This is a genomic window from Leifsonia sp. NPDC058194 (assembly GCF_042883605.1).
Taxonomy (GTDB): domain Bacteria; phylum Actinomycetota; class Actinomycetes; order Actinomycetales; family Microbacteriaceae; genus Leifsonia.
In genome coordinates, this window is record NZ_JBHVVL010000001.1 from 493,141 (window position 1) to 548,380 (window position 55,240).

A 55,240-nucleotide genomic window follows, 5' to 3' on the forward strand; every position below is an offset into this window, starting at 1 on the left:
TTTGTTTTTTTTTTTCCTCTCCCACCCCCCCCGCCCCCCCGCCCCCCCCGCCCCGCCCCCCCCCCCCATCCGCCGCGCCCCCCCCCGCCCCCCCCCGCCCCCCCCCACTTCTCGTGCCGTCGGCGAGCTACGCGGGCAGCACCGAGGACTCGGCCTCCGTCGTGGGCGCGACTTCTGCCTCGGTCTCGGTCTCAGCGGCCGCACCCCGGAACTGGGTCATGTAGAGCTCGTAATACGCCCCGCGCCGCTCGAGGAGCGTCGCGTGGTCGCCCTGCTCGACGATGCTGCCGTTCTCCATCACCAGGATCGTGTCGGCATCCCGGATGGTGGAGAGCCGGTGCGCGATCACGAACGAGGTGCGGTCGGTGCGCAGCGCCGCCATCGCGTGCTGCACCAGCAGCTCGGTGCGGGTGTCCACCGACGAGGTCGCCTCGTCCAGGATGAGCAGCGACGGGTTCGCGATGAACGCCCGCGCGATCGTGATGAGCTGCCGCTCGCCGGCCGAGACGTTGCCGCCGTCGGACTCGATGACGGTGTCGTAGCCGTCGGGAAGCTGCCGCACGAAACGGTCGACCATGGTGGCCTTGGCGGCCTCCACGACCTCCTCGTCGGTCGCGTCGAGCCGGCCGTACCGGATGTTCTCCCGGATGCTGCCCGAGAACAGCCAGGCGTCCTGCAGCACCATGCCGACCTGACCGCGCAGCTCCGACCGCGACAGGTCGGTCGTGTCGATGCCGTCGAGGCGGATGGCCCCGCCGTTCAGCTCGTAGAACCGCATGATGAGGTTGACCAGCGTCGTCTTGCCCGCACCGGTCGGTCCCACGATCGCGACCGTCTGCCCCGGCTTCACCGAGAGGCTGAGGTCGCGGATCAGCGGCACCTCGGGGTCGTACGAGAACGCGACGTCGTCGAGCTCGACGCGGCCGTCCGCGCGCTCCGGCAGGTGCTGGGTCTCGTCGTCCGGGACCTGCTCCTCCGCATCCAGGAACTCGAAGGTGCGCTCGGCCGAGGCGACGCCCGACTGCAGCATGTTCGCCATGCCGGCGATCTGGCCGATCGGCTGCGAGAACTCGCGCGAGTACTGGATGAACGCGGTGGCGTCGCCGATGGTCATCTGCCCCGAGACGACGCGGAGGGCGCCGACCACGGCGATGAGCACGTACGAGAGGTAGGACACGAAGTTCATCGCCGGCATGATCATGCCCGACACGAACTGCGCGCCGACCATCGAGCGGTAGAGCTTCTGGTTGCGGCCGTCGAACTCCTCGAGCATCACGCCGTCGCGGCCGAAGGCGCGCACCAGGTCGAGACCGGAGTACGACTCCTCGATATGCCCGTTCAGGGATCCGGTGGATGCCCACTGCTGCCGGAACAGCTTCTGCGACCGGCTGCCGATCACGCCCGCGATCACACCGGAGAGCGGGATCGAGATGAGCGCGATCAGGGCGAGCTGCCACGAGACGATGAACATCATGATGCCGATGCCGACGACCATCAGCACCGACTGGATCAGCTGCGAGAACGCCTGCTGCAGCGCTGTCTGGATGTTGTCGACGTCGTTCGTCACGCGCGACATCAGGTCGCCGCGCTGACGGGTGTCGAAGTAGCGCAGCGGGAGGCGGTTCAGCTTCGTCTCGATGTCGCGGCGCAGGCCGTAGACGACCCGCATGACCAGCGCGTTCAGGATGTAGCCCTGCCACCACTGCAGCAGCGAGGCCGCGATGTACATCGCGAGCACGATCATCAGCAGCCGGCCGAGCTGGACGAAATCGATCCCGGTGCCCGGGATCAGGGTCCCCTTGGAGTCGATGGTGCCGACCGCCCCGGAGAAGATCACGTCGGTCGCCTGGCCGAGGATGCGCGGGGCGATCACCACGAGGGCGACCGAGACGACCACGAGGAGGGTGACCCAGGTCATCCCGATCCATTCCGTCTTCAGCAGCCCGAGCAGGCGCTTGAACGACGGCCAGAAGTTCTCGGCCTTCTTGGCCGGGACCCCGCCGAACATGTCGCCGTCCGACTCGCTCGGCGTGTACTCGTAGTCGACCTCTTCGAGGGTCGCCTCGACCGCGCTCTCGTGCGCGGCCCGATCGGTCTCGGTGCGGGCACCCGACCGCTTGGCGCCCGTGCGCTTGGTATTCGTGTCGCGGGCCATCTCAGGCCACCTCCAGGCTCAGCTGGGACTCGACGATCTCGCGATACGTCTCGCTCGTCTCCAGCAGTTCGTCGTGGGTGCCGCTGGCGACGACGCGGCCGTCGTCGAGCACCACGATCGCGTCGGCTTCGCGGATGGTGGACACCCGCTGTGCGACGACGATGACCGTCGCGTCGCCGGTCGACTCCGCGAGCGCTGCGCGCAACCGCGCGTCGGTCGCGACGTCGAGCGCCGAGAACGAGTCGTCGAAGAGGAACACCTTGGGCTGCGCGACGAGCGCACGGGCGATGCAGAGCCGCTGGCGCTGGCCGCCGGAGACGTTCGTGCCGCCCTGTGAGATGCGCTCGTCGAGCCCGTTCTCCTTCGCGCGGACGAAGTCCTCGGCCTGGGCGATGCGCAGCGCCTCCCAGAGCTGGTCGTCCGTGGCATCGGGGCGACCGAATCGGAGGTTCGTGGCGATCGTGCCCGAGAACAGGTACGGGCGCTGCGGCACCAGTCCGAGCAGCCCCGCCAGCTGCTGGCGGCTGAGCGAGTCGACGGCGACCCCGCCGATGCGAACGTGCCCGCTCTGCGGCGTGAACAGATTGGCGATCACCGAGACCAGGGTGGACTTGCCCGATCCGGTCGACCCGACGATGGCGGTGATCCTGCCGGGCTCGGCGGTGAACGAGACGTCGCTGAGCACCGGCTTCTCGGCGCCCGGGTACCCGAAGGTCACTCCGTCGATCTCCACGCGGCCGTCGACCGGAAGCTGCGCCCCGGTCGAGCCGGGCCGCTGCGACGGCGTCGCGCTCAGGACTTCGTCGATGCGCTCGGCGCAGACCATCGCGCGCGGGATCATCATCGCCATGAAGACGCCCATCATCACCGCGGTGAGGATCTGCAGCAGGTACTGCAGGAAGGCCGTGAGCGCGCCGATCTGGATGTCGCCCTCGCCGACCCGGTGACCGCCGAACCATAGCACGGCGGCGGTCGCGGCGTTCAGGATGAGCATGATGACCGGGAACATCAGCACGAAGATGTTCCCCACCCGCACCGAGACGCGGGTGAGCGCCAGGTTCGCGTCGTCGTAGCGGACGCTCTCGAACCGCTCGCGGACGAAGGCGCGGATCACGCGGATGCCGACGATCTGCTCCCGGATGACGCCGTTGACGCCGTCGATGCGCTCCTGCATCTCGCGGAACATCGGCAGCAGCAGCCACACCAGGAGCCCGACGACGACGAACAGCACCGCCACCGAGACCCAGATGAGCCAGGAGAGCCCGGCATCCACCTGGACGGCGAGGACGATGCCCGCGATGCACATGATCGGCGTCGACACCATGAAGTTCAGCGTCATCAGCACCAGCATCTGCACCTGCTGCACGTCGTTCGTGTTGCGGGTGATCAGCGTGGGCATGCCCCAGCGTGCGAGATCGAGCGAGGGGAGGGAGTCCACCGTGCGGTAGAAGGAGCGGCGGATGTCGCGGCCGATCGACATCGACGCACGGGCGCCGAAGTAGGTGGCGGCGATCGCCGCGGCGACCTGCACGAAGCAGACCATGAGCATCATCCCGCCGGTCGACCAGATGAATCCGGTGTCGCCGGTGACGATGCCCTTGTCGATGATGTCTTTGTTGAGAGTGGGCAGGTAGAGGGCGGCGAGGGTCGCGATCAGTTGGAGGATCACGACCGCGAGGGCCGACCGCCAATAGGGTCGACCGAATCGCAGAGCCATTCGCAGTAGGGTCACGAGAGTTTCCTGAGTTCGCAGTGCTGGTGAGGTGCCGGGAGAGCCGGGGAGCAAAGTCCCCAGTCAAACATGGCGTCGCAGGCCCGTCACCGTGACGCCGCAGTCTGAGTGGTCTCGAACAACGATCACGGTAGCGCGGGCCGGCGACATCCGTACCCGGTGGTGCTGTCATTCCCGACGTTATGCGGGCATGCGGTCAACACGTGACCGCAATACGAATCGGTGGCGGTCAGGCCGGCGAGTACAGGAGGTGCAGCACGCCGTTGTCGTAGGCCTCGGAGTGGCGCAGCCGCAGCTTCGCCGGAGCGGAGCCGTCCGGGAAGAGCCGCGCCCCCGAGCCGAGGACGACCGGGTAGACGAAGAGGTGGAGGGCGTCGATCAGCCCGTCGGCCAGCAGCGCGCGCACGAGGGTGCCGCTGCCGCTGACGTAGAGGCCGCCCGAGACGCTGTCCTTGTACTCGCGGAGGCGGTCGGCGTCGTAGGCGCCGAGCGAGCGCGAGTTGCCCCAGGCGGCCTCGGCCGCCGCGTCGTCCAGCGTCCCGCTGACGACGGCCTTGCGGGAGTCGTTGAAGAAGGGCGCTCCCGGATCGTCGGCGGCGGTGCGCGCGGACCACGCCGGGGCGAACATCTCGAAGGTGCGCCGACCGAGCAGGATGGCGTCCGCGGATCGCGTGATCCGCCCGATGTCCTCGCCCATCGCCGGGTCGAAGCCGTACTCCGCGGTCCAGCTCGGATCCTGGAAGACCCCGTCGAGCGAGACGAACTCGTGCACTGCGATGGTCCCCATGGCATCCCCTTCCGGCCGCGGCCGGTGGAGGCGGGCCGCTGGGGACCAGCTTAGGACAGGAGGCGCGGCGGCCGTCAGGCCCGCCTGACGCTCAGAGCACCCCCGGCAGCCGGTCGAGGCAGTCGTTCCAGCCGCGGACGTGATCGGCGGCCGCCTCCCCGTCGGCGAACCCCTCGTGCCGGACCGTGATCCGCGTGCCGTCCTCCTCCGCGGTGAGCGCGATGGTGACGCGCGTCTCGTCGTCGTCGCCGTCCCAGCGCCAGGTGGTCGCGAGGCCGTGCTCCGGGTCGATCGCGGTGATCGTGCCGGTGACCCCCATCCCGGCCGGCGCGGAGGCGATGCGGAGCGTCCCGCCTTCCCGGGCATCGAGCTCGGCGGTCGTCTCGAACCGCGGCGGCCAGAACCAGGCCGCGAGCTCCGCGGGGTCGGTGAGCGCGCGCCAGACGCGCTCCGGTGTCGCGGGGAGGTGCTTGTCGACGGTGAGGCCGTTCATACCGCACATGCTCGCCCTGTCGCGGGGCGGCGTCTAGATGGCCGGGCGACCAGGTGCCAGGCCACCTTCGACGAGCGGCCGGAGGTCAGGCCTCCGGATCCGTGGGCGGCGCGACGTTCGCACCACCGGCACCCGGACCGGCGGCGCCACCGCCTCCGCTCCCCGCACCGGCAGCAGCCGGGACACGGCCCCCGCGCTGTTCGGCCTCGAGGCGTTCGGCCTCCTCGCCGCTGATCGCCTCGCCGCGCGCGACGAGCCCGGCCTGGTCGGAGAGCGGGATCTGCTTGAGGAAGAGCGCCAGGATCAGTGCGACCACGATGAACGGCACGAGATACCAGAACACGGGGGCGAGCGCGTCGGCGTACGCGTTCACGACGCCGGTGTGCACCGCCTCCGGGAGCTTGTTCAGCGCTTCCGGGCTCAGCGTCGCCGTCGCGCCGGCGGCGTCGTTCGCCGAAGCGCCGGCTTTGGTGAAGACGTCGGTCAGGTTCTCGGTCAGCCGTGTCGTGAACAGGGTGCCGAACACAGCCGTGCCCAGAGCGGCGCCGACCTCGCGGAAGTAGTTGTTGGTGGAGGTCGCCGTGCCGATCTGCGCGGCCGGGACCGCGTTCTGCACCACCAGGACGACGACCTGCATGATCAGGCCGAGACCGGCGCCGAAGATGAACAGGTAGACGCAGATGAGCCAGATGGGGGTGGACGCGGCCAGCGTCGTCATGCAGACCATGGCGATGCCGGTGATGATCGTGCCCAGGATCGGGTACAGCTTGTACTTTCCGGTCTTGGTGATGGCCATGCCCGACAGGATCGAGGTGCCGATCAGACCGACCATCATCGGGATCATGAGCAGGCCGGACGCCGCGGCGGACGTGCCCGACGACATCTGCAGGAAGGTCGGGACGAAGCCGATGGCGGCGAACATCCCGATGCCGAGGGCCAAGCCGATCGCGGTCGCGTTGATGAAGATCGGGTTCTTGAACAGGCTGAGCGGGATGATCGGATCCTTCGCGCGCGCCTCGGCGATCACGAAGGCGACGGCCGCGGCGAGCATCCCGATGCCCCACGCCCACGTCGCGAACGAGCCCCAGCCGTAGTCCTTGTCGCCGCCGAAGTCGGTGAAGAAGATCAGGCAGGTCGTGGCGATGGAGAGGAACAGGATGCCGAGGATGTCGATCGGGTTGGTCGCCCGCTTGCTCGGCAGGGTCAGGGCGAAGAGCGCGATGACGAGGGCGGCGATGCCGACTGGGATGTTGATGTAGAACGCCCACTGCCAGGTGAGGTGGTCGACGAAGAAGCCGCCGAGGAGCGGGCCGGCGACGGCCGAGAGGCCGAAGATGGCGCCGAGCGGGCCGAGGTACTTGCCACGCTCGTTGGCGGGCACGATGTCGGCGATGATCGCCTGCGACAGGATCATCAGACCGCCGCCGCCGAGGCCCTGCATGGCGCGGAACACCACGAAGGTCCAGAAGTCGCCCGCGAACGCGCAGCCGATCGAGGCCGCGGTGAAGACGGCGATCGCGATGATGAACAGCCACCGCCTGCCCAGCACGTCGCCGAGCTTGCCGTAGACCGGCATGACGATGGTGGTGGCGAGGATGTACGCGGTGGTGATCCACACCTGGTGCTCGACGCCGCCGAGGTCGCCGACGATGGTCGGCATGGCGGTCGAGACGATGGTCTGGTCGAGGCTGCTGAGCAGCATCCCGGCGATCAGTGCGCTGAAGATGATCCAGATGCGCCGCTTGGTCAGCAGCAGCGGCGCAGGCGCGATGGCGGTCATGGGGTCCGTTCGTTCTCAGGTGGTGCGGGAGTGGATGCAGGTGGTGGTGCCGTGGGGCGGAGTCGGTGTCGCGTCAGGCGAACAGCTCGCGGACGGCCGCGATGCGGCGCCGGATGATCTCGGGGAGGTCGTCGGAGGCCTCGGGGCGGAAGAACTCCTCGGCGCTGGCCCGGAGCAGGCCGCCGGCGAGCTGGACGGCGGCGGCGGCGCGCAGATCCCCCGCGGGGAGGCCCTCGCGGCGCTCGACGAGCTGGATGTCCTCCCGCTCGCCTTCGCCGGCCATCTTCAGCATGTGCGCGGCCAGGCGCGGCTCGCGATCGACGGCCCGGAGGAGCTCGTGGATGTCGGCCGCGGTCAGCCCGCCGTAGTCCCAGCGGGCGAGGTGCAGGGCGATGAGGTCGTCCAGCAGGTGCACGATCCCGCGCGGCCCGTCGGCGAGGAACCGCTCGGCGGCTCCGGACTCGTCGAGGTCGACCGGGATTCCGATGACCGCGTTCTCTTTCGAGGCGTAGTAGTTGAAGAGCGTCCGGCGGGAGACGCCGACTTCGTCGCAGAGCTCCTCGACCGTGAACCCGGAGAGCCCGCGCTCGATGGTCAGCCGGCGCGCGGCCTCACGAAGACCGCGCGCGGTCTCCTCCTTGCGGCGCTCTCGCGTCGACATTGCACTCTCGCTCACGAAGTGCAATATTGCACCCGCAAGCTGAAAGTGCAATGTGAGCGGGACCGCCCGTCAGTGCGCGAACGCGGTCTTCGGGATGCGCCCGGGGTCTCCGGTGCGCAGCTCCGCGCACACGGCGCGCACGTCGGCGACGAGGTCGTCGGCGAGCTCGGCGCTGAAGCCGTCGCGGACGACGATGCGCAGCACGGCCACGTCTTGAGCGTCGGCCGGCATCGTGTACGCGGGCACCTGCCAGCCGCGGGCCCGCAGCTCGTGCGAGACCTGGAACACGGTGAAGCCGGATCCCTCCACGACATCGAACGCGACCACCGGGATGGCCGTGCCGTCCGTGAGCACGTGGAGGTCCTCCTCCTTCGCCAGCCCGGCCGCGATGCGCTGCGCCGTGTCGCGGAGGGTGCTCATGATCGCCGTGTAGCCTCCCCGGCCCAGCCGGACGAAGTTGTAGTACTGGCCGATGACCTGGTTGCCGGGGCGCGAGAAGTTGAGGGTGAAGGTCGGCATCTCGCCACCGAGGTAGTTCACGTCGAAGACCAGCTCGGACGGAAGGTGGTCGGGCGACCGCCAGACGACGAAGCCGATGCCGGGATAGGTCAGCCCGTACTTGTGTCCGCTCACGTTGATCGACACCACGCGCGGCAGACGGAAGTCCCACTCCAGGTCCGGTTGCAGGAACGGCACCACGAACCCGCCGCTGGCGGCGTCCACGTGCACCGGGACGTCCGGGCCGCCGGTGTCGGCGAGCTCGTCGAGAGTCGCGCAGATCTCGGCGATCGGCTCGAGCTCACCGGTGAAGGTCGTGCCCAGGATGCCGACGACACCGATCGTGTCGTCGTCCACCGCGGCGCGCACCTGCTCCGGGGTGATGACGTAGCGGCCCTTCTCGACCGGCAGATAGCGCGGCTCCACCTCGAAGTAGCGGCAGAACTTCTCCCACACGACCTGCACGTTCGAGCCGAGCACGAGGTTGGGGGTACCACCGGAGGTGATGCCGCGGCGGGCTCGCCACCGCCATTTGAGAGCGAGTCCGGCGAGCATGACCGCCTCGCTCGAACCGATCGTGGAGGTGCCGGTCGGCTCCCCCGGCTCGGCGTGGAACAGATCGGACACGATCGCGATGCAGCGGCGCTCGATGGCCGCGGTGGACGGGTACTCGTCCTTGTCGATCATGTTCTTGTCGAACGACTCGGCCATCAGCACCTCGGCCTGCGGCTCCATCCACGTCGTGACGAAGGTGGCGAGGTTGAGGCGCGAGCTGCCGTCGAGCAGCAGCTCGTCGTGGATCAGGCGGTACACGCCCGCGGGGTCGCTGGGCTCGTCGGGCAGCCGGTCGGGCGGGCTCTGCCGCGACAGCCTCCCGGTGTACGCCGGTGTGTCGAATCCTTCGTGGATGAATCGCTCAGGCGTCATGACGCCGATGCTAACCGCGGCTCCGGGGCGCGGCAATGCACGCCCCGGCCGCATCCGGGAAACACGAAGCGCCCCGTCCGATACCGGGCGGGGCGCTTCGAGGATGCTCAGAGAGCGCGGATGTTGGAGGCCTGCGGACCCTTGTTGCCCTGCGTCACCTCGAACTCGACCTTCTGGTTCTCTTCGAGGTTGCGGAAGCCGTTGCCGGTGATCTCGCTGTAGTGAGCGAACACGTCGGCCGAGCCGTCATCCGGGGCGATGAAGCCGAAGCCCTTTTCGGAGTTGAACCACTTGACGGTGCCAGTTGCCATCGTTTTTTCTTCTTTCAATCTGCGATGACCGACGCCGCCGGAACCGTTCCGGAGCTGCTTACGGAAAGCGCGATGTCCAGGATACGCGAAAAGGGCGATTTACGCCCTGGTTCGGTCGAAGAGAAGTCGCGAGGTTGCGCCGGCGATGAGCGCGCCGACGATCGGGGCGACGATCGAGAGCCAGAGCTGACCGAGCGCGGTGGGCCCCCCGTAGATCGCCGTGGCGATGGAACGGGCCGGGTTGAAGGACGCGTTGGAGACCGGGATGGTGATGAGCGCGAGCAGCGTCAGGGTGAGGCCGATCGCGAGGGGCCCGAAGCCGTCGGCCGCGCGGCTGCTGGTCACGCCGAGGATGACGTAGACGAAGACGGCGGTGGTGATGATCTCGATCAGGAGGGAGGAGATCAGCGGGAAGCCGCCCGGGGAGAGCTCTCCCCAGCCGGTGGACGCGAAGCCGCCCTTCTGCGCGGCGGCGAGGAATCCGTCCGGTGCGCCCGCCGCGATGGCGACCAGCAGCGAGGTGGCGATGATGCCGCCCGCGATCTGGGCGACGATGTACGAGACGACGTCCTTCCAGCCGAAGCGCCCCGCGATCGCGAGCCCGAGGGTCACCGCCGGGTTGAAGTGGCCGCCCGAGACGGGGCCGAAGGCGTACGCCGAGACGACGACGCTGAGGCCGAGCGCGAGCGCGACGCCGAGGAAACCGACGTTGAGCCCGCCCTCGCCGCCGCCGAAGCCGGCCGCGTAGATCGCGGTGCCGATGACGCCGAAGACGAGGACGAAGGTGCCGGCGACCTCGGCGGCCAGACGGGCGCCGAGGGTCGGTGAGGCGGGCGCGGTCGGCGCGGCCGAGACGGTGGCGGGAGGGACGGTGGCGGACATGGCTCTCCTTGGCGGGTGTGATCTCGAGTCGATCGGGAGGAGGCTCCCACGGTCAACGTAGCGAACGCACGGAGAACTCGCAGCGAATGTGACGGAGCGTCACGGGGGGTTCAGGGGCGTAGTTCGCAGAAATGCACTCACTGGTGGGAGCAGCAACAGGATCCAGGCGGCGACGTTCACCGACGCGGGGATCGCCAGCGACGGATCACCGGACGCGAGGGCCGCCGCGAGGAGGAGGACCGCGAGCACGCCGAGGACGGCCCGCGCCCCGCGCACGCGCAACAGCACCGACAGGGCGAGCATCGCCGGACCCAGCGTGATCATCAGTGCCCCGAACACGAACGCCGCGAAGATCAGGACAAGGACAACGTCCGCTCTGACGTTCGCGCCGTGGCCGGTCGTGCGGGCGATCTGCTCGTCGGACAGCGGCCGCAGCCGGCCGTCGATCAGTGCGACGACATCCGCGACCAGGTCCGCCAGGCCGACGACGGTAATCGCGGAGACGGCCACGCGCAGCTCCCAGGGGGCGATCGGCCACAGCTGCCGGGGCCCGGGGAGCCGCGGCCGTCGTTTCACGGTCGTCGTCATTGTGGGCCTCAACTTAGTGGGCGCTAGACCGCCGGGACAATCCCGGGGTCCCGTCGCAGATGCCGACTTCGAGTTGCGGCTGCCGGCCACCGATACAGTGTGACCTGAGCCGTCCGGCTCGTGAGGCGAGGCGGAGGGAGCCCCGTGAGTTCGGAACAGCAGGAGCAGCAGCGGGACGAGCAGCACACGCACGCAGCGGAGTCCGCCTGGCGCCGGTTCTGGAACCGCGGCGGATGGTGGAAGGCCCTGCTCCTCGCGGCCGTCTACTGGGGTCTGTACCAGCTGGCCGGACTGTTGCTCTCGTTCCCGTTCGGCCACCTGGTCGACACGCACGACGTCTTCGCGAACGGCCTGAGCACGTTCTTCGGCATCGGGGCGCCCATCCTGGTCGGCGGGATCCTGCTGGTCGCCTTCGCCCTCTCCCTGGGCTGGCTGAAGCAGCTCTTCGGGCCGCAGCCGATCCGCGGCTCCTGGTGGATGTGGATCGGCGTCGGCATCGTCGTCGTCTTCAACATCCTGCGCTTCGTGAGCGCCGACTACAGCGCGTGGGACGCCGGCGCCGTGGTCGCCGTGCTGATCACCGGCCTCTGCATCGGCTTCGCCGAAGAGGTGCTCACCCGCGGATTCGCCGTGAACCTGCTCCGCCGGGCCGGCTACGGCGAGCGCAGCGTCATGCTGCTCTCGTCGCTGATCTTCGCCGCGCTGCACGCGGGCAACGCCCTGACCGGCCAGAACCTGTTCGCGGTCGCCTTCACGGTCGTCTACACGTTCGCCTTCGGGCTGGTGATGTACGCGGCCCTGCGGGTCACCGGGAACCTGATCTGGCCGATCCTGCTGCACGCGTCGACCGACCCCAGCCTGTTCCTGCTGACGGGAGGCGTCGATGCCAGCAGCGGCACGATGCACCTCGGGCCCCTCGCCGGGATCGCCGGCCTCGCCAACTGGGCGGTGATGCTCTTCGCCCTCGTCCCGCTGATCTTCGTGCGCGGGCGGGTCGATCGGGATGCGGCCTACGGGCTGAAGGCCCCGGCGGCGCCGTTGTCCTGATCCGCTACGGCTCGCGCACCCGCCGCGTCGAGCCCCGCACCATCAGTGCGGGTTCGCTCCGGAACCGGCGCGATACGGTGCGGCCGCCGAGGCGCTCCAGCAGCATGGTGGCGGCGACGCCGCCCATCTCCTCGCCGCGCTGGTCGACGGTCGTGAGGTCGAGCAGCGGATGGCGGGCGATGTCGATGTCGTCGTAGCCCGCCACGGACACGTCGGCCGCGGTGAGCCCGCGCTCGGCGACGGCGCGCAGCACGCCGAGCGCCAGCGTGTCGTTGGCGGCGAAGATGGCGGTGGGTGGCGCCTCCCGGTCGAGCAGCTCCAGGGCGGCACGATAGGCGCTCTCCTCCGACGCCCCCGACTGCGCGACGAGCGGGTCGAGACCGGCGCCGCGCATCGCCGCCGCGTAGGTGCTCAACCGCTGCGAGTGCGGGTCGATGCGGCTGCCGTCCTCCGCGGCGTAGGCGTGGGTGAGGTGGGCGATGCGCCGGTGCCCGAGGCCGAGGAGGTGGTCGAGCACGAGTTGCGCCCCGGCTCGATCGTCGCCCGCGACGGTGTCGAAGTGCTCGGAGTACTCGTGACCGCCCAGCTGCACGAGCGGCGCGTGACGGGCCAGCCGGTCGAGCCGGGCGGTGTCGGCGGGCGGTGCGATGGCGACGATCCCGGCGACCTGGCGGTCGAGAAGGCTCTCCAGCGCCTGAAGCGACGAGGCGAACTCGGATGGCGCGAGGATCACATCGAAGCCGGTGCCGTCGAGAGCGGAGACGGCGCCGCGCACGACAGCGGTGAAGAACTCGTTGCCGAGCTGCGGGACGGTGATGCCGAGCGTGGTGGTGGTGCCCCGCATCGCGCGTGCGGCCGTGCGCGGCCGGTAGTCGAGACGCTCGATGGCCGCGCCGACGCGCTCGCGCATCGCGTCGCTCACGCCGTACGCACCGCGGATGACCTTCGAGACAGCGGCGGGCGAGACGCCCGCCTCCCGGGCGACATCGGCGAGCGTCGCGGCACGCAGTGGTCCCGGGGCCGTCTCGTCCGTCATCGTCCCGCTCCCTCCGGCTGGTCCGCTGGAGCGAATCTAGCCGACTTCTCGAGTTCGCGTAGATCGATTGACGGAACGCGGGACAGGTCGGTAGGTTGGGTCGGACAATCTCGTGTATCGATCTACACCGTGAGTTCCGCTCCGCGATCCCGCTCGACGCACGCTGCACACCGCTGTGAGGAGACCTACGTGTCCGCATCCCACCCCGTCCGCATCACCGAGGTCCGGGTCGACCGACGGCGGGACGCGACGCTCGCGACCGTTCCCGACCCCCAGCTGGGCTGGCTCGTCGACTCCGACCTCCCGGACTGGTGGCAGCGGAGCGCGGAGCTGCGCTTCGACGACCAGGTCGCGACCCTCGACACCGGGGAGTCGACGTTCGTGGACTGGCCGTTCCGTCCGCTCGCCCCGCACGAGAGCGGCGAGCTCAGCGTGCGCGTCACGGGCGTCGACGGCAGCACCTCCGACTGGAGCGAGCCCGTCCCCATCCACGCCGTCTTCCTCGACGACGGCGAGTGGACCGCGCCGACCATCGCGCTCGCCGACCCGGCCGAGCCCGCGCAGCCCGTCTACCTGCGCCACGAGTTCACGCTGGAGCAGCCGGTGACCCGCGCCGTGCTCTTCGCGACCGCGGAGGGCGTCTACCAGGTCTCGCTCAACGGCCGCGACGTCGACGACTCCGTGCTCAAGCCCGGCTGGACCGTCTATCAGGAGCGCCGAGTCCACGAGTCGACCGACGTCACCGGCCTCCTCTCCCCCGGGCGCAACGCGATCGGCGTCCGGCTGGCTGGAGGCTGGTGGACGGAGGAGTTCGGCTTCGCGGGCGAGGGCAAGCGGTTCTACGGCGACCAGCCCGCCGTCTCGCTGTTCCTGCGGGTCGAGTACGCGGACAGCACCGTCGACACCGTCCCGACGGACGCGCACTGGCGCGCGACCGGCGACGGGCCCATCCGCTCGTCCGGCCTCTACCAGGGCGAGACGGTCGACACCCGCCTCGCGTTCCCGGGATGGGACTCCCCCGGCTTCGACGACGCGAGCTGGCACCCGGTGCGCAGCTCCCCCACGACGGTGATCCCGGAGGCCGCTCGCGCCGAGCCCGTGCGGCGCACCCAGGCACTCCCGGTCGTGGAGGTGCTGACCACCCCCGCGGGCAGGACCGTGCTCGATTTCGGGCAGAACCTGGTCGGACGCCTGCGCCTGCGCGTCGCCGGCGTGCCGGGGCAGACCATCACCCTGCACCACGCCGAGGTGCTGGAGCACGGCGAGCTCGCCCTCCGGCCGTTGCGCTTCGCCGCCGCCACCGACACGTTCGTGCTGACCGGCGAGGGCGAGCAGACGCTCGAGGCCGAGTTCACGTTCCACGGGTTCCGCTACGCCCAGGTCGACGGCTGGGACGACCTGGACCCGAGTGCCGTCACGGCCGTGGTCCTGGGCAGCGACATGCGGCGCACCGGCTGGCTGGAGACCTCCGACCCGTTGGTCGACCGCCTCCACGAGAACGCGGTGTGGGGCATGCGCGGCAACTTCCTCTCGCTGCCGACCGACTGCCCGCAACGCGACGAGCGCCTCGGCTGGACGGGCGACGCGCAGGTCTTCGCCCCCTCCGCATCCTTCCTCTACGACAGCGACGCGTTCCTGGCCTCCTGGCTGCGGGATGTCGCCGTCGAGCAGCGCCTCAGCGCCGGCGTCTGCCCGTTCATCGTGCCGAACGTGCTCGGCGAGTGGGGCGCCGCCGCGGCCGCCGGCTGGGGAGATGCGGCCACGGTCGTCCCGGCCACGCTCTTCGAGCGCTTCGGCGACCGGCGCGCCCTCGCCGACCAGTTCCCGTCGATGACGGCCTGGTGCGATGCGGTGCTGGCCCTCACGGGCGACGACGGTCTCTGGCGCGCTCCCTTCCAGTTCGGGGACTGGCTCGACCCGGCCGCACCGCCGGACCGTCCGATGGATGCGCGCACCGACCCGGACCTCGTGGCCAATGCCTACCTCGTCCGCTCCCTCGACCTCACCGCCGAGGCCGCTCGCACGCTGGGCGACGACGCTGCGGAGGAGCGCTACTCCGCCCTCGCCGCCGGCACCCGCGCCGCGTTCGACCGCGAGTACCTGCGCGACGGCGATCGTCTCGCCTCCGATGCTCCCGCCGCGTATGCGCTCGCGATCGCCTTCGACCTGTACGACGGGCGTCCCGAGCGGCGTGCGGCGTTCGGCGACCGGCTCGCCGCGCTGGTCGCCGACGGCGGCCACCGGGTGCCCACCGGCTTCCTCGGCACTCCCGTGCTGCTCGACGCGCTCACCGTGACCGGCCACGTGGACGACGCCCTCCGCCTGCTCTTCCAGACCGAGAACCCGTCCTGGCTCTACCAGGTGCTCCTCGGTGCGACGACGGTCTGGGAGCGCTGGGACTCCCTGCTCCCGGACGGCACCGTCAACCCGGGCGAGATGACCAGCTACAACCACTACGCCCTGGGCAGCATCGTCGACTGGATGCACCGCTCGCTGGGCGGCATCGCCCCCGCCTCCCCCGGCTACCGCACCCTCACGATCGATCCGGCGGGCTACACCGGCTTCGACCGGGTGCGCTGCGCCCACGAGACCCCGTACGGGGTCGCAGAGGTGGAGTGGACTCGGGAGGATGACGAGGTGACGCTGACCGCGACCGTTCCCGCCAACTCCCGCGCCGACGTGCACCTGCCGTTCGCGGAGTCACCCGTCACCGTCGGATCCGGCACCCGCACCTGGACCTTCTCCATCGCCGAAGCGTGAGCAGCTATCCCCAGAAGCCCTGGTGGGAGGCGGCGGCCTCCGTCTCGAGGTGCGGGCCGGAGACCTCGATGACGCGGCTGCCCGCCGCGAGCACGGCGCGGGCGGGGAGCGCCAGCGTCGGGTTGTCGGCGTGGTCGCCGGTCATCGCGTAGAGGGCCTCTTCCGGGAGCGCGTAGACCACGCGACCGATTCCCGACCAGTAGATGGCGCCCGAGCACATCGCACACGGCTCGCACGACGTGTAGAGCGTGTAGCCCGGCAGCTCCTCCAGCGGGATGCTGCGCCCGGCGAGCCGCACGAGGTTCGTCTCGGCGTGCCCGGTGATGTCGCGCTCGGTGTTGACGGTGTTCTCCGCCTCCAGAGCGACCGCGCCGTCGGGCCCGACGAGGATCGCACCGAACGGGTGGTTCCCATGACTGCGCGCCGCGTCTGCGACCTCGATCGCCCGCCGAAGATGCGCCGTGTCCATCGCCATATCGCTCATGCCCCGAGCCTAGAGCTCGCGAGACGTGACGTGGTGCGGGTCCGGATACGAAGAAAGCCCCGGGCGAACCCGGGGCTTCTCCTACTGTCTCAACCAGTGTGCGCCACGAGGGATTCGAACCCCCAACCTTCTGATCCGTAGTCAGATGCTCTATCCGTTGAGCTAGTGGCGCATGACCTCCACGCTCTCGCGCGGGCCGGGTTAGAGCTTACATGACCGCATCCAAGACCGCCAATTGGCGGCGGAGGGCGACCTGACGGTACGAGGTCTCGATCAACTCGCCGATCTCGGTCCACTGATCGGAGTCGTCCGGCCACGATCGGTCGACGTCGATCCCGAGCCAGCCGCTGGCACCCCAGTACTTCGGGACGAACACGCGGGGGTCCTGGCGGAGGGCCGGGTCCTCCGCGGGGTCGGGCTTGAAGACCACAGAGTCGGTGCGGTCCATCATCGCGCCGACGAGGGCGAACACCCGGCCCTTCTCCCCTGTCTTGAAGGCCGGCCGCCCGTGCGTGAGCATCTCGACGGCGTCGGGCAGGTGGAGGCTGCGGGCGCGCACGCGGGCGACCAGCTCGTCGTCGGCCTCGAACAGGTGCGGGTGCTCCATCAGGCGAAGATCTCGTCGAGGAAGCAGACGAGCGCGCGCCAGCTGCGGGCGTCGGCGACCGGCCGGTAGCTCTCGCGACCCGGGATGGTGAACGCGTGGGGCGCTCCCGAGTAGGTCGTCACCTGCCAGTCCACATGCGGGGCGGCGCGCAGCTCGTCCTGGAAGGCCGCGACCGCGGAGTCGGGGACGACCGGGTCGTCGCCGCCCGTGAGCACCAGCAGGGAGGCCGCGATCGCCGCCGCGTCGGACGGCTCGTGCGCGACCAGCCCGCCGTGGAACGAGACGACGCCACGGGCCGGTGCGCCGGTGCGGGCGAACTCGAGCGCGGCGGTGCCTCCGAAGCAGTAGCCGATCACGGCGAGACGAGCCGGGTCGACCGCGGGATGCTGCTGCAGCCAGCTGAAGCCCGCGGCGACGCGTGCGCGCAGCAGGGGCAGGTCGCGGTAGTAGGTCCCTGCGACCTCGCTGGCCGCGTCGCCTTCGGGGCGGACGTCGGCCCCGTACAGGTCGGCGGCGAACGCGACGTAGCCGCGGCGTGCGAGCATCTGGGCGCGCATCCGGACGTTGTCGCCGACTCCGTGCCAGTCGTGCAGCACCAGGACCGCCGGTCTCCGCTCGTCGGCCTGCACGTCACGGGCGAGGTAGCCCTCCAGCGCCAGGCCTTCGTGCTCGTACGCGACGGTCTCCGTCTCGATCACGGAGCGTTCGCCGATGGGCACCTGGGCGAGCAGCGCCTCATGCGCGGGCGAAAGGACGACCGGGTGGGTGGTCGAACGAGCGGTGGACGAGCGGGCGAGCGTCACGGGGTGTTTCTCCATCAGGTCGCGTCGTCGCGGGCGACGGCTGTCGCCTGCGGCCTGGCCTGCTGTGACTGGTCGCGGACTGCGCGCGAGAACCCCGGTGCGGGTCGGGCTCCCACACCCACACATTACCTCGACCGTCCGCGACGCGCGACAGACCGCCCGCGCGGAGGCGACGGTCGTAGCATGGGCGCATGGTCACCCAGTTCAGCAACGAGACGGACGCGAGCCGGTACGCGATGCACATGGACGGCGAGCTCGTCGGTGTGCTCGACTACCGCATCCTGGGCGGGTCGATCTCGCTGACACGGTCGTTCACGGTGCCGGCGAAACGGGGCAACGGCTACGCCGCACAGCTCGTCGAATACGCGGTCGACGACATCGAGCGCACGGGAGGCCTCTCCATCGTGCCGATGTGCTGGTACGTCGCCCAATGGTTCGACGACCACCCCGATCGCGCCGGCCTGCTGCAGAAGCGCAGCGCGGGCTGAGCCCGGCGATGGCGGACAGACGCGCGGTACGGGTGTCGCGTTTCGGCGACCCGTCGGCACTCGTCGTGGCGGACGAGACGCTGCGACGCCCCCGGGGCGCAGAGGTCGTCGTGCGGGTGACGCACGCCTCGATCGGGGCGACGGATGTCCTGGCCCGTCGAGGCGGGTACGTCTTCCAGCCCACCCCCGGCTTCGTGCCCGGCTACGACTTCGTCGGCGAGCTGGAGACCGAATCGGCGGTCTCCGTCGCGCTGGGGCTGCGCGCGGGTGCACGCGTCGCCGGAGTCCTGCCGCGGATGGGCTCGCACGCGACACGGCTCGTCCTGTCGCCGACGTTCCTGGTCGCGGTTCCGGATGGTCTCGACTCCGCCGTCGCAGCGACCGCCCCCATCGACGGCGTCACGGCCGCGCTCGCCCTGCGCATGGGCGGAGGAGGTTCGCGCGTTCTCGTGCAGGGCGCCTCCGGAGCGGTGGGCGCCCTGGCGGTGCAGCTCGCCGTGCAGGAGGGTCGCACCGTCGTCGGCACGGCCTCCGCCCGCACCCGCGGGTACGCCGAGCAGTTCGGCATCGGCGTGGTCGACTACCACGCGGCCGATTGGATGGGCCAGGCCCGCCGTGCAGCGGGCGGCCCGTTCGACGTGGCCATCGATCACACCGGGGCCCCGCAGGTGCGCCAGGCCCTCGCCCCCGACGGCACACTGGTGCACACCGCGTTCGCCGGGCGGGCGGGGCGTGAACGCGCGGATTCGCTGCGCGGCTCCGCGGCGGCGGCGCGCCGCCGGCGCGGGCATCCGCGCGAGCGGGTCTGCAGCGTCCCCTTCTTCGTCCTCACCCGGCGTCCGCAGTACCGCGCGCTGCTGAAGGGCGTGCTCGCGGCGATCGACGCCGGGCGGCTCCGGCCGGGCGAGTCCGCCGTCTACGCGTTCGACGACCTCTGGGAGGCCGAGCGGGCCGCCGAGCGGGCCGAGGCCGGGCGGAAGGTCGTGCTGGCGTTCTGAGCCGTGCTCCGGTGCAGGACCGGCGATGGCATCGAACGAAGCGATGCCGGCCGCTAGGCGACCGGCTTCCACCCGGTCGGCGTCGTGATCAACAGACGCTCGCCGATCGTGCCGGGGTCGGAGACGACGTCGAGGAGGGCCGTTGCGGCGCCGTCCATCGACAGCGTCGGCAGCCCCGGCACCTTCCGCACTTCGCTGAGCGGCGTGACGGCCGCCTTCTGCGCCGGCGCCGGTGACGCCTTCAAGTTCACCGGGTAGACGATGGTCCACTCCAGGCCCGAGCGCTGCAGGATCTGGTCGGATGCCGCCTTGTCCTTCAAGAACGCGCGGAGGAGGCCCTTGTAGATGAGCCGGGCGAAACCGGACGCCTTCGCAGCGGTGTCGCCGGCACCGAACACCGAGACCAGCACAAGTCGGCGGACGCCGGCCTGCCGTGTGGCTTCGATGATTCCCGGCAGCCTGTCCTGCATGAACGTGCCGTCGCTGGTCTTGCCGGTGATCGAGACGACGACGACGTCCGCGTCGTGCGCAGCGGCGGTGAGGGCGGCGGTGTCTTCGACTGCCCCTGCCGCAACGACGATGCCCTCGCCTGCGGCGACGGCATCCGGTCGGCGAGCGAAGGCGACCACCTGGTGTCCTGCCCGTGCGGCCTGCGCGGTGAGGCGGGAGCCGACATTGCCGGTGGCGCCGAGGACGACGATTCTCATGAAGTTGGCGCCTTCTGGTCGGTGAAGCTGCTGATGGGGCGGGAGTCCGTGAATCTGGTCTGCAAAGCGCCCTCGAGCGTGGCGATGCACAGGTCGATGACCTCGGCCCGCGTATCGCCACCCGCGTCGACGGATTGGCGAGCGGCGAACTCCACGAAGGCCAGCCATCCGCCGAGCGCGAGACGCGTCCGCGGCGTGTCTGCGGTGTCGGCGTATTCGAGCAGCCAGGTCACGTGCACATCATGGTTCGCTTCCGCGAGCTCACGAACCGTGGGCACGCTCGACGCGGGGCTGTAGAGCTCCCGCACTCCACCGCGACTGGCGGCGAAGAAGTCGAGGTACGCGCCGAGCGCCCTCCCGACATTCGCTCGGAGGCCGAGCGCCGGGTCGGGCCGAGTTGCTTCGAGGAGCAGCCCGGACTCCCGGCGCAGCACTGCATCGAGCAGTGCCTCCTTGCCGGGAAAGTAGTGGTAGACGAGCGCGCGGGTGACCCCGGCACCCTTCGCGATGGCGCTCATCGATGCACCGGCGACACCGTCACGGGCGAAATGCTCGGCGGCGACGCGGACGATCTGGTCCGACCTCTCGCCTGGGTTCATCCGATCACTGTTTGACACATGACTAACAGTACGGCCTATTTGTCACATGTCAAACAACGTCGCGCTGCGTTCGCGCGAGCCAGGCGTCGGGTGCGACCGGTACCCGCGGCCGTATGGGAGTGGGGAACCACCCCCATACGGGCATTCGGGTAAGCCACCGGTCCGTCGAGACGCCCCCTAGCGCGCACTGCGCGAACCGGCTGACCCCTCCAGGGTAACGGTGGAGTAGACGGTGCAGTCAACCCGGCGTGTCCCCCGGCTCGCCGCCGGGCCGCTGGATGCGGGTCACCCCGGCTCGCCGCCGGGCCGCTGGACGCGCTGTGCACTCGTCACCGCGGAGCCCCCTGGATATGCTGTCCCGCATGAGCACGAAGAGCCGCCAGGGCCCGCATCAGGAGACCACCCTCGACGTCGGCGACCGCCGCGGCCTCTGGGGAGCGCTGGCCGGGCTGATCACCGCCGTCCTGATCGCCTACCCGCTGTCGGCCAGCATCGCCTTCGCGACCCATCCCGCCACCCAGCGCCTGTTCGGCGGACGGCTGGAGTCGGCGTCGCAGTTCGGCTTCCAGGCGTTCTGGTGGGTGCTCGCTCTCGCGTGCCTGGCGCTGCCGTTCATCGTCGGATACGGGATCGCGAAGCTGTCGGCCCGCACCATCACCGTCATCGGTGCGGTCGTGGTGATCCTGCTCATCCTGCTGATCGTTCTCGGGCAGCTCTTCGCCTTCTGAGCGCACCGAGGCGGCGAACAGTCCGCCGCCTCGGTGAGATTCGTGCGATCTATCGCCGTCTCGGACGGCGCGGTCGGGCGGGAGGCTAGTCGAGGGTGCCGTGGACGGCGTGCTCGTCGATCGCGGCGAGCTCGGCCTCGGTGAGCGGCGCGCCGTCGAGCGCGCCGACGTTCTGCTCCAGCTGGGCGACGCTGCTGGCGCCGATGATCGCCGAGGCGACCGTGCGGCGGCGCAGCACCCACTGGAGGGCCAGCTGGGCGAGGCTCTGACCGCGGTCGGCGGCGATCCCGTTCAGCGCGCGGGCGCGATCGAGGTAGGTCTCGGTGATGTCGGACTCGTGCAGAAAGACGCTCGTGAGGGCGCGCGAGCCCTCGGGGACGCCGTTCAGGTAGCGGTCGGTGAGCATCCCCTGCGCCAGCGGCGAGAAGACGATCGCGGCCGCGCCGACCTCGTCGATCGCATCCAGCACGCCCTGCTCGACCGTGCGGTCGAACATGGAGTAGCGCGGCTGGTGCAGCAGGAGCGGCGTCCCGGCGGCGGCGAGCAGCTCGGCGGCCTGCACGGTGCGCTCGGCATCGTAGTTCGAGATCGCCGGGTAGAGCGTCTTGCCGCTCGTCACCGCCGTCGTGAGCGCGCCCATGCTCTCCTCGAGGGGCGTCTCGTAATCGGCGCGGTGGTGGTAGAACACGTCGACGTAGTCGAGGCCGAGGCGCTTCAGCGACTGGTCGAGAGACGACAGCAGGTACTTGCGCGAGCCTCCGTCGCCGTACGGACCGGGCCACATCTCGTAACCGGCTTTGGTGGAGACGACGATCTCGTCCCGGTACGCCTTGAGATCGGTGGCGAGGATGCGGCCGAAGACCTCCTCCGCGGCGCCGGGAGGCGGACCGTAGTTGTTCGCGAGGTCGAAGTGCGTGATGCCCAGGTCGAACGCGCGGAGCACGATGGCGCGCTGCACCTCGTAGGCGCGGGCGTGCCCGAAGTTCTGCCAGAGGCCGAGCGAGAGCTCGGGGAGCACGAGACCGCTCCGTCCGGCTCGGCGGTACGGGATGCGGTCGTAGCGGTTCGGATCGGCGAGATGAGTCACGCCCCCCAACCTAGCAAGCCCGCGGGACCGGTCTCATCGCACGGAACCCTCGTGCGATGTGGACGCGGGAGGCGGGGCGCGGGGGTCAGGGAGTGCGGAGGCGGAAGACCCCGTCGCCGTCAGCGGTCACGGTGACGCCGCGGTGGTCGGGGAAGCGCGTGAGCCCCTCGGTGGTCGGCGACGCGTAGGGCCCGACCACGACCGTCCGGGCTCCCGACGCGATGCCGGCGCGCAGGCCCGCCTCGACATCCTCGAACACCACGGAGTCCGCGATCGGCACGCCCAATCTCTCCGCGCCGAGCAGGTAGGGGTCGGGTGCCGGTTTGCCGCGCTCGACGTCCGCAGGGGTGACGACGACGCTCGGCAGGGGGACGCCCGCGGCCTGCATACGCGCGACCGCCAGCGGACGCGGCGCACTCGTCACGAGGGCCACCGGGGCGCCGGAGTCGGTCAGCGCCGCGACCAGCGCGACTGCCCCCGGGATCTCGACGATGCCGTCCGTCCGGGTGACCTCTTCGTGGATGAGGTGCTCAACGATCCGCTCCCGCTCCTGCGACGAGTGCCCCGGGAGGAAGTGCGCCACCGTGTCCGGGGCGGGGCGGCCGTGCGCGTAGTCGAGCACCTCCGCTGCCTCGAGCCCGTGGCGAGCGCTGAACTCGCCCCACACGTACTCGACGACCGGGGTCGAGTCGACGAGGGTGCCGTCCATGTCGAAGAGGAATCCGCGCGCAGTCACATCCATCCCTTCACCCTAGGTGCGGGAGGGGCGGGCTCAGCGCCGGTGGTCCTGGGCGTCCCGCACGGCGCGCAGGTCGGCGAGCGCGCGATCGGTCTCCCGCGAGGGTTCGCCACCCCGGGCGGCGATCGCCGCGGGCAGCCAGTCGCTCAGCACGAAACGGCGGCGGCGCGGAGGCTGACCGCCGTCCACGGTGCGGGCCGGATGGGCGATCCAGCCGTGTTCGATACCCGATGTCCATGTCGTGTTTGCCATGTCATAGACGTTACGAGCGTAAAGAATCGGCCACGAGATGGCTCGGGGTCTATCTTCGCAAAGATACGGCCAGTATCATGAGGGGATGTTGAGATCCGTCGCGGTGCCGCTCATCGACGAGTTCGCCATGTTCGAGTTCGGGGTCGTCAGCGAGGTCTTCGGCCTCGACCGCAGCTACGCCGGCCTGGAGCCGTTCGACTTCCGCGTCTGCGCGATCGACCCCGCCGAACCGGTCGTCGGCCCGAACGGCGTGCGGCTCATCGCTCCCTACGATCTGAGCGCCATGGAGGATGCCGACCTCATCGCCCTCCCCGCGGCGAACATCCGCGAGTCGTATCCGGAGGAGCTGCTGGACGCGCTGCGCCGGGCCTCTGCCCGCGGAGCCACCCTGCTCAGCGTCTGCTCGGGCGCGTTCGTCCTCGGCGAGGCCGGGCTGCTCGACGGCCGGGAGTGCACCACCCACTGGCGCTACGCGGACGCCCTCCAGCGGCGCTTCCCCGCGGCCCGGGTGAACCCCGACGTGCTATTCATCGACGACGGCGACGTGATCACCAGTGCCGGCACATCCGCCGGCATCGACGCGTGCCTCCATCTCGTGCGCCGCGAACTCGGCAGCGCCGCTGCCAACTCGATCGCCCGCAACATGGTCGTCCCGCCGCAACGAGACGGCGGCCAGCGCCAGTACATCGACAAGCCCGTCTCCGACTGCGAGGACGACACGTTCAGCGAGCTGATCGACTACCTCACCGACCGCCTCGACGAGAACCACACCGTCAGCCGGCTCGCCGCCCGGACCCACATGTCCACCCGCAGCTTCTCGCGCAAGTTCGTCGCCGAGACCGGCGTCTCTCCCATGCAGTGGCTCACCACCCAGCGCGTGCTGCACGCCCGTCTGCTGCTGGAGACCACCGACCTCCCGATCGACGAGGTCGCCCGCCGCTGCGGCTTCGGCAGCGCCACCCTGCTGCGCCACCACTTCGACCAGGAGGTCGGCGTACCCCCCACGCGCTACCGCGCCGCGTTCGCCCAGCGCGAGTCGCAGCCGGTGGCCGTGCGCTGAGGCCCGCCGCGATCGAGTGGTCGCAACACGCCGCCGGGCGCGCGTGCGAACGGCATGTCGTGACCACTGGATGGGCGCGCGGTGGATGTAGCGGCGTGTCGTGACAAGTGGATGGGCGCCAGGCTCCATGGGCAGACTGGGCCAACGCCAACCTGACGCCCGCCGCGATCGAGTGGTCGCAACACGCCGCCGGGCGCGCGTGCGAACGGCATGTCGTGACGACTGGATCGTCGGCCGGCCGGAGAAGCGGCATGTCGTGACGACTGGATCGGCGGCCGGCCGGAAAAGCGGCGTGTCGTGACAAGTGAATCGCAACACGAGGGACAAGCCCGCACGTCAGAAAGCGTCACGGGGGAATGCGGCGGCACCCCACGCGGCTGCATGCTGGTGAGGGCCGTCAGGTGCCGGCCCGGGATGAGAGGACACGCGATGGCGACCGTGGTGCAGTACGAACGACTGGGCGGACCGGAGGTCCTGGAGGTCGTCGAGGTGCCCGATCCGCAGGCGCCGGCGGGAGGCGTCGTCGTTCGCGTCCACGCTGCCGGCGTGAACCCCATCGACGGCAAGCTGCGCAGCGGAGGCCGGCCGAGCGGGCCCTTCACCGGACCCCGCGTGCCGGGTGGCGACGCCGCGGGCACGATCGTCGAGGTCGGGGAGGGCGTCGACGGCTGGAGCGCGGGCGACGAGGTGGTGGTGCGGAGTGCCCGCGGGGCGTACGCGACACACCTCGTGGCAGACGCCGCCCAGCTCGTGCGCAAACCGGCGGGCGTGACCTGGGAACAGGCCGCATCCATCGGCATCCCGGTCAGCACCGCGCATCAGGCGCTCGTGTCGCTGGGCGTCGGCGAGGGCGAGACGGTCCTCGTCCACGGCGGTTCGGGAGCGGTGGGCCGGGCGGCCGTGCAGCTCGCGCGGCGCTCGGGAGCGACGGTCGTCGCCACCGCCTCCCCGGCCCAGCACGAGCGCCTCCGCGAGCTCGGGGCGACGCCGGTCGCGTACGGCGACGGGCTGCTCGAGCGGCTGCGCGCTGCTGCGCCCCAGGGCTACGACCGCATCCTGGACGCCGTCGGCAGCGATGAAGCACTGGAGACGTCGTTCGCCCTGGTCGACGACCGCTCCCGCATCGGCACGATCGTGGTGGGCGCCCGGGCCGCCGAGCTGGGCATCCAGGCGTGGGCCGGCGGCAACCCGGTCCCGCTCACCGCCGAGCAGAGCGCGCTCCGCGACGACGCCTACGGTCTGGCGCTCGACCTTATCGCCCGCGGTGAGTTGGAGGTCGACATCGCCCGCACGTTCCCGCTGGCGGAGGCGGCCGAGGCCGCGCGTCTCGTGGAATCGGGGCATCCCGGCGGCAAGGTCATCCTGCTGCCGTGAGCCGGCCGGGTCCGGTTCAGGAGGCGGCGGAGCGCAGGATCGACGTCATCTTCTTGCCCCGGGCGACCTCGTCGACCAGTTTGTCGAGGTAGCGGATGCGCTGCATGAGGGGGTCTTCGATCTCCTCGACCCGCACGCCGCAGATCACGCCGGTGATCAGTGCGGCGTCGGGGTTCATGGCGGGCGCCTGTGCGAAGAACTGCTCGAACGTGACGCCGTCGGCGATCGCACGCGCGATCCCCGCGTCGTCGTAGCCGGTGAGCCAGGAGACGACGCGGTCGACATCCTGCGCGTCGCGTCCCTTGCGCTCGACCTTGGCGACGTAGAGCGGATGGACGCTAGCGAACGTCATGGCGAGGATGCGTGGGGAGGCCATGCCCCGAGCCTAGCGAGCCGTCACCGCTAGGCAACCCGCGATTCGGGAGGCGTTCGCGCGACTGCGCTCGGATGGTCCGCGCTGCGCGACCGATGCGCGGCAGCCGAGTCGAGGGGGGCCGATGAGCGGACCACGGGATTGGTCGCCGGCGGGCTACTGGGACGAGCCGCCCGCCGCAGAGGTGCACCCCGCACGGTCGGGCCCCACCGGCTGGTGGATGGCCGTCGCCCTGCTTCTCGGCACGTTCGCGATCGTCTGGCCGCTCGGGATGTCGTCCTCGTCGCCCGACGGCGTCGGCTGGGCCGTCACGACGGCCGGCGTGAGCGCGGTGTCGATCGCCGTCTGGTACCGGCGCTCGGGAGGCGGGCTCGCCCTGCCGTCGATCGCCGGAGCGTTGGGACTCGTCGGGACGATCCTCTGCATCTGGAGCCTCGCCGCCGCCTCCCTGCCCGGCACGATCCCGTCGCTGTCGTCGGCGTTCGGCATCCCCGCGGCAGCGCACGGCGGGGCATCCGGCGACGCCGGGGTCGGGGCGCCGGCCTGCCGGGTCGACTCCCCCGAGCCGGTGCCCGTCGCCGAGGGCAGCGCGGCCGACCAGCAGCGCGCCGATGCCGTACAGGGAGCCGTGGCCGTGCTCGCCGACGCCGTCTGCGTCCAGGCCGCCGGCGGTGCGTATCCCGACAGCCTCGCGGTCGCGGAGGACCGGACGGTGACCTCGCCGGCCGGCGTGATCGGCAGCCTGCCGGCAGGGATGGTGCTCGAGTACGCCCGCACGGACACCGGCTTCAGCCTGACGGTCTCGGACGAATCCGGTATGCCGAGCGGGTCGATCGAGTTCCGCTGACACTGGTAAAGCTCTCCAAAAGTGAGTACACTCATAAGTGAGCGAACTCACTAAGGAGAGACCGATGCCCGCAGGGCGCCGCGAGCGCAACAAGGAGGAGAAGCAGGCACGCATCTTCGATGCTGCCGAGCGCCTCTTCGACGAGCTGGGTTTCGCCGGGGTCACGACGCAGCGCATCGCCGACGAGGCGGACGTCGCCGCCGGCACCGTCTTCCGTTACGCCGCCACCAAGGCGGAGCTGCTGATGATGGTGAGCAACGAGCGCAGCCGGGAGCGCATCCGCACCGGCGTCGCGTCCGACGATCCCGCCGCACCCGCGACCGCCCGGCTGCTGGCCCTCATCACCCCGCTCGTGCTCGCCGGTCGCGACAACGACGAGAACACGCTCGCGTACCAGCGCGAGCTGCTGTTCGGCGACGCGGGCGAGCGGTACCGCGAAGAGGGCCTCGCCCTCTTCGGCGAGCTCCGCGAGCGGATGGGCGCCCTGCTCTCCGACGCCTGGTCCCGCGCGCGGACCGTCGCGGCCGCACCCGAAGCGGCCGCGCCCGACCCCGCGGCCGCCGCTCGCGCGCTCTCCGCAGCGCTGCACTTCGGCATCGCCGATGCTGCAGCGCACGGCCGTCCCGCGAGCGACCTGCTCACCGACCTCGCCGCGGACTTCGAGGTGATCGTCCGCGGCTACGAGACAGACCCGACCACCTCAGGACAGTCAGGACAGGAAGAGAAATGACCGGCATCACGAATGTCACCGTTCTCGGAACCGGCGTGCTCGGATCGCAGATCGCGTTCCAGACCGCCTTCCACGGCTTCGCCGTCACCGCGTACGACATCAACACCGACGCACTCGACGCGGCCAGGCAGCGCTTCGCAGGACTCGCAGCCCTGTACGAGAAGGAGGTGCAGGGGGCCGGTGACGGCGCCGCGCAGAAGGCACTCGCGGGCATCCGCTACTCCGACGACCTCGCCCAGGCCGTGAAGGACGCCGACCTCGTCATCGAGGCCGTGCCCGAGAGCCTCGACCTCAAGCGCGACATCTACACGAAGCTGGGCGAGCTGGCGCCGGCGAAGACGATCTTCGCCACCAACTCCTCCACCCTGCTGCCGAGCGACCTCGTCGGGTACACCGGCCGCGCCGACAAGTTCCTCGCCCTGCACTTCGCGAACCACGTGTGGGTGAACAACACCGCCGAGGTCATGGGCACGACGAAGACCGACCCGGCCGTCTACCAGGAGGTCGTCGACTTCGCCTCCGCGATCGGGATGGTGCCGATCGAGCTCAAGAAGGAGAAGGCGGGCTACGTGCTCAACTCCCTCCTCGTCCCGCTGCTCGACGCGGCAGCAGAGCTCCTGGTCGACGGCATCGCCGACCCCGAGACGATCGACAAGACCTGGCGCATCGGCACCGGTGCACCGAAGGGACCCTTCGAAATCTTCGACATCGTCGGACTCACCACGGCCTACAACATCTCCTCCGTCTCCGGACCCAAGCAGCGCGAGTTCGCCGCCTACCTCAAGGAGAACTACATCGACAAGGGCAAGCTGGGTCTCGCCACGGGCGAGGGCTTCTACCGGTACTGAGCCCTGCCGGGCGTCCGCGCCCGGTTAGTGGTGCCGCACACGCGCGGCGGCGACCTTCGGCAGGTCGTCGCCGCGGAAGTGCCGCAGCAGCAGCCAGTTGCGGCGCGCGACCGATGCGCACAATCCGGCCGTCACGACGCCGCACACGATGATCCCCCACGCCCGGGGGTTCTCGCCCTGAGTCGGGATGGCCACGGCGAGCGCGGCCGTGGCGATCAGGGCCAGGACCGCGAGCACGGTCCCGACACTCATTCCGCGCCATGCCCGGGCGCGCTCCGCACGGTCTCCCATGCGGCGAAAACTACTCCGCCTGCGCGGTGGACACCAGATGAACGCGCAGTTAACGCCGGGTTCCGAGGCGATCGTGGACCCGCGCCCAGCCGAGCTCGAAACCGATCTCGCCGATCCGGCCGCTGTCACGCAGCCGTTCGAGCAGCGTCAGCTCGGCGACCGCCTCCTCCAGAGCCTCCTCGTCGCCGACCGACTCCCACCCGGTGGCAAGCTGCACGCGGGAGCACTTCACCGACCGGCAGCCGGACCGTGCCCGACGCGAACGGCGTGCGACGAGCAGCAGGCCACCGACGTACACCGCGAGCATGCCGGCGAGAGCCGCGACCGGCGCCACCGGGGCGAGCCCGAGGGCCACGGCGAACGCCAGCCCGCCGCCGACCGCCGGCCACGACCTCCACAGCGTCAGGATGCGCCGGTCGCCTGCATCCGCGCCGGGGGCGTACACGACGAGTCGCCGCGTGCACACGCCCGTGCGCGCGGTGAAGAGGGCAGAACTCTCCTCCAGGCGTCCCCAACGGTGCTCGCCTTCGAGGAGGCGGGCGGTGCGGGTGCGCGGAGCGGGAGGGAGGATGGTGCTGGTCACGCATCCCGGTCTACGCCGGTGCGGGCGGCCGTGGGGCGATCCTCACGAGATCCTCACGAGTCCGTGGTGCATCCTCACGCTCCCCGAACGCGCAACGCCGCCCCCCCAACGCGCGACGCCGTCCCTGAACGCGCGACGCCCCCGGCCGCTGCTGCGGACGGGGGCGTTCGATACGCGCGGTTCAGTGCTTGAAAGCGTCCTTGACCTTCTCGGCGGCCTGCTTGATGTCGGCCTTGATCTGGTCGCCCTTGCCTTCGGCTTCGAGGCGCTCGTCTCCGGTCGCCTTGCCGGTGGCCTCCTTGGCCTGACCGCCCAGCTTCTCCCCGGCGTTCTCGATCTTGTCGTCGAGTCCCATGTCGTCCCCTTTCGTCTGTGGTGTGCGTCGTCCGTGTGACGCGACACCACGACGGTCCCACCGCTTCCGCCGGTCGTCCAGTCCGCACGGGGCCCCTGGGAAATCAACCCCCCCCCGCGAGCTGACGGTGCGCCTCTTCACCTGTTCAGGTGCGACGGACAGAATGAGTGGCTGTGAGCATCCCGCGCCCCGCCAGCACCTACCGCCTCCAGATCTCGCCCTCCTTCACCCTGCGCGACGCCGCGCAGGTGCTCGACCACGTGCGGAGGCTCGGCGCCGACTGGGTCTACCTGTCCCCGCTCCTCCAGGCCGAGCACGGCTCGACCCACGGTTACGACGTGATCGACCACAGCCGTGTGGACGACTCCCGCGGCGGGCCCGAGGCGCTGCGGGACTTCTCGGCGGCTGCCCACGCGCGGGGCCTGCGGGTGCTCGTCGACATCGTGCCGAACCACATGGGCGTCGCGACCCCGCCCGACAACGCCTGGTGGTGGGAGGTGCTCCGGCACGGCCGCGACGCCGCGCACGCGGACCACTTCGACATCGACTGGGAGTTCGGGCACGGCCGGCTGCGCCTCCCGGTGCTCGGCGACGGGCCGGACGAGCTGGACGCGCTGCGCGTCGTCGGCGACGAACTGCGGTACTACGACCACCGGTTCCCGATCGCACCCGGCACCGGCGACGGCAGCGCCCGCGAGGTGCACGACCGGCAGCACTACGAACTGATGTCGTGGCGGCGAGCGGATGACGAGCTGAACTACCGGCGCTTCTTCGCCGTGAACACCCTCGCCGGGCTGCGCGTCGAGGACGACCGCGTCTTCGACGACACCCACGCCGAGATCGGGCGGTGGCTGCGCGAAGGGCTCGTGGACGGCCTGCGCGTCGACCACCCCGACGGGCTGCGCGACCCCGGCGCCTACCTGGAGCGTCTCGCCCGGATGGCGGACGGCGCTCCGATCTGGGTCGAGAAGATCCTCGAGGGCGACGAGCGGATGCCGGCGTGGCCGGTCGACGGCACCACCGGGTACGACGCCTTGGGGCTCGTCGACCGCGTCCTGACGGACCCGGCGGGCGAAGCCGGGCTGACCGCGCTCGCTGCGGCCCCCGAGTGGAGCGCCCTGGTGCGGGAACGCAAGCGCGCGGTGGCCGACGGGATGCTGCGATCGGAGGTGCTGCGCGTCGTGCGGGAGCTGACGGCGGCCGAGCGGCCGGGCGATGAGCGGCCGGGCGACGAGCGGCCGGATGACGCCGCGCGCCTCGTCGATGCGGTGGCCGAGCTCGCCGCGAACTTCCCCGTCTACCGCAGCTACCTGCCCTTCGGCGCCGATCATCTGGCGCACGCAGTGGATGCGGCCACCGCCTCCCGGCCCGAGCTCGCCGAGACGCTGGCGTCCGTCGCCCGGCGGGTGAGCGACGCCGGGCCCGCGGCGCCGACGGCCCGATTCGAGCAGACGACGGGCGCGATCATGGCGAAAGGCGTCGAGGACAACGCCTTCTACCGCTACCCCCGCCTCGTCTCGCTGACCGAAGTCGGCGGCGAGCCGAACGTCTTCGCGCTGACCGTGGACGACTTCCATCGCGTCCAGGAGGCGCGCAGCGCGTCCCTCCCGCACTCCCTCACGGCCCTGACCACCCACGACACGAAGCGCAGCGAGGACACCCGGGCGCGCGTCGCCGTGCTGGCCGAGCTGCCGGAGCGCTGGGCACGGTTCGTGCACGCGGTGCGCAGCCGTGTCGCGCTCGGCGACGACCAGCTGGAAGACCTGCTCTGGCAGTCCATCGTCGGTGCCTGGCCGGCATCGCGCGAGCGGCTCCACGCCTATGCGGTCAAGGCGGCTCGAGAGGCGGGGGCCTCGACCTCGTGGACCGCACCCGACGACGCGTTCGAGGAGCGGATGGGCGCCCTCGTCGACGCCGCCTTCGACGACGAGCGCGTCCGCGCGGAGGTCGAGGCCATCGCCGCGATCGTCGAGGCGCCGGGAGCGAGCAACGGGCTCGCCGCCAAGCTCCTGCAGCTGACCGTCCCCGGCATCCCGGACGTCTACCAGGGGACCGAGCGCTGGGACCGCTCGCTCGTCGACCCGGACAACCGTCGCCCGGTCGAGTTCGACGCGGCGGAAGCCCTGCTCGCGCACCTCGACGACGGCTGGCTGCCGCCGATCGACTCGTCGGGCGCCGCGAAGGTGCTCGTCACCTCCCGCGCGCTGCGACTGCGCCGCGACCGGCCGGAACTGTTCACGGGCTACCGCCCGCTGGCCGCCGAGGGCGCAGCGGCCGCCCACCTGATCGCCTTCGACCGCGGCGGCGCGATCACCCTCGCGACGCGCCTGCCGCACGGGCTCGAAGCGGAGGGAGGCTGGGGCGACACCACCGTGAAGCTGGGCGACGGGATGCTGCGCGACGAGCTCTCCGGCCGTGTCCATCGCGGGCGCGCGCGACTCGCCGACGTGTTCGAGCGCTACCCGGTCGCCCTCCTGGCCGCCGCCGAAACAGAGGAGACCCGATGAGCCTCGACCGCACCTTCCCCGTCTGGGCGCCGCACGCCGACGACGTCTCGCTGGTCGTGACCGGGCGCGATCCGCTGCCGCTCACCCGGGGCGAGGACGGCTGGTGGCGACTGCCGGAACCGCTGGAGGCCTCATCCGCGCCGCTGGGCTACGCCTTCGCCGTCGACGGAGCGGACCCGCATCCCGACCCCCGCTCGCGACGGCAGCCGGACGGCGTGCACGCGCCCGGTCGCGAGTTCGATCCGGACGCCCGTGTCTGGGATGACGGCGACTGGCGCGGACGCGACCTCACCGGGGCGGTCATCTACGAGCTGCACATCGGCACGTTCACGCCGGAGGGGACGCTCGATGCGGCCGCCACCCGGCTCGACCACCTCGTCGGGCTCGGTGTGGAGGCCGTCGAGCTGCTGCCCGTCAACGCGTTCAACGGCACGCACAACTGGGGCTACGACGGCGTGCTCTGGTACGCCGTCCACGAGCCGTACGGAGGTCCGGAGGCGTATCAGCGCTTCGTCGACGCCTGCCACGCCCGCGGCGTCGCCGTCATCCAGGACGTCGTCTACAACCACCTCGGCCCGAGCGGCAACTACCTGCCCGTCTTCGGCCCGTACCTCGGCGACGCGCACAGCACCTGGGGCGCCTCGCTCAACCTCGACGGACCCGACTCGGACGAGGTGCGCCGCTACATTCTCGACAACGTGCGGTACTGGCTGGAGGACATGCACGTCGACGGGCTGCGGCTCGACGCGGTGCACGCCCTCCACGACTCCCGCGCCGAGCACATCCTGGAGGCGATGGCACGGGAGGCCGCGTCGGTCGGGGAGCGCACCGGCCGTCCCGCGACCCTCATCGCCGAGAGCGACCTCAACGACCCGAAGCTGATCCGCTCCCGCGCGCGCCACGGCTACGGCCTCGACGCCCAGTGGGACGACGACGTGCACCACGCCCTGCACGCGAACCTGACCGGCGAGATCACCGGCTACTACGCCGACTTCGGCGACCCCTCCGCTCTGGTGAAGGTCTTCGAGCGCGGCTTCTTCCACGACGGCAGCTGGTCGAGCTTCCGCGCACGCCACCACGGGCGCCCGATCGACGCCGACATCCCCTTCGCCCGGCTGGTCGCCTTCAGCCAGGACCACGACCAGATCGGCAACCGCGCCGCGGGCGATCGGCTGACCGCCTCCCTCGGCGCCGGCTCACTGGCCGTCGCCGCCGCGCTCACCCTGCTCGGCCCCTTCACCCCGATGATGTTCATGGGCGAGGAGTGGGGGGCGACGACTCCGTGGCAGTTCTTCACCTCCCACCCCGAGAAGGAGCTCGGCGAGGCCACCGCCCGCGGCCGCATCGCCGAGTTCGCTCGGATGGGCTGGGACCCCGCCGTCGTGCCCGACCCGCAGGACCCGCAGACGTTCCAGCGCTCGAAGCTCGACTGGTCCGAGCCGGAACGGCCCGAGCACGCACGGCTGCTCGGCTGGTACCGCACGCTGACGGCCTTGCGCCGCGACGTGCCCTCGGACGCCCGCGCGACAGATGTGACCTACGACGACGGAGTGCTCGCCTTCACGCGCGGCGGGCTGCGGGTCGAGGCGGCGCTGAGCGGCGGCGGGCTGGCCGCGGCGGGCGACGGCGCGGAGGTCGCGGCCGAGTTCGGCGACGCGGTGCGGGTGACGCGCGCGTCCGTCTAGGAGGCCAGTTTCATGCTGATGAGACGGTTGAGGCTCACATGCTCCTCCGCAGCCCGGACGACGAGAGCGCGGTGCAACTCAGGTGGAACCCGGACCTTGAACTCTCCGCTGTACCGCCGCTCCGAGAACGGGACCGGCACAGGCTCCCCCGCACGCTCGAGGTCGGCGACCACGTCCCGGACGAGATCCACGATTCCGGTCAATGCTTCCGCCTGAGACTCCGCAAGCCAGGAGAGGGACGGGAGTTCGGCTACCTTGCCGACGAACTCGCCATCCTCGGCCGACCACTCGACTCGGTATGTGTAGTGCATGTACTCGCTCACCGTTTGTCTCCCTTCAACCTATCGATCGCCGCCAGCACCTGACGCACCTGGTAGGGCTTAGCCATCCCGCGACTGTTCTGAATGTTCACCCGCGGGTCTCCGGCCCAGGGCATCCGGAAAACCAGATGGCTGGAGCCTCGCTGCCGCGGAGGCCCGAAGTATTGCTCGCACACCTTGACCAGCTCGACGAACGAGACGCCCTTCGGGTTGGAGCGCATCTCGACAAGAATTCTCTCGACGCCAGCCATACGTAATGGTGTCATTAATGGGTCTATACCGCAACGCTTCCATCCATCCTCCGCGCGATGCACAGATAACGGCCGGTGCCCCCGCTGTCAACCGCTGGTGGGGCGGGGCCGGGCGCGGGTAGCCTGACGGTTCCACGATCGGAGGCGCCGTGAACGAGCCCAGCCCGTCCCACCCCCGCACTGCACCACCCGCAGCCCGCGCAGGCGGGGCCGTCAGGTGACGGCGGAGCGCTCGCGCCCCTTTCCGCTCGGGGTCACCCTCGAGGAGGGCGGCGCGAACGTGGCCGTCTACAGCGAGCGCGCGGACAAGGTCATCGTCTCGATCTTCGACGGGCGGGGCCGCGAGACGCAGACGGTGCTCGCCGAGCGCACGGGGCACGTGTTCCACGGGTTCGTCCCGGGTCTGGCACCCGGCACGCGCTATGCGCTGCGGGTCGACGGGCCGTGGGATCCGGCGAACGGCCTCCGCTTCTCGCCCGCGAAGGTGCTCCTCCCGACGCGCGCCCGGGCCGTGACGGGCCGGTGGGACAACTCGCAGGCCGTCTTCGGCCACCAGCTCGGCCGGCCGAAGCGCCGCAGCGACATGAACGGGGCCCGCCACGTCGCCCTCGGCGTCGTCGTCGACCCGCGCGAGTTCGACTGGGGCGACCACGAGCGCCCGCACACCCCGTTGAGCGAGACGGTCATCTACGAGCTGCACGTGAAGGGGTTCACGAAGCTGATGGAGTGGGTGCCGGAGGAGTTCCGCGGCACATACGCCGGCCTCGCCCATCCGGCCGCCGTCGAGTACCTCAAGAATCTCGGGGTGACGGCGGTCGAGCTCCTGCCCGTCCACCAGTTCGTCCAGGATGCGCACCTGCTCGAGAAGGGTCTGCGCAACTACTGGGGGTACAACTCCATCGGCTTCTTCGCCCCGCACAACGAGTACGCGGCGACGGGCGACACCGGGCACCAGGTGGACGAGTTCAAGGGCATGGTCAAGGCGTTGCACGCCGCGGGCATCGAGGTCATCCTCGACGTTGTCTACAACCACACCGCCGAGGGCAACGAGCTCGGCCCGACCTACAGCTTCAAAGGCATCGACAACCCGTCCTACTACCGGCTGGTCGACGGGGACGCGGCCCACTACTTCGACACCACGGGCACGGGCAACAGCGTCAACGTGAGCCACCCGGCCGCTCTGCAGCTGATCATGGACTCGCTGCGGTACTGGGTCGAGGACATGCACATCGACGGCTTCCGGTTCGACCTGGCGACGACGCTCACCCGGCAGGGCGGCGACGCGAGCCTGCACAGCGCGTTCCTGACGCTCATCCAGCAGGACCCGACCCTCGCCCAGGTGAAGCTGATCGCCGAGCCGTGGGATGTCGCCGGCTATCAGCTCGGCGGGTTCCCGGCCGACTGGTCGGAGTGGAACGGCAAGTTCCGCGACGACGTGCGCGACTTCTGGCGCGGCACACCCGGCGTCCTCTCGACGCTGTCCCAGCGGGTCCTGGGCAGCCCCGACATCTACGAGGACTCCCGCCGTGCCCCGGTGTCGAGCGTGAACTTCGTCACCGCCCACGACGGCTTCACCCTCGCCGACCTCACGAGCTACGAGGAGAAGCACAACGAGGCCAACGGCGAGGACAACCGGGACGGGGAGTCCGACAACCGGTCGCGCAACTACGGAGCGGAGGGGCCGACCGACGACGAGGGGATCGTCGCCGTCCGCATCCGGCAGCGCAAGAACTTCCTCGCGACGGTCCTCCTCTCGGCCGGTGTGCCGATGATACTCGGCGGGGACGAGATCGGCCGCACCCAGCAGGGCAACAACAACGCCTACTGCCAGGACAACGAGATCTCGTGGTTCGACTGGGAGAACGCGGACTGGGACCTGCACGGCTTCACCGCCGAGCTCATCCGGCTGCGGCGCACCGAGCCCGCGCTGCGCCCCGAGTGGTACCGCCGGGCGCCCGAGGTCGGCGGGCCCGACACGGTCGAGATCGTCCGCACCGACGGCGAGCCGTTCGCCGCGGAGGACTGGGACGACCCGGAGGCGCAGTCGATCGGCTTCGTGCTGCGCCACGAGGGCGCCGATGCGTTCCTGCTGCTTTTCAACGCCGCCGGCAACGGTGTGGACGTGACCCTCCCGCACGCGCCCGGCGCACCATGGGAGCTGGAGCTGTCGAGCGACCCCGCACTGACGGTCGCCGCCGACGAGCCCACGGTGATCGTCGGCGAGACCTCCTTCGCCCTGCTCCGCTCCCGCCACGCGGCCGACCCCGAGGACAACGGATGAACGCCCCCGAGATCCCGGCCCTGCTCGGCCGCTACCGCCCCCAGACCATCATCGGCCGCGGCGGGGAGGCGAGCGTCTTCCGTGCCGTGGACGAGATCCTCGACCGCGAGGTCGCCATCAAGCTCTACCGCTCCGGCGGTGAGGAGGAGATGACGCAGTACCGCACCGAGCAGTCGGCCCTCGCCCGCCTCTCGCATCACGGCATCGTGTCGCTCATCGACGCCGGGATCGACTACTCCGCACCACAGGACCCCCGGCCGTTCCTGGTGATGGAGCTCGTCACGGGCAACGACCTCGCCACGGCCCTCGCCGAACGCGAACTGACCGTCGAGGAGATCGCCGAGATCGGCTACGACGTCTCCGAGGCACTGGAGTACGTGCACGCCAACGGCGTCGTCCACCGTGACATCAAGCCGTCCAACGTGATGCTCGTCAGCTACGGCACCACCACCTTCCGTGCCCGCGCGCGTCTCACCGACTTCGGCATCGCCAGCGGGATCGTCGCCGCGCCCGCCCACGAGGAGGAGGGACGCACGACCGGGACCGCCGCCTACCTCAGCCCCGAGCAGGCGTCGCGGCAGACCGCGACGGCGGCGAGCGACGTGTACTCGCTCGGGCTGGTGCTGCTGGAGTGCTTCACCCGGAGGGTCGCCTTCCCGGGCGAGCCGGTGCCCGCGGCACTGGCCCGGCTGGAGGTCGACCCGCCCATCCCGGACGGCCTCCCGGGCGACTGGACGGCCCTGCTGCGCGCGATGACCGCACGCGACCCCGCGGCCCGGCCGAGCGCGGCCCAGCTCACGCCCGCGTTCCGCGAGGCCGTCATCGCCGCGTCGCGCGCGACCGCCTGACGGCCCCGCTCAGCTCGCTGCAGCCGTCGCGGACAGCGCGCGCACGGTCTCGACGATGCGGGCGGGGACGGTCTCGTCCTGCAGCGACGTGGTGTCGCCGAGCGGCCGCCCGTCGAAGATGTCGACGAGCAGGCGCCGCATGATCTTGCCGGAGCGCGTCTTCGGCAGGTCGTCGACCAGCACGATGTGTCGCGGCTTGGCGATCGCACCGATCTCGCGCGTCACCTGCGCGCGCAGGTCGCTGTGCGTCGGGGCCGCTCCCGAGGGCACCACGAAGGCGGCGACCGCCTGGCCGGTGGTCTCGTCGCCCACCCCGACGACCGCAGCCTCGGAGACGGCGGGATGCGCGACCAGCGCCGACTCGATCTCGATCGTCGAGAGGCGGTGGCCCGAGACGTTGATGACGTCGTCGAGGCGGCCGAGCAACCAGATGTAGCCGTCCGCGTCCACGGCCGCGCCGTCCCCGGCGAGGAAGTAGCCGCGGTCGGCGAACGGCGCCCAGTACGAGTCGCGGTAGCGCTCGGGGTCGCCCCAGACCGTCCGCGACATCGACGGCCAGGTGCCGTCGATCACGATGGAGCCGCCGGAGCCGCGCGGCACGTCGTCCCCGAGTTCGTCCACGACCCGCACGGTCACGCCGGGCACCGCGAAGGTCGCCGATCCCGGCTTCAGCGGGGTGACACCGGGGAGCGGTGCGACGATCGCAGCGCCGGACTCCGACTGCCACCACGTGTCGACCACGGGAGCCTGCCCGGCCCCGAGCTGCTCGCGGAACCACACCCACGCCTCGGGGTTGATCGCCTCCCCGACGGTGCCGAGCAGGCGGATGCTGCTGAGGTCCCAGCGGTCGCCGAGCCCGTCCGGGAACCAGGTCATGAACGTCCGGATGAGTGTGGGGGCGGTGTAGTACGTCGTGACGCCGTATCGTTCGATGATCTCGAAATGGCGGCCCGTGGTCGGCGTGTTCGGCGTGCCCTCGTAGATGACGGAGGTCGTGCCGTTGGACAGCGGGCCGTAGAGCACGTACGTGTGTGCGGTGACCCAGGCGAGGTCGGCCGTGCACCAGTACACGTCCGACTCCTTGGAATCGAACAGCGCCCAGTGGCTCCACGACGCCTGCGTCAGGTAGCCGCCGGTCGTGTGGACGACGCCCTTCGGCCGCCCGGTGGTGCCGGAGGTGTAGATGATGAAGAGGGGCGTCTCGGCGTCGAAGAACTCGGGTTCGTGCACGTCGGCCGCGGTGTCGACGACGTCGTGCCACCAGACGTCGCGCCCGGCGGTCCAGGGGATGCCGGGGGTCAGGTCACCGGTGCGGCGCACGACGAGCACGTGCTCGATCGCGTTGTCGCCGGCGACGGCCGCGTCGGCGTTCTCTTTGACCGGCACGGCGGTCCCCCGGCGGAACTGCCCGTCGGAGGTGACCAGCAGCTTCGCGCCGGTGTCCTCCACGCGGAAGCGCAGCGCCTCCGCCGAGAAGCCGCCGAAGACGAGCGAATGGATGGCCCCCACGCGCGCGATGGCGAGGGTGATGACGACGGTCTCCGGGATGACGGGCAGGTAGACGACGACCCGGTCGCCCTTCCCGATGCCCAGAGCCGTGAGCGCGTTGGCCGCCTTCGCGACGCGCCGCTGCAGCTCGGCGTACGTGATCGTCTCGGTGTCGCCCGGCTCACCCTCGAAGTGCAGGGCGACGCGGTCGCCGTTGCCGGCCTCCACGTGCCGGTCGACGCAGTTGACCGCGGCGTTGAGGCGGCCGCCGGCGAACCACTCGGCCCGCGGGATGCTGAGGGAGCCGTCGGCGCCGCGCGTCGCGGGCTCCCAGGTGTGCGCGGTGTGCCACGGTTCGGCCCAGTCGAGCCGGGCGGCCTGGCGCTCCCAGAACGCGACGGAGTCGGCCGCCTCGTCGAAGACGCTCGCGTCGACGTTCGCCTCGGCGGCGAACTCGGGGGACGGCTCGTAGAGCCTGCTCTCACGGCCGAGGTTCTCGATGGGCGCACTCACGCTCCGACGCTAGCCGAGCCGGCGCGCCACCCGCCGGGGAGACCGCAACGCTGCGTAACCGATGATCATCGCCACTTTTATGAGCTCGCCCCCGATCTCATGATTCCGGCACTCGGTTTTATGCGATCGAGCTCGGGCCCCCTACGACCGCACGCTGTACCGTAGCCGCGCGAACTGCCCGATCACCTCCGCCGATTCGAGGGTGAGGCGGTCGGACTCGATGCGACGCGGGAGCAACGGGGCGCCACCGGTCAGCGCGACGGGCGCGATGGAGATGGCCAGCTCGTCCAGAGCGCCGATGTCGAGGAACTGCCCGGCGAGCTCGCCTCCGCCGACGACCCAGATGTCGTCGTCTCCGGCCGCCTCGCGGATCGCCGGCAGCGCATCGGCCACCGGTCCCGACACGAACCGGATGTCCGCTCCCGCCGGCACCGGGAGCTCGCGGTGCGTGAACACGAAGGTGGGCCGTTCGCCGTGGAACTCCTGCCACCGCTCGGGATGGGCCAGGATGTCGCTCTCGGCCAGCACCCATTCGTACGTCGTCGAGCCCTCGACCATGACCGCCGCGTCCGCCGGCAGCAGCCCTTCTGCGGGCTCGTCACCGCCCGGGACGGCGAAGAGCCAGGCGAGCGAGTTCCGCTCGTCGGCGATCCAGCCGTTGATGGTCGTGGCCGTGTCGAAGACGATCTTTCCCATGCTCGCGACGCTACCGGTGACGGCCGACACGGCTCGGTGGGAGCATGGGCGCATGGATGCCGTCGACGCCCTCACCGAGATCGCCTTCTGGCTCGAGCGCGACCTCGCCCCGACCTTCAAGGTGAAGGCGTTCCGCACCGCAGCCGTGATCATCGCCCCGCTCTCCCCCGACGAGCTGGCGGAGCGCGTCGCCGACGGGAGGCTGAAGCGCACGAAGGGGATCGGCGATCGCACGTTCCAGGTGATCTCGCAGGCGGTCGACGGCGGCGTGCCCGACTACCTCGCCGATCTGCGGGAGAAGAACACCGAGCCGCTCGACCCCGCCGGCGCCGGGCTGCGCGCACAGCTGCGCGGCGACCTCCACGCCCACACCGACTGGTCGGACGGAACGACGCCGATCGAAGCGATGGCAGCGGCTGCGGCGCTGCTCGGCCGCGAGTACCAGGCCATCACCGACCACTCCCCCAACCTGGCCGTCGCCAACGGCCTCAGCGCCGAGCGTCTGACCGAGCAGCTGGAGACCGTCGCCGCCCTCGACACCGGTGCGGTGACCCTCCTCACCGGCATCGAGGTCGACATCCTCGAGGACGGCACACTCGATCAGGAACCGGCTCTGCTCGACCGGCTGGACGTGGTGGTGGCGAGCGTGCACTCGAAGCTGCGCGCCGACCGGCGCACGATGACCGAGCGCATGCTGGGCGGGGTCCGCTCGCTGCAGACCAACGTGCTCGGTCACTGCACCGGCCGGCTGGTGCAGGGCTCGCGCGGCACCCGGCCGCCGTCGGAGTTCGACGCCGAGGCGGTCTTCGCCGCGTGCGCCGAGAACGATGTCGCCGTCGAGATCAACTCGCGCCCCGAGCGGCAGGACCCTCCGGACGACCTCATCCGGCTCGCCCTCGACGCCGGCTGCCTCTTCTCGATCGACACCGACGCCCACGCCCCCGGCCAGCTCGACTTCCTCTCCTACGGCGCGGCGCGGGCGGCCGCCAACGGCGTGCCCGCCGAACGCATCGTCACGACCTGGCCGCTGGAGCGGCTGCGGGAGTGGCTCCGCAAGGGCTAGCCGACGGCTCCCCTATCGCCCCCACGCCGACGCGGGCGCCTGGACGATCTCGACGGGCCGGGTGCTCCAGTGCGCGCCGTTCGCGTAGTGGCTGGTCGCCCACGGGGACGCCCAGATCGCGGACGCGGTGGCGTCGGCGCTCGTGCCGGCTTGCAGGCCCGCGACGATGCCCGGGTAGCCGCGCTGCAGGTTCTTCGCGCAGTACTCGGCGGCGCTCACGAGGTCGGTGTAGCTGCCGAGCCCGGCTCCGCCTCCGGAGCCGTATCCGTTGTTGAGAGGATTGTTACGGTTCCACCAGTCCGGCGGGCCGTTCTCCTGCCGCATCCAGCGCAGCATCACGGTCACGTTGGCCTCGGTCTGGGGCCAGCCGCCGAACATCAGGACGAGCTTCGCCCACGCCTCGTTGGTGCCGACACTGGCGAGGGTCTGGAGCCCGTCGGTGGCGCCCATCGTGTCCCGGTCGATGACGGGTGCGGCGATGGTCGCGTCCACCGCCAGGTGCTGCTCGGGAGCGGCGGTGCCGCCGTCGGTGGGCGACTCGCCGGGCGCCAAGGTCGAGACAGGGGCGGCGAGCACGGTCGCCGCGAGAGCGGCGTCCGTGGGGACGATCGAGAAGCCGGCGACCAGCGCGACGAGGGCCAGGGTGACGCCGAGACGGTGGTGCAGGGGCATCCGCTGCAGGAGCGGGCGGGGACGAGCGGGCGCGGCCGTGCGACGGCCTGCCGATCGGCGGCCGCGAACGCCGGGGGTGACGGATGCGGACTGCATACCCGACCGAGAGTACCAAAGGCGTGCTGGAATGGAACCGTGAGGAGGGACCGATGACCTCGAACGAGAACGTCGCGCAACCCGCAGAGTCCGAGCCGACGACGGCGGAGGTGGTCGCGGAGGTCGCCGCGGAGGCCCCGCCCTCGCGCTTCCGGGAGGGCCCCCATCTGCCCGCCCTCGTCGTCACCCTGATCGTCACGGTCGTCGCAGGCCTCTTCGCCGGCACTTACGCGTGGGCGATGGGCGACCCGCAGCCGCACGACGTGCCGATCGGCCTCGTCTCCACGACGCACACCCCGGCCGAGCTGTCCCGGGAGCTGGAGGCGCGCACCGGCACGACCTTCGTCGTCCGCCCGTACGCGACCGAGACGGACGCCGAGGCGGCCATCCGCGAACAGATCGTCTACGGCGCACTGGTGGAGCAGCTGAACGGCTCGGTCCGGCTGTACGTCTCCAGCGCCTCCGGGGCCTCCGTCGCGCGACTGCTGGAAGGGGATGCACCGCGTCTGGAGCAGTCGATCGGCCAACCGGTCACCGTCATCGACGCGCATCCGCTCGCCGAGAAGGACCCCAACGGGCTGGTCCTCTTCTACGTGGCCCTCGCCGCCGTCGTGATCGGGTTCGTCGGCGCCATCCAGACCCGGGTCAACGCCGCCCGGCTGACCCTGGCGGGCGAGCTGTTCTGGGATGTCGTGCGATCGGTGCTCGGCGGTTTCGCGATCGCGTTCACCGTCGGCCCCTTGCTCGGCGTGCTGCCGATCCCGTTCTTCGCCGTCTGGGGAGTGCTGGCACTCACCATGCTCATCGCGGGAGCGACGTACAGCTTCTGGCGCGTGCTGATCGGCGGCCGGTGGGCGATGCTGCCGACCTGGATCGTCTTCGTGCTGATCAGCAATCCGTCCTCGGGCGGTGCCGTCGCCCCCGAGCTGCTGCCGCCGTTCTACCAGTTCATGGGCCGCTGGCTGCCGACCGGCGCGACCGTGCGCGCGGTGCGCGACCTCACCTACTTCCCCGAGAACCTCCACCTCGAGCCCTACATCGTGCTGGGGGTGTGGCTCGTGGCGTCGGTCGGCCTGTTCGTCGCGGTGCGGCTGTTCCGCTACGGGCCCGGGGCTCCCGGCGACATCCTCCACACGTGGCGGAGCATCGCCCGGCGGCGCGGCCAGGGACAGGATGCCGCCGGCGTTGAGGCGGCGCCCGCGTAGGCCCGGGTGAACGGCTCGCGCGGTCAGCGGCGCGTGGAGTTCAGGCGCGCCAGCAGGTCGGCGAGGTTGCCGACGTCGTCGGCTCCCCATTTGCGGAGGTTGCGGTACAGCTGGGCCTGATCGGCCGCCCGGGCCTCGTTGATCCTGTCGATCGCCGGCGTCGTCGCGACGAGGAAGCTGGCCCGGCGGTCGGCGGGATCGACCCGGCGCTCCACCAGCCCGAGGTCTTCCAGGATGCGCACCTGGCGGCTGACCACGCTCTTGTCCGTCGAGAGCAGACCGGCCAGTGCGCCGGCGTGCAGCGGGCCCGTGCGCACGAGCGTGCTGAGCAGCCGGTAGCCGACCGGCTGAAGGTCCGGGTGGACGCGCGCGGCGCGTTCCCGCATCCCCGCGCTCACCTGGTTGAACAGGATGGTGAACTGCTCCTCGACCGCGGCGATCGCCTGATCGATCGCGGGGTCGGGGGCGGTGTCCGGTGCCGTGCGGGAGGCGGCCGAACGGGCGGCGGCGTCATGCGCCGTCGCCCGCTCGGTGTTGTCCATGGCCGCGATCATAACCGGTCCAGTCAGCGGTCTTCCTGAGCGTTTCGGTCGCCCGCCGGACCCCCGGACCGCACTGCTCCGACTGATCCCGTGACGGGGGCCGCGATCATCGCCTCCGCGACCTCCACGAGGTTCTCCTCCGCGGCCTCGACGGCCGACTCCGGGGTCTTCTCGTCCATCAGCTCGACCGCCGTCTTCGTGCCCAGCTTGAGGTTCGGGAGGAAGGCGATCGCGATGATCGTGACGATCGCGAGCGGCACCGCCACGAGGAACACATCCGCGACGCCCTGCCCGTAGACCGACTCGACGATGCTGCGCACACTCGCAGGCAGGGTGTTGACCTCGGGGAGCGTTCCGCTCTTCAGCAGCTGCCCGATCTCGGCGCCCTTCTGGCCGAGCTTGGCGAGGATGCCCTGCAGCTCCGCCCCGTGGGCGGTCATGCCGTCGGCGACCTTGGTGCCCAGGATGCTGCCCATGACCGAGACGCCGATCGTGCCGCCGAGGCTGCGGAAGAACGCGACGTTGGAGCTGGCCGCGCCGAGCTGCTCGGGCCGCACCGTGTTCTGGACGATGAGGACGAGGTTCTGCATCACCATGCCGACGCCGGCGCCGAGGATGAGCATGTAGACCGAGACGAGCACGTAGTTCGTGTCGTACTTGATCGTGCTCATCAGGAAGAGGCCGACGGTCAGCAGGATCGAGCCCACGACCATGAAGCTCTTCCACTTGCCGAAGCGGCTGATCAGGTTTCCGACGATCGTGGACGAGAGCAGCAGGCCCAGGATCATCGGCAGCGTGAGGAGCCCGGACTGGGTCGGGGTGGCCCCGCGAGCGACCTGCATGTACTGGCCGAGGAACACCGAGGTGCCGAACATCGCGACGCCCACCGAGATGGACGCGATCACCGCGAGGGTGAAGGTGCGGTTCTTGAACATCGCCAGCGGGATGATCGGCTCCTTGACGACCAGCTCCGTGATGACCGCGCCGACCAGGAGGGCGATCGATCCGCCGACCATCCAGAACGTCTCAGGGCTCCACCAGTCGAAGTTGTTGCCGGCCATCGAGATCCAGATGAGGATGAGCGAGATGCCGCCGGCGAGCAGGACCGCGCCGAGGTAGTCGATGCGGACCTTGCGGAACGGGCGCTTCGGGAGGCGCAGGGTGAACTGCAGCAGGATGATCGCGACGATCGCGACCGGCACGCCCACGAAGAAGTTCCAGCGCCAGCCGATGGAGTCGGTGAGCAGGCCGCCGATCAGCGGGCCGCCGACCGTGCCGACCGCCATGATGCCGCCGAAGAGACCCATGTAACGGCCGCGTTCACGCGGGCTGATGATGTCGGCCATGATGATCTGGCTGAGGGCGGTGAGTCCACCGGCGCCGAGGCCCTGGACCACGCGGAAGCCGATGAGCATGTTGGTGTCCTGCGAGAACCCGGCGAGCGCCGAGCCGAGCACGAAGAGCACGAGCGCGAGCTGGATGAGCAGCTTGCGGTTGAACAGGTCGGCGAGCTTGCCCCAGATCGGGGTGGAGACCGTGGTCGCGAGCAGGGTGCTGGTGACGACCCAGGTGTAGGCGGTCTGATCGCCGCCGAGCTCCGAGATGATCCGCGGCATCGAGGTCGACACGACCGTGCCCGCGAGGATCGAGACGAACATTCCGAGCAGAAGCCCGGAGAGGGATTCGAGGACCTGGCGGTGCGACATCGCCGAAGCGGGCGCCTCGTCCTTCGTGGTGAGTGTTCCTGACATGTGATTCCTTCGCACAATTGGTTGACAGTGAGCAACCATATATAATTAGGTGACCGAAATCAACTAACAAACTGCACTCACGCAAAATTTCCATCTATGCATGATTTTCCTCACATCCCTCCGGCAGCGTCGCCGGCCCCCGGCCTCCGCGAACGCAAGAAGGCCCAGACGCGCTCCGACCTCGAGCGCGCCGCCGTCGAGCTCGCTCTCGACCGCGGCCCCGACGACGTCACCGTCGACGACATCTGCGCCCGCGTCCCCGTCTCGCATCGCACCTTCTTCAACTACTTCGACAGCAAGGAGGACGCCCTCTACGGCATCCGCCGGGCATGGGGGGACCGTGAGCTGGTCGCCGCCCAGCTCGACGAGGCGTACGAGGGCGACCTCATCGCCGCGGTCGTGCACACCCTCTTCCGCGGGCTGCCCGCCGAGACCAGCGATCCCTCGCTCCATGAGGCGCGCATGCTCCTCGCCTCCCGCGACCCCGGCGTCGTCCACCGTCGCCTGCGCCGCCTCGGCGACCTGCGCGACGGACTCGTGAGCGCCGTCGCCGAGCTGGTCGAGCGCGCGGAGGACGCGGGGGCGGCGATCGCCGATCCGGAGGTCGACCACGACGCGCGCGCCGAGATGGTGGTCGTCGCCTGCATCGGCGCGGTGCGTATCGCCGTCCGCGAGTGGGCGGAGGCCGGTGCGACCGGCACCCCCGGCGACGTGGCGTCGCGCACCGTCACGATCGCGCGGTCGCTCGGGACGGTGCTGTAGCTCAGCCCGGAGCTACCCAGCCCGCACGCGGACCGCCCTCCGTTACCGACGGGCCGCCGCACGTCGCCGTGCCGCCGCAGCCACGACCGCGATCGCTCCGACGAGCATCGCTCCGAGGGCGGCGAGCGCGAGCGTCCCGCCGGCATTCGGCCCCGCTCCCGTCACGGCCAGTCCGCCGGGAGTGGACGCGTGGCCGGGATGTGGGGCGGACCCGTCGCCGTCGTCCGGGGTCGCCACCGCGGCGTCGCCGGGCTCGGGATCGGGCACCGCCGGCGCCGCAGGCGTCCATTCCACGGTCGCCTCGGCGTCCGCCGAGGTCAGGATGCCGTCGGGCCCGACGCCGCCCACAGTGGCCGTGTTGGTCACCGTGGCGGCGGCGATGTCGGCTGCGGTGAGCGGCGATGTCGCCGTGCCGGTGACGCTCGCGCCCGCGGGCAACGCACCCGGAGCGTAGTCGCCCCAATCGATCGACAGATCCTGCACACCATCCAGATGGTCGGTGAGACTCACGTCGTCCAGGTCGGCGGCACCGGTGTTCGTGATCGTGAACGCCCAGTCCACGGAGTCTCCGACTCCGGCGCCGTCGTCGACTCGTCCCGTCTTGACGAGCCCGATCGCGACGGCGTCGAATCGGTAGCCGAAGTCGACGTCGTCGATCGTCTCCCCGACGCCGAGCACGATCGGCCCGGAATCGCTGTTCAGATCGCCGTCCCGGTCGAGCACGTTGACGATGTGCTCGGACGCCGCGGCATCGAGCGTGGTCGGATCCACGGCCGTCCGGTACTCGTCGCCCCGCAACCCGTCGAAGAGGTAGTGCCCGTCGGCATCGGTCTGCGTGGAGGCGATGGTCTCCCCCGTTCCGTCGAGAAGGTGCACCGTCGCGCCGGGCGCAGGCCGCTGCTCCGTGAGGAGACGGGGGTCGTCGGACTCGACCCAGACCGTACCGCCGATCGAGGCCGCGACGACCTCTACCGGCGCCCGGTTCGACTCGCCGAGGTGACCGCCGACGCCGAGCCATGTGTCCACCGTGTTCACGAACCGATCGCCGTCCTTGGCGCCGTCGATCCGGGCCGCGACCCGCAGGGCGAGATACCCGGCGTCGGTCGCAGCGAAGTCGTCGACGACGACGCGCAGCGCGGTCACTCCGGCGATCGCACCGAGGTCGGTGCCGTCCGTGTCCAACCAGTCGACGCCGTCCGCGGAGTCACCGGCCGCCGCGACTTCGGCGCCGGGCGCCGTCGTGTACTGCAACCGCATCCCGTCGGGCGTCCCGCCCACGATCTCGGCCGCCGTGACCACCAGGGAGCCGTTGAAGGAGCTCCCCCGCCGGTCGCCGTCGAACGGCAGCACGTCCACGAAGTGCGAGCGACCGACGCTCGAGCTCGTGGTGTTGTACCAGCGCGCCTCCCAGCTCGCGGTGTCACCGGGCTGAAGGGTGCTGTCGCCCACGACGAGCTTCTGCTCGCTCACGGCGGCGACCTGCTGGACCGACACCGTGTTGACGCCCGTGCGGCTGGCGTCGGTCTGCACATTTCCGGTCGCGTGGACGATCGCACTGGTGACGAAGGCCCGCGATGTGGGCGCCAGCACGTCGGTCCCGACGTGATAGGTGAACGTCGGCAGGGCGTGCGTCGTGTCCCACTCGCCGGTGTAGGTGTACCGGAGCGTCATCCCGGATGCCGCATCGCCCTCCGTGACGACGGTCCAGCCCGCGGGCACGTCGTCGACCTCCACGGAACGCAGACCCGGCGGCAGCGCGACGTCGACACCGAGGCCCTGCATTGTCGCCACATACTCCGCACCGGGCGGAGCCGTTGCGACCGGGGTGACGGCGTAGTCGATGGAACCGCCCGACATGATCGAGCTCGCCGACGACGTCACCGTGGTCGAGAGGCGGTAGCTGCCGACGACGATGTACGAGTCGGCCGAGAGCCCGGACGGCTTCTCGTCGTAGCGGTAGACGGCCGTGTCGGCCACCTGGGTCCCGACCGCGCCGACGAGCCGGAACGGCACGCCGACGACGAACCAGGCGTAGAGCGGGTCCGCGTCCTTCTTCCACACACCGCCCGTGTAGGCGACGCGGATGGCGGAGACGGCGGAGACTCCCCCTGCCGCTTCGATCGTGTCGAACCACGTGCTGGACTCGGGATCGGCCGCGTCTCCGCTCGCCGTGTACTGCACGCTGTAGCGGCTCGACGAGATCGGGACGGTGGCGAGGTTCTGGCCGACGAAGAGGGCCGCCCCGTCGACGATCTGCTGCTCGGCCGGGTCCCAGAAGTCGTACGCGACCAGGTTCGTCAGACCGGAGGAGAGGGAGCCGACCGTGCCGGCCTTCACCCCGAGCCGCGACACGACCAGCGAGCCGGGCGCGATCTCCCGATCGAGAGCACTGCCGGAGAGGGCGGAGGAGAACTGCGCCGACAGCTGGGCGGGATCCCCCGTGACGGAGCCCGTGGAGCCCTGGTCGGTGAAGAGATGGATCGCCTTGCTGGCGGCGCCCGCGGAGGTCTCCGCGGGGCGGGCGATGGTGCGGGCGACCGTGGTGTTGGTGGTGTCCAGGTTGATCGGGACCCCGTCAGCGGTGACCCATTCGGTCGCGGGCGCGACGGTGTTCGTGACGGTGACGGCACCGCCGGACGCGGGGAGGTCCGAGAAGCGCACCCACATGCGCACGTCGACCCACGCGGACGACACGGGGCCGAAGCCGTCGAGCGTGAAGGTGACCGCGCGTCCGGTCTGCGCGACTCCGGCGGTGGCTCCGGCGACCGATGTCGCGGTGACCTCCGCCTGGAACTCCGCGCCGGGGTTCGCCCCGGTGACGGCGAACGTGTCGCTCAGCACGGCGGGCTGCCGGAACGGGGCGACCGAGGATCCGATCGCGAACTGCCCTTCGGGGTCCTTGATACTCAACCGGTAGTCGATGTAGCGCGCGGGGACGGGGCCGGCGCCGTCCCCGAAGTCGTGGGAGGTGGAGGTCGCCCCCGTCGCGACGTACGACTTCCAGAGCTCGGAGCGCGGCTCGCTGACGACGGTGATCGCGGGCGCGGTCGCCGTGGTGGTGCCCGCTGCATCGTGCGCGACGAGCTCGGCGGTGTACACCGAGCCGTTCGGCACCTCGGAGGACGGGATCGCACGCAGCGCGCCGAGTTCGAACCGCGCGGGGTTGCCTTCGGCGAACGTCTCCACGAGGACGGTGAGGGTGCGGCCGTCGTCGCTGATAGTGCCGGTCACACGGAAGAGGTCGGTCGAGCTGTTCGCCGGGACCAGGCTCTGCGGATCCCACGTCCATCCCTCCGGGAGGGTCTGCTCGAGCACTCCTCCGCTGAGATCCGTCGCGGTCGCCTTCCAGGCGAATCCGACGACGTCGTTCGTCGCGACGACGCCGTTCGACGGGCCGTCGTCGAGCGGGCCGAACGTCTGGCCGTCGTAGAGCACCGCCACCTCGATGGACGAGAAGTCGCCGGCCGCCGCACGCGGCTCGCCCCCCGCGGCTGCTGGGGTCGCTGCGAGAGCGACCGATCCGACGAGGACGACCATCAGGAGGGCGAGTACCCGCCTCCATCCGGACCGGCCGACCAGCGGCGCCACTGCGCGCATACCGAAACTCCACTCACCGTGCTCGACGCATACCCATGGGACAGGGCCATCCGGAACATATCGGGCATAAATGCCTTAATCGTGAGGACCTGGTTGGATGTCAGTGATCGGAGTGGTTTCTTACGCGTCCACAGACCGTTCCTCCGTAGACTGCGGGTTCTAGTAGCGTGCCAGCGGTCGAAGATTCCGGGAGCTGCTAGCGGGCGAGAGCGGGCCCGTCGAGCACGACGGCGATCAGCCGCTCCACCGACGCATCGTCCGTGTCGGCCCGTGCGAGCGCGCGCAGGATGATCGCGCCGACCAGCACCTCGCCGAACTCCACCATCGGCACGGTGGGCGCCAGCTGGCCGGCTTCGATCGCCGACTCCAGGCGCGCCGAGAGCGCGGAACCGGCGCCGAGCTTGTCCCGGATCCTCCGGGTGACTTCGGCGTTCTCTGCGGCGGCGGCGGCGAACGAGCGGATCAGGTTCTCGCCCTCCGAGCGCTGCAGCACGCGGAACACGTCACGCAGCCAGAGGACGAGATCGGCACGCAGATCTCCGGTGTCCGGGGGGACGAGCGGCTCCGGGATGAGCACGCCCTCGACCAGGCAGTCGACGACGAGCTCGCTCTTGGAGCCCCACCACCGGTAGATCGTCTGCTTGCCGACGCCCGCCTCGGCGGCCACGCCCTCGATCGTGAGGTGGTCGTAGCCGCGGGTCGCGAACAACCGCGCCGTCGCCTCGAGGATGGCGACGCGCGCCTCTTCGCTTCGCGAGCGACCGCTGCGGCCCGTCATCCTCACATCCTATGTTCATCTTTCGATACGAGACGGTGCGTATCATCGACCGAGTCGGCGCGTTGACGCCACGGGAGAGGATGAGATGGCCGAGTTGCTGTACCGCCTGGGTAAGGGATCCGCCAAGCGGGCCTGGGTCGTCATCGGTGCGTGGATCGTGGTGCTCGCCATCGCGGGCGCCGGGTTCCTCATCGGCTACAAGGGGCTCAGCTCCAGCTTCGACATCCCGGGCACGGCCTCCGGCGCAGTGACCGACGACCTCGCCAAGAAGCTGCCCAAGTTCAGCGGCGCCTCCGGGACGGTCGTGCTGACCACGAAGGACGGCTCGGCGTTCACCGATGCCCAGAAGGTCGCCATCGCCGATCGCATCGAGAGTGCGAAGACGCTGCCCGACGTGTCCGGCGTCACCGACCCGTTCGCGACCGAGAAGCAGCGCGCCGATCAGGAGCAGCAGATCACCGACGGCCGCGCGAAGATCACGGCGGCGAGCGACCAGCTCGACGCCGGCCAGGCCCAGCTCGACGCCGGAAAGGCGCAGCTCGACGCCGCCCAGCAGCAGCTCGACGCCGGGAAGGCGCAGCTCGTCGCCGCCGGGCAGCCCACGACCGCGCTCGACGCCCAGCAGGCGCAGCTCGACGCCGGCCGGGCACAGCTCGCCGAGCAGCAGCAGAAGCTCACCGACGGCCGCACCGAGCTGACGGCCCAGACCGCGAAGCTCGACCAGGGCGCCGAGCTCCTCGGTCTCGCGAAGGACATCCGCCTCGTGTCCTCCGACGGTTCCGCGGCCCTCGTGAGCGTCGCCTTCGACAAGCCGCGCCTCGAGCTCTCCGAGGAGTCGAAGACGGCCGTCATCGATCACTTCGAGAACGACCCCGTCGACGGCGTCACGGCCGACTTCTCGACCGAGCTCGCCCAGGGCGTTCCCGAGGTGCTCGGCGTCGGTGAGCTGATCGGCGTGATCATCGCCGCGATCGTGCTCCTCGTCATGCTCGGCTCGGTCATCGCAGCCGCCCTCCCCCTGGTCACGGCCATCCTCGGCGTCGGCATCGCCTCCGTCGGCACCCTCGCCTTCTCGGGCGTCGTGCAGATGGCGTCCGTCACTCCGGTGCTCGGCGTGATGCTCGGCCTCGCAGTGGGCATCGACTACGCCCTCTTCATCATCAACCGGCACCGCAAGCAGCTGCTCCAGGGTGCCGAGGTGCGGGAGTCGATCGGCCTGGCCACGGGCACGGCCGGCAACGCGGTCGTGTTCGCCGGCGCGACCGTCGTCATCGCCCTTCTTGCGCTCAACGTCACCGGCATCCCCTTCCTCGGCCTGATGGGCACCGCGGGCGCGATCGCGGTCGCCGTCTCCGTGCTCATCGCCATCACCCTGACGCCGGCGCTCCTCGGTCTCGTCGGGATGCGCGTCCTCACCAAGCGCGCCCGCGCGCGTGCCGAGGCCCGCGAGCACAAGGCGCAGAAGCCCGTGCGGCCGATGAAGACCTGGCGTGCGATCGTCACGGTCGTCGGGGCCGTCGCCGCGCTCCTCGTGATCGCCGCCCCCGTCCTCACGATGCGCGTCGGCCTCCCCGACGGCGCCCAGGAGCCCGCCGGGTCGACCACGGCCCGTGCCTACCAGGTGATCGAGAACTCCTTCGGCGCCGGTGCCAACGGCACCCTGCTCGTCTCGGCCACGCTGCCCGCCGGCCTCGACGACGACGAGGTCACGGCGACCCAGCTGACGATCGCGAAGAAGCTCGCCGACCAGTCCGACGTCGCCGCCGTCGCCCCGATCGCCGTCTCGGACGACCACCGCCTCACCGCCTTCCAGGTGGTGCCGAAGGAGGGGCCGAGCAGCGCCTCCACCGAGCAGCTGGTGCGCGACCTGCGCGACCTACCGGCCGTCGGCGAGGGCATCACGCTCGGCGTCGCCGGTCAGGCGGCCAGCAACATCGACATCTCCGAGAAGATCGTCGGCATCCTGCCGCTCTACCTCGCGGTCGTCGTCGGCCTGTCGCTGATCATCATGATCGTCGTGTTCCGCTCGTTCGTGGTGCCGCTGATCGCGACGGGAGGCTTCGTGCTCTCGCTCTTCGCGACCTACGGGGCGATCGTCGCCGTCTTCCAGTGGGGCTGGTTCGGTGCGCTCTTCGGCATCCACACGACCGGGCCCATCCTGAGCTTCCTGCCGGTCATCCTGGTCGGGATCCTGTTCGGGCTGGCGATGGACTACCAGCTCTTCCTCTCGACCGGGATGCGGGAGGCGTACGTGCACGGTTCCTCCGCCCGGTTGGCCGTGGCGCAGGGCTTCCGCGCCGGCCGCTCGGTCGTGATCGCCGCGGGCATCATCATGGTGTCTGTGTTCGGCGGATTCATCTTCTCGGACTCCACCATCATCCGCTCGCTCGGATTCGGTCTCGCGTTCGGTGTGCTGCTCGACGCGTTCGTGGTGCGCATGCTCCTGATGCCCGCCCTGATGCACCTCGTGGGGCGCGGCGCCTGGTGGCTGCCCCGCTGGCTGGACCGGATCCTCCCGAACGTGGACGTCGAGGGCGCGAACCTCGAGCGCCGGCACCACCTCGACGGCACCCCGATCGACGGCGCTCCGACGCCCGACCCCGAGCCTGCCCCCCTCCCCACGCGCTAGTCGCCACCGCATTCGTCACGGATGTCGCCTTTCGACCCCGCATTCGCGGCATTCGTGACGAATGTGACGCCGCGCACCATCGGCGACAATGGGGTGTGCACAATCTTGGACTCCTCTTCGACGTCGACGGGCCGCTCGCGAGCCCGGTGACCCGCACCATCAACGTGCGGAGCATCGTCACCGACCTCGTCGCGATCGCGGCGGCGGGGGTGCCGATCGCCTTCATCACCGGGCGCTCCGGCGACTTCATCCGCAACCAGGTCGTCGCGCCGCTGCTCGACGCCGGCCTCGGCGAGGCGCTCGATCAGCAGGGCGCGCGGATGTTCGGCGTCTTCGAGAAGGGCGGCGCGTGGGCCCCGATCACCGGCACGGGGATGGGCGCCGTGACGGTCGACGAATCCGTCGCCTTCACGCCCGATGCCGTCGACGCGGTGCGGTCGCTCGTGCGCGACCGGTTCGCCGACACCATGTTCTTCGACGAGACGAAGCGCGCGATGATCTCGGTCGAGCAGCGCACCGACGTGGACTCCGAGACCTACAAGGACGCCCAACCGCGGTTCCAGGATGCGGCGTTCGACCTCCTGACCGGGCTCGGCCTCGGGCTGCGCTACGGCGAGCGCTCCACACCCGATGCGGCCGGTGACGTGCCGTTCCGCATCGACCCGACGATCATCTCGACCGACATCGAGTCGGTGCTGCTCGACAAGGACCGCGGTGCGCAGCGCGCTTTCGAGTACTTCGCCGAGCGCGGGCCGCTCCCCCGCCGGTGGCGGTCGGTGGGCGACTCCCGCAGCGACTACAAGATGGCCGACTACGTGCACGATGCCGGCTTCGAGGTGGCGCACGTGGATGTGCGTCCCGCCGACGGCATCCTGGACCGGCCCTACGAGGTGATCACGATCGGCGACGCGATCCACGACGACGCCGGTGCCGAGTTCCTCGCGCACTGGCGTCGCGAGCTCGCACTGGAGTAGTCAGTAGCTCGGCCTACGCCCGCCGCTCCATCGTCAGAACGCAGGTGCCGGCCGCCTCGGTCGGCGTGATGCCCGTCACGTCGAGCGGCCCGTCGACGCGGGCGAGCACGCTGCAGACCACACGGCGGTCGACCGAGCACAGGGACTCGGCGAGCTCGGAGCGCAGGTCGCCGAAGGGGCAGCAGAGCCGGATCTCGAGGGCCGCGCGGTCGACGCGCGGTTCGAAGCCGCAGCGGTCGAGGTAGTCCTCGAGCACGTCGAGCTGCGCGTCCGCCGCCTCGCGTGCGCGATCGTCACCGCCGCCTGCGGCGTCGGGGAGTGTGTCGGGGAACGCGCGCCGGTACGCGCGGCCCAGCGCGATCGCGTCGCCCGTCTGCGTCCGCGCCCTCTCGCTCGCGCCGTCGAGGCCCGTCGCTGCCGAGTAGAAGATCTGCGGACGCCCACGCACCGTGCGGTGCTCGGACGCTCGCACGACGAGCCCGTCGTCGATGAGCCTCTCCAAGTGCTCGCGCACGGTGTTGTGGTGGAGGTCGACGGCAGCGGCCAGGCGCGTCGCGGTCTGGGGGCTCTCCTGCTGGAGCAGGTCGAGGAGCCGCAGGCGCGGAGACGACACCAGTGTGCGCCGGATACCGGTCGTCTCCCGCTGTGCCACGCGCGCTCCTCACCCTCGTGCGCCCGGACGGGCGTCTTTTCTACGCATTGTAGAAGAGCGCCGGAGGCCTCCACAACAGTGCGGTTATTTCCGGCATTCCCGCCCGCACGCCTCGCGAGCGACCGCGAGGATCGAGCGATGACCACGACCACCGTCGACCCTCCGCAGCAGCGAGCGCTCCCCCGCCCGACCCGCAAGGGCAACATCGTCGTGAGCTGGATCACCTCCACCGACCACAAGACCATCGGCTACATGTACATGGTCGCGTCCGGTGTCTTCTTCGCCATCGGCGGCATCATGGCCCTGCTCATCCGGGCGCA

The 55,240-nt window shown here is 70.7% G+C and carries 53 protein-coding genes and 1 tRNA gene (1 of these 54 cut by a window edge); 20 read left to right on the plus strand and 34 right to left on the minus strand.

The genetic code is table 11. From position 1 onward, the window contains the following. Positions 1 to 127 precede the first annotated feature (127 nt). From ACFVU2_RS02315 to ACFVU2_RS02360, 10 genes are all read right to left on the minus strand, one after another. The gene (locus ACFVU2_RS02315) at positions 128 to 2,155 is read right to left on the minus strand and encodes an ABC transporter ATP-binding protein (protein WP_387870446.1); all 2,028 of its coding nucleotides are present in this window, start codon (positions 2,153 to 2,155) and stop codon (positions 128 to 130) included. 1 nt (position 2,156) lies between these two features. Continuing rightward, positions 2,157 to 3,887: an ABC transporter ATP-binding protein gene (locus ACFVU2_RS02320; RefSeq protein WP_387870448.1), complete on the minus strand. Its 1,731-nt coding sequence runs from the start codon at positions 3,885 to 3,887 to the stop codon at positions 2,157 to 2,159. A gap of 229 nt (positions 3,888 to 4,116) precedes the next feature. After that, the gene (locus ACFVU2_RS02325; protein ID WP_387870450.1) at positions 4,117 to 4,674 is read right to left on the minus strand and encodes a dihydrofolate reductase family protein; all 558 of its coding nucleotides are present in this window, start codon (positions 4,672 to 4,674) and stop codon (positions 4,117 to 4,119) included. A 91-nt stretch (positions 4,675 to 4,765) separates the two neighbouring features. Next, positions 4,766 to 5,167, minus strand: a complete 402-nt coding sequence (locus ACFVU2_RS02330) for an SRPBCC domain-containing protein (protein WP_387870452.1) — start codon at positions 5,165 to 5,167, stop codon at positions 4,766 to 4,768. 85 nt (positions 5,168 to 5,252) lie between these two features. Next, positions 5,253 to 6,947, minus strand: coding sequence for an MDR family MFS transporter (locus ACFVU2_RS02335; protein ID WP_387870455.1), 1,695 nt, complete (start codon positions 6,945 to 6,947; stop codon positions 5,253 to 5,255). A 73-nt stretch (positions 6,948 to 7,020) separates the two neighbouring features. Beyond that, positions 7,021 to 7,623: a TetR/AcrR family transcriptional regulator gene (locus ACFVU2_RS02340; protein WP_387870458.1), complete on the minus strand. Its 603-nt coding sequence runs from the start codon at positions 7,621 to 7,623 to the stop codon at positions 7,021 to 7,023. Positions 7,624 to 7,677: 54 nt separating this feature from the next. Continuing rightward, complete coding sequence (locus ACFVU2_RS02345) at positions 7,678 to 9,033, minus strand: glutamate decarboxylase (protein WP_387870461.1); 1,356 nt, start codon at positions 9,031 to 9,033, stop codon at positions 7,678 to 7,680. 107 nt (positions 9,034 to 9,140) lie between these two features. Further along, a complete protein-coding gene (locus ACFVU2_RS02350) occupies positions 9,141 to 9,344 on the minus strand; it encodes a cold-shock protein (protein ID WP_021760779.1) in 204 nt (67 codons plus the stop codon). Between the two features lie 99 nt (positions 9,345 to 9,443). Next, positions 9,444 to 10,226: an aquaporin Z gene (gene aqpZ, locus ACFVU2_RS02355; RefSeq protein WP_387870465.1), complete on the minus strand. Its 783-nt coding sequence runs from the start codon at positions 10,224 to 10,226 to the stop codon at positions 9,444 to 9,446. Positions 10,227 to 10,325: 99 nt separating this feature from the next. Beyond that, complete coding sequence (locus ACFVU2_RS02360; RefSeq protein ID WP_387870468.1) at positions 10,326 to 10,814, minus strand: hypothetical protein; 489 nt, start codon at positions 10,812 to 10,814, stop codon at positions 10,326 to 10,328. A 144-nt stretch (positions 10,815 to 10,958) separates the two neighbouring features. Here ACFVU2_RS02360 and ACFVU2_RS02365 point away from each other — a divergent pair, with 144 nt between their 5' ends. Beyond that, positions 10,959 to 11,861 carry a CPBP family intramembrane glutamic endopeptidase gene (locus ACFVU2_RS02365; protein WP_387870470.1) on the plus strand — a complete coding sequence of 301 codons (903 nt, stop codon included), beginning with the start codon at positions 10,959 to 10,961 and terminating at the stop codon, positions 11,859 to 11,861. A 4-nt stretch (positions 11,862 to 11,865) separates the two neighbouring features. Here the strand turns inward: ACFVU2_RS02365 and ACFVU2_RS02370 are convergent, their stop codons facing one another. Beyond that, the gene (locus ACFVU2_RS02370) at positions 11,866 to 12,897 is read right to left on the minus strand and encodes a LacI family DNA-binding transcriptional regulator (protein WP_387870473.1); all 1,032 of its coding nucleotides are present in this window, start codon (positions 12,895 to 12,897) and stop codon (positions 11,866 to 11,868) included. 189 nt (positions 12,898 to 13,086) lie between these two features. Between ACFVU2_RS02370 and ACFVU2_RS02375 the strand changes: the two genes are divergently transcribed. Further along, positions 13,087 to 15,657 (plus strand): family 78 glycoside hydrolase catalytic domain, encoded by a 2,571-nt coding sequence (locus ACFVU2_RS02375; RefSeq protein ID WP_387870476.1) that lies wholly within the window; start codon positions 13,087 to 13,089, stop codon positions 15,655 to 15,657. 4 nt (positions 15,658 to 15,661) lie between these two features. On the opposite strand, the gene ACFVU2_RS02380 is transcribed toward ACFVU2_RS02375, so the two are convergent. The 4 genes from ACFVU2_RS02380 to ACFVU2_RS02395 all read right to left on the minus strand — a co-directional run bounded on the left by ACFVU2_RS02380 (position 15,662) and on the right by ACFVU2_RS02395 (position 17,566). Further along, entirely contained in the window at positions 15,662 to 16,141 is a 480-nt protein-coding gene (locus tag ACFVU2_RS02380; RefSeq protein WP_387870479.1) for a nucleoside deaminase, read from the minus strand. Between the two features lie 99 nt (positions 16,142 to 16,240). Further along, a tRNA-Arg gene (locus ACFVU2_RS02385) sits at positions 16,241 to 16,313 on the minus strand. 36 nt (positions 16,314 to 16,349) lie between these two features. Continuing rightward, complete coding sequence (locus tag ACFVU2_RS02390) at positions 16,350 to 16,748, minus strand: MmcQ/YjbR family DNA-binding protein (protein ID WP_387870482.1); 399 nt, start codon at positions 16,746 to 16,748, stop codon at positions 16,350 to 16,352. Continuing rightward, the gene (locus tag ACFVU2_RS02395) at positions 16,748 to 17,566 is read right to left on the minus strand and encodes a dienelactone hydrolase family protein (protein WP_387870485.1); all 819 of its coding nucleotides are present in this window, start codon (positions 17,564 to 17,566) and stop codon (positions 16,748 to 16,750) included. Before ACFVU2_RS02395 ends, ACFVU2_RS02390 begins: the two co-directional genes overlap by 1 nt. Before the next feature lie 176 nt (positions 17,567 to 17,742). On the opposite strand from ACFVU2_RS02395, the gene ACFVU2_RS02400 reads away from it, so the two are divergent. Continuing rightward, the gene (locus ACFVU2_RS02400; protein WP_387870487.1) at positions 17,743 to 18,039 is read left to right on the plus strand and encodes a GNAT family N-acetyltransferase; all 297 of its coding nucleotides are present in this window, start codon (positions 17,743 to 17,745) and stop codon (positions 18,037 to 18,039) included. A gap of 8 nt (positions 18,040 to 18,047) precedes the next feature. Then, on the plus strand, positions 18,048 to 19,037 hold the full coding sequence (locus ACFVU2_RS02405) for a zinc-binding dehydrogenase (protein ID WP_387870489.1): 990 nt from the start codon (positions 18,048 to 18,050) through the stop codon (positions 19,035 to 19,037). A 53-nt stretch (positions 19,038 to 19,090) separates the two neighbouring features. On the opposite strand, the gene ACFVU2_RS02410 is transcribed toward ACFVU2_RS02405, so the two are convergent. After that, positions 19,091 to 19,744 (minus strand): NAD(P)-dependent oxidoreductase, encoded by a 654-nt coding sequence (locus tag ACFVU2_RS02410; protein ID WP_387870492.1) that lies wholly within the window; start codon positions 19,742 to 19,744, stop codon positions 19,091 to 19,093. Further along, the gene (locus ACFVU2_RS02415; protein ID WP_387870495.1) at positions 19,741 to 20,343 is read right to left on the minus strand and encodes a TetR/AcrR family transcriptional regulator; all 603 of its coding nucleotides are present in this window, start codon (positions 20,341 to 20,343) and stop codon (positions 19,741 to 19,743) included. The genes ACFVU2_RS02410 and ACFVU2_RS02415 overlap by 4 nt, the downstream gene beginning before the upstream one ends. Positions 20,344 to 20,705: 362 nt before the next feature. Between ACFVU2_RS02415 and ACFVU2_RS02420 the strand changes: the two genes are divergently transcribed. Then, entirely contained in the window at positions 20,706 to 21,071 is a 366-nt protein-coding gene (locus ACFVU2_RS02420) for a hypothetical protein (RefSeq protein ID WP_387870496.1), read from the plus strand. A gap of 85 nt (positions 21,072 to 21,156) precedes the next feature. Here the strand turns inward: ACFVU2_RS02420 and ACFVU2_RS02425 are convergent, their stop codons facing one another. From ACFVU2_RS02425 to ACFVU2_RS02435, 3 genes are all read right to left on the minus strand, one after another. After that, the gene (locus ACFVU2_RS02425) at positions 21,157 to 22,158 is read right to left on the minus strand and encodes an aldo/keto reductase (protein ID WP_387870499.1); all 1,002 of its coding nucleotides are present in this window, start codon (positions 22,156 to 22,158) and stop codon (positions 21,157 to 21,159) included. Between the two features lie 85 nt (positions 22,159 to 22,243). Then, positions 22,244 to 22,900: an HAD-IA family hydrolase gene (locus ACFVU2_RS02430; protein ID WP_387870502.1), complete on the minus strand. Its 657-nt coding sequence runs from the start codon at positions 22,898 to 22,900 to the stop codon at positions 22,244 to 22,246. Positions 22,901 to 22,930: 30 nt separating this feature from the next. Beyond that, entirely contained in the window at positions 22,931 to 23,149 is a 219-nt protein-coding gene (locus ACFVU2_RS02435; RefSeq protein WP_387870504.1) for a hypothetical protein, read from the minus strand. 85 nt (positions 23,150 to 23,234) lie between these two features. Between ACFVU2_RS02435 and ACFVU2_RS02440 the strand changes: the two genes are divergently transcribed. Further along, positions 23,235 to 24,209: a helix-turn-helix domain-containing protein gene (locus tag ACFVU2_RS02440; RefSeq protein ID WP_387870507.1), complete on the plus strand. Its 975-nt coding sequence runs from the start codon at positions 23,235 to 23,237 to the stop codon at positions 24,207 to 24,209. Between the two features lie 429 nt (positions 24,210 to 24,638). After that, a complete protein-coding gene (locus ACFVU2_RS02445; RefSeq protein ID WP_387870510.1) occupies positions 24,639 to 25,583 on the plus strand; it encodes an NADP-dependent oxidoreductase in 945 nt (314 codons plus the stop codon). 16 nt (positions 25,584 to 25,599) lie between these two features. On the opposite strand, the gene ACFVU2_RS02450 is transcribed toward ACFVU2_RS02445, so the two are convergent. Then, positions 25,600 to 25,959, minus strand: coding sequence for a DUF2200 domain-containing protein (locus ACFVU2_RS02450; RefSeq protein ID WP_387870513.1), 360 nt, complete (start codon positions 25,957 to 25,959; stop codon positions 25,600 to 25,602). Between the two features lie 121 nt (positions 25,960 to 26,080). On the opposite strand from ACFVU2_RS02450, the gene ACFVU2_RS02455 reads away from it, so the two are divergent. The 3 genes from ACFVU2_RS02455 (at position 26,081) to ACFVU2_RS02465 (ending at position 28,381) form a co-directional block, all read left to right on the plus strand. Next, positions 26,081 to 26,803 (plus strand): hypothetical protein, encoded by a 723-nt coding sequence (locus ACFVU2_RS02455; RefSeq protein ID WP_387870516.1) that lies wholly within the window; start codon positions 26,081 to 26,083, stop codon positions 26,801 to 26,803. Between the two features lie 64 nt (positions 26,804 to 26,867). Beyond that, the gene (locus tag ACFVU2_RS02460) at positions 26,868 to 27,533 is read left to right on the plus strand and encodes a TetR/AcrR family transcriptional regulator (RefSeq protein WP_387870518.1); all 666 of its coding nucleotides are present in this window, start codon (positions 26,868 to 26,870) and stop codon (positions 27,531 to 27,533) included. Then, positions 27,530 to 28,381, plus strand: a complete 852-nt coding sequence (locus tag ACFVU2_RS02465; protein ID WP_387870521.1) for a 3-hydroxyacyl-CoA dehydrogenase — start codon at positions 27,530 to 27,532, stop codon at positions 28,379 to 28,381. The genes ACFVU2_RS02460 and ACFVU2_RS02465 overlap by 4 nt, the downstream gene beginning before the upstream one ends. A 24-nt stretch (positions 28,382 to 28,405) precedes the next feature. Here the strand turns inward: ACFVU2_RS02465 and ACFVU2_RS02470 are convergent, their stop codons facing one another. From ACFVU2_RS02470 to ACFVU2_RS02480, 3 genes are all read right to left on the minus strand, one after another. Next, positions 28,406 to 28,672 (minus strand): hypothetical protein, encoded by a 267-nt coding sequence (locus ACFVU2_RS02470; RefSeq protein ID WP_387870524.1) that lies wholly within the window; start codon positions 28,670 to 28,672, stop codon positions 28,406 to 28,408. Positions 28,673 to 28,721: 49 nt separating this feature from the next. Beyond that, complete coding sequence (locus ACFVU2_RS02475; protein ID WP_387870526.1) at positions 28,722 to 29,255, minus strand: DUF6611 family protein; 534 nt, start codon at positions 29,253 to 29,255, stop codon at positions 28,722 to 28,724. 181 nt (positions 29,256 to 29,436) lie between these two features. Beyond that, a complete protein-coding gene (locus ACFVU2_RS02480) occupies positions 29,437 to 29,610 on the minus strand; it encodes a CsbD family protein (protein WP_043709241.1) in 174 nt (57 codons plus the stop codon). A 179-nt stretch (positions 29,611 to 29,789) separates the two neighbouring features. Here ACFVU2_RS02480 and treY point away from each other — a divergent pair, with 179 nt between their 5' ends. Both treY and treZ read left to right on the plus strand, forming a co-directional pair. Beyond that, positions 29,790 to 32,117 (plus strand): malto-oligosyltrehalose synthase, encoded by a 2,328-nt coding sequence (gene treY, locus ACFVU2_RS02485; RefSeq protein ID WP_387872380.1) that lies wholly within the window; start codon positions 29,790 to 29,792, stop codon positions 32,115 to 32,117. Continuing rightward, on the plus strand, positions 32,114 to 33,802 hold the full coding sequence (treZ, locus tag ACFVU2_RS02490; protein WP_387870529.1) for a malto-oligosyltrehalose trehalohydrolase: 1,689 nt from the start codon (positions 32,114 to 32,116) through the stop codon (positions 33,800 to 33,802). The genes treY and treZ overlap by 4 nt, the downstream gene beginning before the upstream one ends. On the opposite strand, the gene ACFVU2_RS02495 is transcribed toward treZ, so the two are convergent. Both ACFVU2_RS02495 and ACFVU2_RS02500 read right to left on the minus strand, forming a co-directional pair. Continuing rightward, on the minus strand, positions 33,799 to 34,125 hold the full coding sequence (locus tag ACFVU2_RS02495) for a type II toxin-antitoxin system HicB family antitoxin (RefSeq protein WP_387870532.1): 327 nt from the start codon (positions 34,123 to 34,125) through the stop codon (positions 33,799 to 33,801). The genes treZ and ACFVU2_RS02495 overlap by 4 nt on opposite strands. Then, the gene (locus ACFVU2_RS02500) at positions 34,122 to 34,373 is read right to left on the minus strand and encodes a toxin HicA (protein ID WP_387870534.1); all 252 of its coding nucleotides are present in this window, start codon (positions 34,371 to 34,373) and stop codon (positions 34,122 to 34,124) included. The genes ACFVU2_RS02495 and ACFVU2_RS02500 overlap by 4 nt, the downstream gene beginning before the upstream one ends. Before the next feature lie 217 nt (positions 34,374 to 34,590). Here ACFVU2_RS02500 and glgX point away from each other — a divergent pair, with 217 nt between their 5' ends. Next, the gene (gene glgX / locus ACFVU2_RS02505) at positions 34,591 to 36,654 is read left to right on the plus strand and encodes a glycogen debranching protein GlgX (protein ID WP_387870537.1); all 2,064 of its coding nucleotides are present in this window, start codon (positions 34,591 to 34,593) and stop codon (positions 36,652 to 36,654) included. Next, a complete protein-coding gene (locus ACFVU2_RS02510) occupies positions 36,651 to 37,502 on the plus strand; it encodes a serine/threonine-protein kinase (protein WP_387870540.1) in 852 nt (283 codons plus the stop codon). The genes glgX and ACFVU2_RS02510 overlap by 4 nt, the downstream gene beginning before the upstream one ends. A gap of 9 nt (positions 37,503 to 37,511) precedes the next feature. Here the strand turns inward: ACFVU2_RS02510 and acs are convergent, their stop codons facing one another. Together acs and ACFVU2_RS02520 are read right to left on the minus strand one after the other, a co-directional pair. After that, entirely contained in the window at positions 37,512 to 39,503 is a 1,992-nt protein-coding gene (gene acs / locus ACFVU2_RS02515) for an acetate--CoA ligase (RefSeq protein WP_387870543.1), read from the minus strand. Between the two features lie 141 nt (positions 39,504 to 39,644). Next, positions 39,645 to 40,199 (minus strand): dihydrofolate reductase family protein, encoded by a 555-nt coding sequence (locus tag ACFVU2_RS02520; RefSeq protein WP_387870546.1) that lies wholly within the window; start codon positions 40,197 to 40,199, stop codon positions 39,645 to 39,647. Between the two features lie 52 nt (positions 40,200 to 40,251). Here ACFVU2_RS02520 and ACFVU2_RS02525 point away from each other — a divergent pair, with 52 nt between their 5' ends. Further along, positions 40,252 to 41,262: a PHP domain-containing protein gene (locus ACFVU2_RS02525; RefSeq protein WP_387870549.1), complete on the plus strand. Its 1,011-nt coding sequence runs from the start codon at positions 40,252 to 40,254 to the stop codon at positions 41,260 to 41,262. 12 nt (positions 41,263 to 41,274) lie between these two features. Here ACFVU2_RS02525 and ACFVU2_RS02530 read toward each other — a convergent pair whose 3' ends face one another. Continuing rightward, complete coding sequence (locus ACFVU2_RS02530; protein WP_387870551.1) at positions 41,275 to 42,030, minus strand: hypothetical protein; 756 nt, start codon at positions 42,028 to 42,030, stop codon at positions 41,275 to 41,277. Between the two features lie 53 nt (positions 42,031 to 42,083). Here ACFVU2_RS02530 and ACFVU2_RS02535 point away from each other — a divergent pair, with 53 nt between their 5' ends. Then, a complete protein-coding gene (locus tag ACFVU2_RS02535; RefSeq protein WP_387870553.1) occupies positions 42,084 to 43,235 on the plus strand; it encodes a hypothetical protein in 1,152 nt (383 codons plus the stop codon). Between the two features lie 23 nt (positions 43,236 to 43,258). Here the strand turns inward: ACFVU2_RS02535 and ACFVU2_RS02540 are convergent, their stop codons facing one another. Both ACFVU2_RS02540 and ACFVU2_RS02545 read right to left on the minus strand, forming a co-directional pair. Further along, positions 43,259 to 43,777 carry a MarR family winged helix-turn-helix transcriptional regulator gene (locus ACFVU2_RS02540; protein WP_387870556.1) on the minus strand — a complete coding sequence of 173 codons (519 nt, stop codon included), beginning with the start codon at positions 43,775 to 43,777 and terminating at the stop codon, positions 43,259 to 43,261. Between the two features lie 23 nt (positions 43,778 to 43,800). Beyond that, positions 43,801 to 45,528, minus strand: a complete 1,728-nt coding sequence (locus tag ACFVU2_RS02545) for an MDR family MFS transporter (protein ID WP_387870558.1) — start codon at positions 45,526 to 45,528, stop codon at positions 43,801 to 43,803. Positions 45,529 to 45,624: 96 nt separating this feature from the next. On the opposite strand from ACFVU2_RS02545, the gene ACFVU2_RS02550 reads away from it, so the two are divergent. Continuing rightward, complete coding sequence (locus tag ACFVU2_RS02550; RefSeq protein WP_387870561.1) at positions 45,625 to 46,290, plus strand: TetR/AcrR family transcriptional regulator; 666 nt, start codon at positions 45,625 to 45,627, stop codon at positions 46,288 to 46,290. Positions 46,291 to 46,332: 42 nt separating this feature from the next. Here the strand turns inward: ACFVU2_RS02550 and ACFVU2_RS02555 are convergent, their stop codons facing one another. Beyond that, entirely contained in the window at positions 46,333 to 49,887 is a 3,555-nt protein-coding gene (locus tag ACFVU2_RS02555) for an SdrD B-like domain-containing protein (RefSeq protein WP_387870564.1), read from the minus strand. 196 nt (positions 49,888 to 50,083) lie between these two features. Further along, the gene (locus ACFVU2_RS02560; RefSeq protein ID WP_387870567.1) at positions 50,084 to 50,665 is read right to left on the minus strand and encodes a TetR/AcrR family transcriptional regulator; all 582 of its coding nucleotides are present in this window, start codon (positions 50,663 to 50,665) and stop codon (positions 50,084 to 50,086) included. Positions 50,666 to 50,750: 85 nt separating this feature from the next. Between ACFVU2_RS02560 and ACFVU2_RS02565 the strand changes: the two genes are divergently transcribed. Both ACFVU2_RS02565 and ACFVU2_RS02570 read left to right on the plus strand, forming a co-directional pair. After that, a complete protein-coding gene (locus ACFVU2_RS02565; RefSeq protein ID WP_387870570.1) occupies positions 50,751 to 53,294 on the plus strand; it encodes an MMPL family transporter in 2,544 nt (847 codons plus the stop codon). A gap of 95 nt (positions 53,295 to 53,389) precedes the next feature. Further along, positions 53,390 to 54,268, plus strand: a complete 879-nt coding sequence (locus tag ACFVU2_RS02570) for a hypothetical protein (RefSeq protein WP_387870572.1) — start codon at positions 53,390 to 53,392, stop codon at positions 54,266 to 54,268. A gap of 13 nt (positions 54,269 to 54,281) precedes the next feature. On the opposite strand, the gene ACFVU2_RS02575 is transcribed toward ACFVU2_RS02570, so the two are convergent. Beyond that, on the minus strand, positions 54,282 to 54,920 hold the full coding sequence (locus ACFVU2_RS02575; protein ID WP_387870575.1) for a helix-turn-helix domain-containing protein: 639 nt from the start codon (positions 54,918 to 54,920) through the stop codon (positions 54,282 to 54,284). 138 nt (positions 54,921 to 55,058) lie between these two features. Between ACFVU2_RS02575 and ctaD the strand changes: the two genes are divergently transcribed. After that, positions 55,059 to 55,240: the 5' end (the start) of a cytochrome c oxidase subunit I gene (gene ctaD / locus ACFVU2_RS02580; RefSeq protein ID WP_387870578.1), read on the plus strand. Its footprint extends 1,531 nt past the window's final position; only the first 182 of its 1,713 coding nucleotides appear in the window; its start codon is at positions 55,059 to 55,061; its stop codon lies beyond the right edge, outside the window.

What these genes read in the sequence shown, in the direction of transcription:
- ACFVU2_RS02315 (WP_387870446.1), bottom strand. Translation starts at nt 2,155, where the DNA reads ATGGCCCGCGACACGAATACCAAGCGCACGGGCGCCAAGCGGTCGGGT.
- ACFVU2_RS02325 (WP_387870450.1), bottom strand. Translation starts at nt 4,674, where the DNA reads ATGGGGACCATCGCAGTGCACGAGTTCGTCTCGCTCGACGGGGTCTTC.
- ACFVU2_RS02330 (WP_387870452.1), bottom strand. Translation starts at nt 5,167, where the DNA reads ATGAACGGCCTCACCGTCGACAAGCACCTCCCCGCGACACCGGAGCGC.
- ACFVU2_RS02335 (WP_387870455.1), bottom strand. Translation starts at nt 6,947, where the DNA reads ATGACCGCCATCGCGCCTGCGCCGCTGCTGCTGACCAAGCGGCGCATC.
- ACFVU2_RS02345 (WP_387870461.1), bottom strand. Translation starts at nt 9,033, where the DNA reads ATGACGCCTGAGCGATTCATCCACGAAGGATTCGACACACCGGCGTAC.
- ACFVU2_RS02350 (WP_021760779.1), bottom strand. Translation starts at nt 9,344, where the DNA reads ATGGCAACTGGCACCGTCAAGTGGTTCAACTCCGAAAAGGGCTTCGGC.
- aqpZ (WP_387870465.1), bottom strand. Translation starts at nt 10,226, where the DNA reads ATGTCCGCCACCGTCCCTCCCGCCACCGTCTCGGCCGCGCCGACCGCG.
- ACFVU2_RS02360 (WP_387870468.1), bottom strand. Translation starts at nt 10,814, where the DNA reads ATGACGACGACCGTGAAACGACGGCCGCGGCTCCCCGGGCCCCGGCAG.
- ACFVU2_RS02370 (WP_387870473.1), bottom strand. Translation starts at nt 12,897, where the DNA reads ATGACGGACGAGACGGCCCCGGGACCACTGCGTGCCGCGACGCTCGCC.
- ACFVU2_RS02380 (WP_387870479.1), bottom strand. Translation starts at nt 16,141, where the DNA reads ATGAGCGATATGGCGATGGACACGGCGCATCTTCGGCGGGCGATCGAG.
- ACFVU2_RS02390 (WP_387870482.1), bottom strand. Translation starts at nt 16,748, where the DNA reads ATGGAGCACCCGCACCTGTTCGAGGCCGACGACGAGCTGGTCGCCCGC.
- ACFVU2_RS02395 (WP_387870485.1), bottom strand. Translation starts at nt 17,566, where the DNA reads ATGGAGAAACACCCCGTGACGCTCGCCCGCTCGTCCACCGCTCGTTCG.
- ACFVU2_RS02400 (WP_387870487.1), top strand. Translation starts at nt 17,743, where the DNA reads ATGGTCACCCAGTTCAGCAACGAGACGGACGCGAGCCGGTACGCGATG.
- ACFVU2_RS02405 (WP_387870489.1), top strand. Translation starts at nt 18,048, where the DNA reads ATGGCGGACAGACGCGCGGTACGGGTGTCGCGTTTCGGCGACCCGTCG.
- ACFVU2_RS02410 (WP_387870492.1), bottom strand. Translation starts at nt 19,744, where the DNA reads ATGAGAATCGTCGTCCTCGGCGCCACCGGCAATGTCGGCTCCCGCCTC.
- ACFVU2_RS02415 (WP_387870495.1), bottom strand. Translation starts at nt 20,343, where the DNA reads ATGAACCCAGGCGAGAGGTCGGACCAGATCGTCCGCGTCGCCGCCGAG.
- ACFVU2_RS02420 (WP_387870496.1), top strand. Translation starts at nt 20,706, where the DNA reads ATGAGCACGAAGAGCCGCCAGGGCCCGCATCAGGAGACCACCCTCGAC.
- ACFVU2_RS02430 (WP_387870502.1), bottom strand. Translation starts at nt 22,900, where the DNA reads ATGGATGTGACTGCGCGCGGATTCCTCTTCGACATGGACGGCACCCTC.
- ACFVU2_RS02435 (WP_387870504.1), bottom strand. Translation starts at nt 23,149, where the DNA reads ATGGCAAACACGACATGGACATCGGGTATCGAACACGGCTGGATCGCC.
- ACFVU2_RS02440 (WP_387870507.1), top strand. Translation starts at nt 23,235, where the DNA reads ATGTTGAGATCCGTCGCGGTGCCGCTCATCGACGAGTTCGCCATGTTC.
- ACFVU2_RS02445 (WP_387870510.1), top strand. Translation starts at nt 24,639, where the DNA reads ATGGCGACCGTGGTGCAGTACGAACGACTGGGCGGACCGGAGGTCCTG.
- ACFVU2_RS02450 (WP_387870513.1), bottom strand. Translation starts at nt 25,959, where the DNA reads ATGGCCTCCCCACGCATCCTCGCCATGACGTTCGCTAGCGTCCATCCG.
- ACFVU2_RS02455 (WP_387870516.1), top strand. Translation starts at nt 26,081, where the DNA reads ATGAGCGGACCACGGGATTGGTCGCCGGCGGGCTACTGGGACGAGCCG.
- ACFVU2_RS02460 (WP_387870518.1), top strand. Translation starts at nt 26,868, where the DNA reads ATGCCCGCAGGGCGCCGCGAGCGCAACAAGGAGGAGAAGCAGGCACGC.
- ACFVU2_RS02465 (WP_387870521.1), top strand. Translation starts at nt 27,530, where the DNA reads ATGACCGGCATCACGAATGTCACCGTTCTCGGAACCGGCGTGCTCGGA.
- ACFVU2_RS02470 (WP_387870524.1), bottom strand. Translation starts at nt 28,672, where the DNA reads ATGGGAGACCGTGCGGAGCGCGCCCGGGCATGGCGCGGAATGAGTGTC.
- ACFVU2_RS02480 (WP_043709241.1), bottom strand. Translation starts at nt 29,610, where the DNA reads ATGGGACTCGACGACAAGATCGAGAACGCCGGGGAGAAGCTGGGCGGT.
- treZ (WP_387870529.1), top strand. Translation starts at nt 32,114, where the DNA reads ATGAGCCTCGACCGCACCTTCCCCGTCTGGGCGCCGCACGCCGACGAC.
- ACFVU2_RS02500 (WP_387870534.1), bottom strand. Translation starts at nt 34,373, where the DNA reads ATGGCTGGCGTCGAGAGAATTCTTGTCGAGATGCGCTCCAACCCGAAG.
- ACFVU2_RS02510 (WP_387870540.1), top strand. Translation starts at nt 36,651, where the DNA reads ATGAACGCCCCCGAGATCCCGGCCCTGCTCGGCCGCTACCGCCCCCAG.
- ACFVU2_RS02520 (WP_387870546.1), bottom strand. Translation starts at nt 40,199, where the DNA reads ATGGGAAAGATCGTCTTCGACACGGCCACGACCATCAACGGCTGGATC.
- ACFVU2_RS02525 (WP_387870549.1), top strand. Translation starts at nt 40,252, where the DNA reads ATGGATGCCGTCGACGCCCTCACCGAGATCGCCTTCTGGCTCGAGCGC.
- ACFVU2_RS02530 (WP_387870551.1), bottom strand. Translation starts at nt 42,030, where the DNA reads ATGCAGTCCGCATCCGTCACCCCCGGCGTTCGCGGCCGCCGATCGGCA.
- ACFVU2_RS02535 (WP_387870553.1), top strand. Translation starts at nt 42,084, where the DNA reads ATGACCTCGAACGAGAACGTCGCGCAACCCGCAGAGTCCGAGCCGACG.
- ACFVU2_RS02540 (WP_387870556.1), bottom strand. Translation starts at nt 43,777, where the DNA reads ATGGACAACACCGAGCGGGCGACGGCGCATGACGCCGCCGCCCGTTCG.
- ACFVU2_RS02545 (WP_387870558.1), bottom strand. Translation starts at nt 45,528, where the DNA reads ATGTCAGGAACACTCACCACGAAGGACGAGGCGCCCGCTTCGGCGATG.
- ACFVU2_RS02550 (WP_387870561.1), top strand. Translation starts at nt 45,625, where the DNA reads ATGCATGATTTTCCTCACATCCCTCCGGCAGCGTCGCCGGCCCCCGGC.
- ACFVU2_RS02555 (WP_387870564.1), bottom strand. Translation starts at nt 49,887, where the DNA reads ATGCGCGCAGTGGCGCCGCTGGTCGGCCGGTCCGGATGGAGGCGGGTA.
- ACFVU2_RS02560 (WP_387870567.1), bottom strand. Translation starts at nt 50,665, where the DNA reads ATGACGGGCCGCAGCGGTCGCTCGCGAAGCGAAGAGGCGCGCGTCGCC.
- ACFVU2_RS02565 (WP_387870570.1), top strand. Translation starts at nt 50,751, where the DNA reads ATGGCCGAGTTGCTGTACCGCCTGGGTAAGGGATCCGCCAAGCGGGCC.